Raw genomic sequence first — 56,545 nt, forward strand, 5'->3', positions numbered from 1 at the left:
CCTGGCCGAGCATGGCGGCGGCCGCGTCGCGCTCGCCGGGCGGCGGCAGCTCCCGCCAGGCGGCCGGCACCGGGTACGAGTCGAGCAGCGCCAGCAGGGCCACCGACTCGCCCGACTCCGTGAGCTGCGTGGCCATCTCGTGGGCCACCAGCCCGCCGAACGACGCCCCGAGCAGGTGGTACGGCCCGTCGGGCTGGACCTCCCGGATGCGCCGTACGTGGTCGGCGGCCAACTCGGCGACGCTCGCGCACCCACCGACGGCGACCGACTGGAGCCCGTACACCGGGCGGTCGGGCAGGCTCGCCAGCAGCGCGGCGTACGACCACGCCAGCCCGGTGGCCGGCGCGACGCAGAACAGCGGCGGCCCGCTCCCCCGCGTACGCAACGGGAGCAGCACCTCCGTCGAGCCCTCGCCGGTGTCCGTGGCGAGCGCCGGCGCGAGCCTCGCGACGGTCGGCGCCTCGAACACCGTCCGAATGCTGATCTCCACGCCGAACTCCGCGCGCACCCGGCCCATGAGCCGGGCGACGAGCAGGGAGTGCCCGCCGAGCGAGAAGAAGTCGTCGTCGATGCCCACCTCCGGCAGGCCGAGCAGGTCGGCGAAGAGGCCGCACAGCACCGTCTCGCGGTGGTCGCGCGGCGCGCGGCCGCCGACCGTCGCGGTCAGGTCGGGCGCGGGCAGCGCCGCGCGGTCGAGCTTGCCGTTCGTGGTCCGCGGGATCGCCGCCAGCGCGACGAACGCGGGCGGCACCATGTAGTCGGGCAGCCGCTGCGCCACGAACTGCCGCAGCGCGGCGGGCTCCGGCGCGGCGTCGCCGGCCGGCACGACGTAGCCGACGAGCCGCAGCTGGCCCGGCGCGTCCTCGCGGGGCACCACCGCCGCCTGGGCGACGTCGGGGTGGGCGAGCAGGACCGCCTCGATCTCCCCCGGCTCGATGCGGAAGCCCCGGATCTTGACCTGGTCGTCCGCGCGGCCGAGGAACTCCAGCGTGCCGTCGGGCCGCCAGCGGGCGAGGTCGCCGGTGCGGTACATGCGGCCGTCCGGGGCCCCGAACGGGTCCTCGACGAACCGCTGCGCGGTCTGCTCCGGACGCTCGTGGTAGCCACGGGCGACCGGGGCGCCGGCGAAGTACAGCTCGCCGACCGTGCCGGGCGGCACCAGCCCGCGCGCCGGGTCCAGCACGTACGCCCTGGTGTTGGTGAGCGGCCTGCCCACGATCGGCTCGGCGCTCTCGGCGAGCCGGCACCAGAGGGTGTCGACCGTGCACTCGGTGGGGCCGTACAGGTTGTAGACGCTCATGCCGGCGTCGCGCAGCGCCGTCCAGAGCGCGGGGCCGGTGGCCTCGCCGCCGAGCGCGAGCACGGCGGGCCGGTGCCGGCCGGCGTCGAGGAACCCGTTGGCTACCAGCTCCTCGGCGTACGTGGGGGTGATGTCCATGAAGTCGATCTCGTGCCGGTCGACGTAGTCGAGCATCGCGGCCGGGTCGCGGCGCCGGTCGTCGTCGACGAAGTGCAGCTCGTGGCCGTCGAGCAGCCACAGCAGCCCCTCCCACGAGGTGTCGAACGACAGCGACGCGGAGAGCGCGGCCCGCCGCACCCGGCCGGCGGACTCCGGGCGGATCATCGTGTCGCGGTGGTGGAGGAAGAGGTTGACCAGGCCGCCGTGCTCGACCACGACGCCCTTGGGCACGCCGGTGGAGCCGGACGTGTAGATGAGGCAGGCCGCGTGCCGCGGCGCGACACCGGTGTCCGCGACGGGCCCGTCGGCCGTCCCGGCCAGCTCCGCGGCGGTCGCCGGGGCGTCCAGCAGCAGGACCGGTACGTCGGTGTCGCGGTGCCCGGCCCAGAGCGCCCCGGTGCTGACCACCGCGACGGGCGCGCTGTCGGCGAGCATCGCCGCGACGCGTCGGGCGGGCAGGTCCGGGTCGACGGGTACGTAGGCCGCGCCAGCCTTGAGCACGGCCAGCAGCGCCACGATCGACTCCGAGGTGCGCGGCAGCAGCAGCGCGACGTAGCGGTCGGGGCCGGCCCCCCGGGCGACGAGCAGGGTGGCGAGGCGGTCGGCGCGGCGGTCCAGCTCGGCGAAGGTCAGCGTGGCGTCGCCGGCCACCAGCGCCGTCCGGTCCGGCGTCGCGGCCGCCTGCGCGGCGAACAGCGCGGGTACGGTGACCGCCGGCAGGGGCTTCGCCGTGTCGTTCCACTCCTCCAGCAGCAGCCGGCGCTCGCCGTCGAGGAGCAGGTCGACGTCCCCGATCGGCGTGTCGGGGGCGTGCGTGGCGCGGCGCAGGAAGACCAGGAAGCGGTTGAGGTGGCCGGCGAGCTCGTCTTCGTCGTAGCAGTTGGGGTTGGCGTCGAGGACGATCCGCAGGCCGCTGCCGTCGGCGTGGTCGTAGACGTGCACGACGAGGTCCTCGACGAGCCCGGCGCTGACGTTGCGCACGAGTCCGCGGTGCCCGGCGAAGCGCAGGCCGTAGTCGAACGGCATGATGTTGACCGAGGGCCCGAAGAGCTTGCGCTCGCTGGCGACCAGCCGCAGATCGCGGCGCAGCTGCTCGTAGCGGTAGCGCAGGTGCGGGCGCGCCGATCGCACCTCGTCGCCGACCTGTGCGGCGAGGTCCGCCAGCGTGGCGGTGGGCTCGACCCGGACCCAGAGCGGCACGACGTTGGTCACCATGCACGGCACCCGCAGCGACACCGAGCCGAGGCGGGACATGACGGGCAGCGCGAGGGTGAGCTCGTCGGCGCCCGTCATCCGGTGCAGGTACGCCGCGAAGGCCGCGATGACCGTCTCGCTCCAGGTGGTCCCGGTGGCCTTCGCGACCGCCTTCAACGCGCCGATGCCGGCGGCGTCGAGGTCCTCGCCGACGCGGTGCACGCTGCGGGCCAGCTTGCCGGAGCGGCGGGCGAGGACGACCGGCGCCGGCCTGCCCCGCGCACGGGACGTCCAGTGCTCACGCGCGGCGGCGTACGCGTCCGAGTCCGCGTAGGCCAGGTCCTCGTCGACGACGGCGGCCAGGGAACCGAACGTCCGGGGCGGCGGTTCGTGTCCCTCGACGAGCGCGGTGTAGCGCTGCGCCACCCTGCGGGCGACGAGGGACAGCCCGTACCCGTCCAGGGCGATGTGGTGGGCGCGCTGGTACCACAGCACGTGCTCGGGGCCGAGCCGGAAGATCGTGTGACAGAACAGCAGGTCCTTGCGGAGGTCGACGGCGACCGCGAGGTCCGCGCGCATCCAGGCCAGCGCGGCGGCGAGCGGGTCGGCCTCGCCGCTGGTGTCGACCTGGTGCACCGGCCACGGCGCGTCGTTGCGGGGGCGTTGCCACGGGCGACCGTCGGCGTCCTCCTCGAACACCATGGTCAGCGCCTCGGTCTCGCCGACGGTCCCGCGTACCGCCTCCTCCAGCAGCCGCAGGTCGACCGGGCCACGGATCTCGACGTACTCGGCCGTGTTGTAGGCGGAGCTGTCCGGGTCGAACTGCTGGCCCGTCCAGATCCCTTCCTGCGCGGCGCCCAGCCGCAGCGCCCCGTCAGCCATCGCGGCCCGCCACCAGCTTCACCCAGTGCCCCAGCGTCGGCTGCTCGGCCAGCTCGACGAAGCTGACCTCGGCGCCGGCGTCGCGCCACCGCTCCATCAGCATCATCAGCCGCATCGAGTCGAGCCCGGAGTCGAACAGGTTCTCCTCGTCGGTGGTCTCGTCTGGGAGGCGGTAGAGCATCTCCGCGACGTCCGCCCTGATCGTCGTTGCCGTCAACTGATCCGCCACGTCATGCCTTCCCGTGTGTGTGAGGTGGACACGGGTGGAATCCGACGATCGACGCCGCCGGATTCCACCCGGGAAAACGAACGTCCATGAAGGACTAGGCCGCCGCGTCGACGTCGTCGTAGACGGTGACCCGGTACGACACCGCCGGCTCCGGCGTCGCGGTGTGCAGCGCGCGGTGCACCAGGGTGCGGTTGTCCCAGAGGAGCATGTCGCCCTTCTCGAACGTCTGGAGGTGGATGTTCTCGTGCTCGTAGGTGCGGTCGAGCTGGCCCGTCGCGGTCAGCAGCTCCGTCAGCAGCTCCGGCTGCTCGTTGCCCTCCGCGTCCCGCACCGACGAGGTGAAGCCCTCGCTGATGTAGAGCACCGTCTCCCCGGTGTGCGGGTGGGTGAAGGTGGTCTGGCAGGTCACCGGCGGGGTCTTCGCGTTGACCTCCTCGATGAGCTCGGAGATCGGCCGGTAGACGTCGGTGGGCCGGATCTTGAAGTACCGCAGCACGCTGTGCGTCGCCGTGGTGTCCTTCACCGCCAGCTTCAGCTCCTCGGTCAGCTTCTCGTACGCCGTCGCGAGGTTGATGAAGAACGTGCCACGGTTCTTCGACGGCACGACCTGCGGGTAGATCAGGGTGATGTCGAAGGGACGCTGCATGAACTGGTAGTCCGAGTGCCAGAACTTGCCGGTCTTCGGCACCCCCACCTGGCGGCCGTCCTCCTCCTTGACGTTGGAGGAGACGAACACCTCCTTGACCTCGGGGTGGTGGTAGACCGGCTCGTAGTACTCGGCGACCCGACCGAGCCGCTCACCGAGCGCCAGGAACTGCCGCGGCGACAGGTCCTGGTTCTTCAGCACCACGATCTTGTTGGTGTAGATGGCCTTCTTGAGTTCGACGATGTCCTGCTCCGGGGCGGTCTCCGCGTCGAAACCCTCCACGATGACGCCGAACTTCTTTCCAGCCTGCGGGGTGATTTTCATTCGCACTCCTCTGAGCGGTGGCGCCGCGAATCCGACACCTCAGTAGTCGCGTCCGATCGGACAACAGTTCCCGCCCCGACAGGTGCCCGGGGCCGAAATTCCAGGTCAATTACCACGTCGTGGGTTCACATTTCCGCGGACTCCTTCGCGAAGGTCGGCCTGCCGTTCCCACAGCTGGGCATGGCAGGCGTAGATGACGGCCGCCGCGCCTTCCGGGTCGTCGCGGACGACGAAGTGACCGCTGCCGGGGATGACGAAGTGCTGTGCCCTCGGCAGCATCCGCCGGGCCCGGACCGCGTCACGCAGCGGCACGACGCGGTCCTGGTCGGCCCAGACGAGGTTCACCGGAGTCGTGTCGTCGACCTCGGCGGCCCGGAACGCGTAGCGGCCGGCGTACCGGCACAGCGTCGACACGTCGCTGGCGATCATCGACGTCACGTCGGCGGCGACCGCCTCCGCCCGCAGGGCGACGGGCCGGGCCGACACGTTGCCCATGACGATCCTGCGGACGCAGTTCCTGGCGAGCAGCCGCCCACGCGTCCGGGGCCCCACCGCGGCGGTGATCCGGAGGACCGCGTGGGTCCGCACCACGCACACGCAGGCGCGGCAGGCCGCCCGGAACCCGATGCTGCACAGGGCGGTCACCGCCGCGACGGGCACCCGCCGCGCCAGTTCGAGCGCGATCACCCCGCCGAGCGAGTGCCCGACCACGTGCGGCCGGCGCAGTCCCAGCGCCGCGATGCGCTCCGCCACGTACTCGGCGAGGCGCGGCACGACGTCACGGCCCGACGCGAGCCCCGGCACGCCGCCGTGACCCGGCAGGTCGATCGCGAGGGTCCGGGCGAACCCGGGAATGCGTTCGACGACGGCGTCCCAGCTCGCCCGGCCGAGACCGGCCGCGTGCAGCAGAAGGAGCTGCGGGTCCTCCGCGAGCCGGCTCGGCTCGGCCATTGTGCGGCTCCGTTCTCTCCGTCCGGACGTGGCCGTCGCGGTACGTGGACGCGTCAGGAGGCGCTGACCATCGGCGCGCGTGACGCCTCGGTCGTGTCGGCCCGCTCCGGCAGGTCGGCGCCCGCGTGTGCCTTGAACCGCCGCAGGCGCAGGCTGTTCGTCACCACGAACACCGAGCTGCCGGCCATGATCAGGCCCGCCAGCATGGGATTGAGCAGCCCGCTCGCCGCGAACGGGATGGCCGCGACGTTGTAGGCGAAGGCCCAGAACAGGTTGCCCTTGATCGTGCCGAGGGTGCGGCGCGACAGCCGGATGGCGTCCGCGACCACGCGCAGGTCACCGCGGACGACCGTCAGGTCGCCCGACTCGATCGCCACGTCGCTGCCGGTGCCCATCGCGATGCCCAGGTCGGCCTGCGCGAGCGCCGCGGCGTCGTTGACGCCGTCGCCGACCATCGCGACGACCTTGCCGTCGACCTGGAGCCGCTTGACCAGGTCGACCTTGCCGGCGGGGAGGACGTCGGCGACGACATCGTCGATCCCCACCTCCGCCGCGATCGCCGCCGCGACCGCGGCGTTGTCACCGGTCAGCAGGATCGGGTGCAGCCCCAGTCGCTTGAACTGCGCCACCGCCGCCCTGCTGGTGGGCTTGACCCGGTCGGACACGACGAGGATGCCGCGCACGGCGCCGTCCCAACCCACCATCACCGAGGTACGGCCCGCCGCGTCGGCCGTCGCCTTGGCGGCGGCGACCTCCGGGGGCAGGTCGGCGGCCCACGAGCCGAGCAGCGAGGCCCGGCCGACGATCACCTCGTGCCCGTCCACCGTGCCGCGCACGCCCACCCCGGTCTCGCTGGTGAAGTCCGCGACCGCGGGCAGTTCGCCGCAGCGGTCCCGCGCCCCCGCCACCACGGCACGGGCGATGGGGTGCTCCGACGCGTTCTCCAACGCGCCCGCGAGCCGCAGCAGCTGGGCGTCGGTCACCCCGTCGACGGGCACGACGTCCACGACGGACATCTCGCCGGTGGTGACCGTGCCGGTCTTGTCGAGCACGACGGTGTCGACGGTCCTCGTCGACTCCAGCACCTGCGGGCCCTTGATGAGGATGCCGAGCTGCGCGCCCCGGCCGGTGCCGACCAGCAGCGCGGTCGGCGTCGCCAGCCCCAGCGCGCACGGGCAGGCGATGATCAGGACGGCCACCGCCGCGGTGAACGCGGCCGCCGCGGGTTGGCCTGAGCCGAGCCAGTAGCCCAGCGTGGCGAGCGACAGCGCGATCACCCCCGGTACGAACACCGCCGACACCTGGTCCGCGAGCCGCTGCACGTCGGCCTTGCCGGTCTGCGCCTCCTCGACGAGCCGGGCCATCTGCGCGAGCTGCGTCTCGCCGCCCACCTTCGTGGCGCGGACGACGAGCCGCCCGCCGGCGTTGACCGTGGCGCCGACGACCTCGTCGCCGGGCCCCACCTCGACGGGTACGGACTCGCCGGTGAGCATGCTCGCGTCGACCGCGGAGGAGCCCTCCTCCACGACGCCGTCGGTCGCCACCTTCTCCCCCGGCCGTACGAGGAACCGGTCGCCGACCGCGAGCGCCGAGATCGGCACCAGCACCTCGACGCCGTCGCGCAGCACCGTCACGTCCTTGGCGCCCAGCGACAGCAGCGCCCGCAGCGCGGCGCCGGAGCGGCGCTTCGCGCGTGCCTCGAAGTAGCGGCCGCAGAGGATGAACAGCGTCACGCCCGCGGCGACCTCCAGGTACATGTTGCCCTCGCCGGGCGTCCGTTCCAGCGTGATGCGGAACGGGTGACGCATGCCGGGCTCGCCGGCGGTGCCGAGGAACAGCGTGTACAGCGACCACACGAACGCGGCGATGGTGCCCACCGAGACCAGCGTGTCCATCGAGGCGGCGGCGTGCCGGAGGTTGGCGAAGGCGGCCCGGTGGAAGGGCCACGCCCCCCACACCACGACCGGCGCGGCCAGCGTCAGGCAGGCCCACTGCCAGTACTCGAACTGGAGCTGGGAGAACATCGACATCGCGATGACCGGCACGGCCAGCACGGCGACGACCCAGAGTCGGTGCCGGGCCGCCCGCAGCTCACGGTCGTGCTCGGCCGCCTCCGCGGCGGCCGGGTCCGGGGCGTCCGCCGCCGGGGCCGAGGGCGGCTGCACCGGCCGGGCCGTGAAGCCGATCTCCTCGACGGCGGCGATCACCCTCTCCTGCGTGATCTGCGGCGCGACGAGCACCTTCGCCTTCTCGGTGGCGTAGTTGACCGTCGCCTCCACCCCGTCGATCGCGTTGAGCTGCTTCTCGATGCGCGCCGCGCAGGCCGCGCACGTCATGCCGCCGATCAACAGTTCCAGTTGGTTGTCAGGCCTGGCCGCGCGCGGTGTCACCAGCCGGGCCGTGAAGCCGATCTCCTCGACGGCGGCGATCACCGCGGCCTGCGAGACCTGCGGCGCGGCCAGGACCTTCGCCTTCTCGGTGGCGTAGTTGACCGTCGCCTCCACCCCGTCGATCGCGTTGAGGCGCTTCTCGATGCGCGCCGCGCAGGCCGCGCACGTCATGCCGCCGATCAACAGCTCCAGTCGGTTCTCAGCCGTGGCCATGCGGGGTGCCTCCCTCCGTGGCGCCGCCGGACGTGTCGGCGGGGACAGCGGCTCCGCCGTTGCGCACGGCCTCCTCGTTGCGTGCCTTGGCCGCCGCGAATGCCTCCTCGCTCAGGCCGTGCGGCGGCGGGTTGGGGCCGTTCACGCGCAGGGTGAACGCCGCCGTGCGCACGACGCCCTGGTGCTGGAAGTCCAGGAACAGCCGGTAGTCGCCGAAGCTGGGCGCGGTGGCGTGGAAGAGGATGTCCGGGCCGGGGGCGGTCTGCCCGTCGCCCGGCGTGCCGTCCGGATGCACGTGCAGGTACGCCATGTCGCCGTCGCGGAGCGCGACCAGGTGGCCGAAGGCGCCGAGGTACGGCTCCAGGTCGGTCACCGGCTTGCCGCCCTTCGCGACGCTGAGGGTCAGCTTGCCGCTCTTGCCGGGCGTCAGCTCCCCGCCGAGCGTCACGGTGTAGCCGTCCACCGTCGCGGTGGTCGAGGGCGCGGGCAGCGCCTCCGGCCGGAAGTCGCCCGACACGGACACGTCCGCCCCGAGCGTCTCGCCGTGGATGCCCCACAGCGGCATGTAGTCGGCGAAGATCCGGTACTCGCCCGCCGCCGCGAAGGTCAGCGGCACCCGCCACACGCCGTCGGAGCCGAGGTTCGGGTGGACGTGCTGGAAGTTCGTCAGGTCGCGCCGCGCCACGATGAGGTGCATCAGCTTCTCGTGCTGCGGCTTGTACTTCATCAGCGGCGTACCGTCGTGTTGCAGGACCTGGAAGGCGAAGGTCTGCTTCGTGCCCGCCCGGACGTTGTCCGTGATCACCTTCAGGTTCATGCTCTCGTGGGTGATGGCCAGGCCGTACGAGGACTCCTCGGCAGCGGCGGCCGGCTTGGCGGCGGGTGCGGGCGCCGGTGCCGCCGTCGGCGGTGGCCCCACCACACGGCCGACGGTGTAGGCGCTTCCCAGCACCAGCACCAGGGCCAGTGCGAACGCACCGAGTTTCGTCACTATCTTCATGATCATCCGTCCTGAGTCGACGCGATTGGCGTGGAGGCCGCCCCGCTCCACCGCAGCAGGCAGGCCCCGAACGACATGCCGCCGCCGAACGCCAGCAGGAGGACGAGGTCGCCGTCGGAGAGCCGTCCGGCCCGGTTGGCGTGGTCGAGGGTGAGCGGCACCGAGGCGCTGCCGGTGTTCGCGTACTCCTCCACCGTGCGGTGGGTCTGCGCGGCGGTCAGCCCGCACGCGCGTACCAGTTCGTCCAGCAGCATGCCGTTGGGCTGGTGGGGCACGACGTGGGCGATGTCGGCCGGGTCGACGCCCGCCCTGGCCAGCAGCTTGTCCACGAACGGCGGGACCTCCTGGAGGACCAGTTCCGTGACTCCCCGGCCCTGCATCCGGAAGAAGTGGCCGCCCTCGGCGAGCGTCGCCGCCGACGCCGGCAGCCTGCTGCCGCCCGCCGACACCCGGATCAGGTCACCGGCGTCGCCCCGGCTGGCCATCTCGTACTCGATGACGCCGCGCCCCGCGGGCACCGCCCCCACGACGGCCGCGCCGGCGCCGTCGCCCAGCAGCACGGCCGTGCGCCGGTCCTCGAAGTCCAGGATGCGTGAGTAGACGTCGGCGCCGACCACCAACGCGTGGGTGCCCGGCCGGTCGGCCACCAGCGACCGCGCCAGCACCAGGGCGTGCACGAATCCCGCGCACACGGCGTTGACGTCGAAGCAGGCGGCCCCGTACGCGCCGAGACGTTCCTGCACCAGGCAGGCTGTCGGCGGCTGGGGCTGGTCCGGGGTCGACGTGGACACGATGAGGTAGTCGACGCGGTCGACGCCGAGGCCCGCGTCCCGCAGCGCGCGGGTCGCGGCGTGCACGGCGAGGTCCGAGGTGGCCTCCTCCGCCGCCGCGAACCGGCGCGAACGAATGGCGGTCTTACGCACGATCCATTCCGGGCTCGCACCCGTTACGCGACGTGCGATTTCCTCGTTCGACAATGCTCGCGTGGGCACCCAGGATCCGGTGCCCAGAATTCCGACGGATGAGGACACAACAGCCTCCACAGAGAAAAGGCGTTCCTTGCCTGCAAATTAGCCGAGCGGAAGCATCGACCGCAATCACGAACGCCACCGCCCCACAGCGGCCGTCGGGCAAATTACCGGACGATGGCGGAAACAATTTCGCGGCGATGGAACGCGCAATTTCCCGGCCCTTCGGCACACGGTTCACCCGTGCAGTTCCTCCCGGGCCGGACATGACACCGCGCGGGTGGGACGTGCCGATGACCACCGCCATGCTGGCGGGACGACCGATCGCGTGGCGGGGCCCCGCGGCCCGTGCGGCGCCCCAGCACGGGCGGGCCGGCCGACGTCGGCGCCATTCCCCGTCGGGCAGGACCACGACCGGACGGAGAGCATCCGATGACAGCGCACACCGCCGAAGGGAGCCGCCCCTCGGCTGGCTCCGGGGAGGGCCGCCGGCCGGCCGCGACGCCACGGGCGGATCAGCAGATGCCCCGACCCAAAGTGACGGATACGATCCCTTCCGTGTCGGACGAGAGCATGATGACGTCCACGCCCACCCAGCCGCGGGCGGCCTCGGTGCGTCCGACTGTGGTGGGCGCACCGGGGCGAGCCGCCCCGGGCCACGTGCGCCGGGAGTTCCTGCGTTGACGGTGACCGGGGAGCAGCCCGCCGACCTGACGCGGTGCGCCGCCCTGCCGGCGCGCCCCCCGTCGACCCCGGGCATGCGTCAGGCGAGGCTGTGCACGTTGGTGAGCGCCGCGAGCGGGGTTGCCGCGTGCCTGGCACTCACGGTCCTGCAGCTGCTCCGCAGCCCCGACGGGCGGTGGCTCGCGCTCGGCACCACCGGCTGCCTCCTCCTGGCCGTGGCGCTGGCCGGCGCGCTGTACCGGACGGTCACCCCGGGAACGGCTCCGACGACCAACGGCTGGACGCTCGCCGTTCCCGCGCTGGCCGCGGCACTGTCCGTGCCGCTCGTCGGGCCGGCGGGCGACACCCCGGGTCTGGCGTGGTCCTTCGTGGGCGCCGCGCTCGTCGGGGTCGCGCCGCTGCTGCTGCCGGCCCGGTACGCGGTGACCCCCATGGCCGCCACGGTCCTGGTGTCCGCGGCGACGGTCTGGTGGCTCGGCGGCCCCGTGCGCGACGCGGTGACCGTCACGGTGGTGCTCGGGCTGTCGGTGGCGATGTGGAACGTGCTGCACCTGTGGTTCTGGACGTTCCTCGGGCAGGCCTGGGAGGGACGCGACGCGCTGGCCCGCCTGGCCGCGACCGAGGAGCGGCTACGGTTCGCCCGCGACGTCTACGACCTGCTCGGCAACCACCTGGCGGCGATCGCCTTCAAGGCCGAGCTGGCGTCGCGGCTGGCCACGGTCGACGGGGAGCAGACGAAGAAGGAGGTCGCCGAGATCCGGGCGCTCGCGGCGGCCGCGCTGGCCCGGATGCGGGAGGCCGTGCACGGCTACCGCGGTGTCGACCTGCACGAGCAGGTGCTCGCGGTGGCCCGGGTGCTGCGGGCCGCCGACGTGCGGTGCACCGTGACCCAGCCGAGGAAGGACCTGCCGCCCGCGCTCACCGGGCCGCTGATGTCCGTGCTGCGCGACGCGGGCGCCCATGTGCTGCGCGACGGCGAGGCACGGTGGTGCACGATCGAGGTGGCCCGCGAGGCGGACGGAGCACGGTTGACGGTCGTCAGCGACGGCGCCGGCCCCGCGGACGCCGACGACGCCGTGCTGCCGGGACTCGCCGACCGGCTGCGGGACGCGGGCGGCGCGCTGCGTACCTGGCGGGAGGACGGGACGTTCACCGTGGAGGCCACCGTCCGCGCGAAGCGGTGACCGGACGGCGTACGCCGGCGGCGGGTCGCCCGCCCCGTCGGCGCGTGGTCGCCGGACGCGACGCAGCACCGCGCCCCACCCGTCGGTGGACACGGTGCTGCGTGGTCAGCGGGTCGCCGGCAGGGGCCCGCCGGGCAGGAGGCACTCGTCGGCCGTGGGCCAGCGCGTCGGATCCTCGCCCAACGTGACGAGCTCGGCGACCTGGAGGCGGCACCACGGCGACAGGGAGATGTCCCCCGTGTTCACCGCGTAGACGAAGTCCGCCCAGTCGGCCCACTCGAAGTCGGCGATGGCGGCCGGGTCCGGGGTGGGACGCTCGTCGGTCACCACCCGGAACACCGGCGCGACGGCATTCTCCGCCACCCCGTTGTCCATGACCGCGCGGTAGCGAAACGCGGGCAGCACCAGCTCGGGCACGGACGCCGTCAGGCCGAGTTCGGCGCGGACGGTGCGCGTCACGGCCGCGGACACCGGTTCCCCCGGCGCGGGATGCCCGTAGCAGGAGTTCGTCCAGATCCCCGGCCAGGTCCGCGTCCGGTCGCCGCGCAGCGTCAGGAGCAGCTTCGCGTCGCTGGTGAAGACGTAACAGGAGAAGGCCAGGTGCAGAGGCGTACGCGAGTGGTGCACCGTCGCGCCCTCGGTGGCGCCCACGGGCTGCCCCTGTTCGTCGAGTAGCACGACCTGCGGCATGGTCATCGGGTCCCTTCCCGTACGGGATTCAGCTCGCCTGCGCGGAGGCGACCGCGATCACGGTTCCCCAGCCGGTTCCGCCGGCGCGACGTCACGCCGACGTCGCCTGCCGCGCGCACCCTTCGGTGGATCGATGTGCACCAACTCCGTACGCGTGCTGATCTTCAGCTTCCGGTAGGCCCGCGTCAGGTGCTGCTCGACCGTGCTGACGGTGATGAACAGCCTGTCGCCGATCTCCCGGTTGGTGTGCCCACGGGCGGCCAGGTTCACGACGCGGCGCTCGGCGTCGGTCAGGGTGGCGAGCCCCTCCTTGGCGCCGGCCACCGGAGGGTCGAGGGTGTCGTGGGCCGGCCTGAGCTTGCGCCGCAGCAGCTCGGCGTGGCAGCCCTCGGCGAGTTGGAGGGCGTGGGCGCTCATCATCTTGGCGCGCCCGAACTCGCCGAGCGCGTGCCCGGTCTGGCTGAGGTCCGCGAAGACGTGCGCGAGTTCGTGCCGGTCCCCGCTGGCGTGCAGCAGGTCCATCGCCTCGCGCAGCATCACCTGGCGTTGCTTCGGCGCGTACGCCGCCGCCAGTGCCCGCAGCCCCATGCCCTTGGCGCGCGGGGCGTCCCCACCCGGCAGCGCGAGGTGCTCGGTGACCAGCTTGCGGGCCCGGTCCGGCCGGCCCATCCGCACGTGCAGCCGGGCGAGGTCGACCCGCCACGGCAGCGCGCAGGGGTCGTCGACGCCCCAGGTCACGGCGAGCTGACCGGTGGTCTGGAAGTCCGCGAGCGCGGCGTGCCGCCGGTCCACGGCGTCGTAGTAGACGCCCCGGGCCCGCAGGTACTGCGGCCAGAACAGGCTCTGTCGCATCGCGGCCGGTGTCGACTCGCGCAGGGCCGTCTCCGCCAGCGGCAGCTGCCCGGTCATCGTGCGGGCGAGCACCAGGTGCGCGAGCGGCGAGCCGACGGCGACGCCCCAGGCCGCGGGCGGCATCGTGGCCAGCGCGTCGCGCGCGTGCCGCTCGGCGACGCCCAGGTCGCCCCGGCACAGGGCGATGGCGGCCCGCACGTCCGACAGGACGGCCCGCCAGCTCGTGATCTCGTACGCCTCGGCCTCCTCGGCCAGCTTCTCGCACCAGTCGGCGGCGCGGTCGAGGTGGTCGGCGTGGACCAGCACCCGCAGCGCATCCCACACCGACACGAGGAGGGAGTCGCCCGCGCGGGCGCGTTGCAGCACCTCCTCGGCGCGGTCGACCGGGCTGCCCCGGTCGTCGCCGGGGGATCCGACGGGGTCGCCGCCGTGCGGACGGCAGTATCGCAGCCACCGCCGGGTGGCGAGGTAGTCGGCGCCGAGGTCGGGGTCCGGGTGCGCGGCGAGGTCGCCCAGGCCACCGAGCGCCTCCTCGGCGTCGACGTGCCTGCCGTGCCAGGCGAGCGACCGGGCGAGCAGCAACGTGTCGGCCTCGTCGAGCAGGCCGGCGCGACCCGCCTCCAGCAGCGACGACAGGTGACGCGGGACCGCCTCGGGGTCGGCGCGCCAGTACGCCCGCACGAGGGCCGCCTCCGCGACGGCCCGCACGCGCCCGTCCCGGGTGGACCGCAGCGCCAGGTCCAGGCAGTCCACCGCGTACCGCACGGCGCCGGCGGCGACGGCCTCCCCCGCGGCCGTGACCAGCACCGGCGCGGCCCATGCCTCGGCCGGCTCACCGATGCCCACCAGGTGCGCGGCCACCTCGGCGGCGGACGCGCCGTCCTCGTGCAGCAGCCGCGCGGCGCGCGACCGCAGCGCCGACTGGGTCTGTTGCGGGCAGTCCTCGAGGACGGCGGCGCGCACCGCCGGGTGGTGGTAGACGTGTCCCTGGGTGAGGCCCGCCTCGGCGAGCGCGCCGAGCACCTGCCGTACGGCTGCCGCGCTCAGGCCAACCAGCCCGGCGACGAGCCCGACGGACACGGACGGACCGACGATCGCGAGGACCCGGGCGACGTCGAGCAACCGGGGATCGCTGCGGTGCAGGCACGCGAGCGCGGCCTGCACGAACGACTCGCCGACCGTCGGCGCGGCGTCCACGGCGCCCCCGGCGAGCGAGTCGTCGGCCAGCGCGTGGACGAGCATCGGGTTGCCGCCGCTGATGAGGTGCGCGGACGCGGCGAGCTGCCGGGCGGCCTCCGGCCGGATCCGCTCGGCGAGCAGGCGTCCCACCCCGTCGCGCGACAGCGGCAGCAGTCGCAGGTGACGGCAGTGGGGTTGCCGTGTGAGCTCCGCCCGGAACGCGGCGGCCTCGGGCCGCGCGCCGACACATCCGCTGACCACGAGCAGCATCCGCGCGAAGCGGATCCGCCGTTGCAGGTACAGCAGCGCCTGCAGCGACAGGGGGTCCGCGAACTGCACGTCGTCGACGACGACCACCAGCGTCCGGTCGGCGGCGACGTCCAGGAGGGCCTGACAGACGTCTTCGAGCAGTTGCGCCTCACCGTGCCGCAGGGCGGGGGTGTCCGACTCACCCGAGGGGGCGTCGTCTCGCCGGAGCAGCGGCAGGTGGTCGGCCGTGGCGGTCTGGGCCCGCAGGCTGTGGAACAGCTGCCCGACGACGCCGAGGCGGATGCCGCTCTCGGCGACCGAGCAGGCGGCCGTCAGCACGAGCGCGCCGTCGCCGGCGGCCACCTCGGCGGCGGCGTTCACCAGCCTGGTCTTCCCGCTGGCGACACCCCCGTCGACCAGCGCCACCCGGCCCTGACCGGCGGCGGCCGTCGCGTACGTCTCGGCGAGGTCGGACAGCAGGTGTTCTCTCTCGATCAGTGCCATGTGGGACACCTCCGGACACTCCTGAGGCTCGGTCGGCCGGCGACTCACCCCGGTTGTACGGCGTGGGCGAAAGCGGCGCCGCCGGGCGGCGCCGGGTTGAGCGCCCGGGTGTGCGTCCGGATCCGGCGCAGCACGTCGGGCATCTTGTCGTTGAGGTAGAAGTGACCGCCGGGATGCACGACCAGCTCGAACCCGCCGCCGGTGTGTTCCTGCCACGCCTGCGCCTCGTCGACCGTGACCCGGGGGTCGCAGTCGCCGACGAGGGCGACGATCGGGCAGTCCAGGCGTGGTCCGGGCCGGTACTCGTAGGTCTCGGCGGCCGTGTAGTCGGAACGGATGGCAGGCAGCACCATCCGCACCACGTCCTCGTCGTCGAGCAGCGCGTCGTCGGTGCCCGACAGCGCGCGCACCTCGGCGATCAGGCCGGCGTCGTCGCGCAGGTGGACCCGCTCGACCTTGCGCCGGTGCGGCGCCCGCCGGCCGGAGGCGAACAGGGCGGTCGGAACGACGCCCTGCAGGCCCAGCCGCCGCGCGACCTCGAACCCGATCGTCGCGCCGAGGCTGTGGCCGAAGATGGTGACCGGCCGGTCGAGCAGGGGCGGCAGCGCCGCCACCAGCTGGTCCGCGATCTCGTGGACCGAGGTGAGGCCCGGCTCCCGCCAGCGGTCCTGGCGGCCGGGGTACTGGACGGCCAGCACGTCGACCTCGGGGGCGAGCGCCTTGGCCGCCGCGAGGAAGTAGCTCGCCGAGCCGCCGGCGTGCGGCAGGCAGAGCAGCCTGGTCGCCGCCTCGTCGGCGGGGTGGAACCGTCGTACCCACAGCTCGGTGTCTGTCATCTCGTCCACCCCGCGAATCCGCTCGTGCTCGTCAGTGCCGGTTGCGCCCGGAGCGGTCAGCGGACCGCGTCCACCCGCGCCTCGCTCCAGCTGATGGTGGTGGGCCGGACAGCCGCCAGGTCGCTGGTGGTCCAGCTGTCCACGACGTCGATCCGCACGTCGCCGTCCGCCGGAGCGTCGGCACCGTCGAAGAAGAAGGCGTTCAGAATCTCGACTGCATTGACCGACATGGAGGAGGTCCTCTCTCGCGCTGCAACGGCCTCGTTGGTGAGGAACGCCACTTAAACCTCCTCGATGGGTGCGTGTTTCAACAAGGTCTGCACTCACCGTCTCGGTGCAGGTTCATCACAGCGCAATCGTGAAACGCTCATACCCACGCCGCACGGCAGGCTCAGCGAGTCTTGTCAATACTCCGAACTGCCAGAACAGCGTCACGGGTGTTTCGACGACGCGGTTTTCCCTGGCCGGACGGCCCCGGGAAACATCGGCCCGACACCGGGTGCTCCCGGCGGCACGTGGGGCGCGGCAGCCCGGATGAATCGCGCTCCCGCCCGGACCAGGAACAACGTCAGGGATTCGCAGGGCGCCGTTCCCCGCCCCGTGGTGCGCAGGTCACCTGGCCGGTATGACGGCCTCATGCCCCACCGCCGGCCCACGACACCTGACCAGCACCAGCGCACTTCCGCACCAATGACCACCACCAACCCCCACCACCTCCTGCGGGGTGCCCTAGGGGTGCCCCACCAATGACCACCAATGGGAAACTCCAAACCCACCAACACGCCGCCACCCACCCGGAGGAACCATGCAATTCTCCGTACTCGGCAGCACCGAAATCACCAACGACAACACCCCACTCGAACTCGGCGGAATCCGCCAACGCGCCATCCTCGCCTACCTCCTGCTCAACGCCAACAAAGTCGTCGCCACCAGCCAACTCCTCCACGCCATCTGGGACGGCAACCCACCCCCCACCGCCCGCAAAATGATCCAAAACGCCGTCTCCGCCATCCGCCGCACCCTCACCACCAACACCGACCCCACCACCACCGCCACCCTCCACACCCACGCACCCGGCTACCAACTCCGCCTCAACACCGAAACCATCGACCTCTACCGCTTCCGCCGACTCGTCCGCGAAGGACGCCACGCCACCGCAACCAACAACCCCCACCACGCCGCCGACCTCCTACACCAAGGACTCGCCCTCTGGCGCGGACGCGCCCTCGCCGACCTCGTCGAAACCGGCATCACCTGGTCAGAAATCACCGCCATCGAAGACGAACGACTCTCCGCCATCGAAGACCGACTCGAAGCCGAACTCGCCTGCGGCCGACACCGCGAAATCACCCCGGAACTCGAAATCCTCACCGCCACCGAACCGCTACGCGAACGCCTCTGCCACCAATTCATGCTCGCCCTCTACCGCAGCGGACGCCAGGTCGACGCCCTACGCGTCTACCGCCGCACCCGCGAAGCACTCATCGACGGCCTCGGCCTCGAACCCGGCCGCAGCCTCCAAGAACTCCAACACCGCATCCTCGAACACGACACCAAGATCCAGGTACCGGCGTTGGTGGGGTGAGCGACACCCACGTGAGGGCCGTGGCCGCCTCCGCCACCGGACGCGTCGACCCGGCCCTCTCCCCCGCGCCGCCGCGGCGGCAGCCGGGCACGGTCAGGCGCGGCAGTCCCCGGCGGTCCGTCGACCGTCGTGTGCTGCCGCGCCTGACCGTGCCCACGCCACCGCCCCGGCCCGGGTCCCCGGGCCGGGGCGGCGCGATGGTCGCCTAGCTGTGTCGCAGCAGCACCGGCAGCGACGCCACGTCGTTCGCCATGAACGAGCGCAGCGGCTCGATCTCGTCCGGTGGCACGGCCAGCGCGAGGTTCGGGAAGCGCGCGAACAGCGCCGGCACCGCGACGGCCGCCTCCAGTCGCGCCAGGCGGGCACCGGGGCAGAAGTGCGGGCCCGCCCCGAACGCGAGGTGCTCCTTGTTCTCCCGGTCGATGTCGAACACCCCCGGGTTCTCGTGGACGGCCGGGTCGCGCCCGTGCGCCAGGTAGCTGATGAGGATGGCGTCGCCCGCCCGGATGACGGTCCCCTCGCCGAGGTCGATGTCCTCCTTCGCCCAGCGCATCGGCAGCGCCGCCACCGGGCAGTGCGCCCGCAGCGCCTCCTCGATCGCGTCCGGCCAGCGGGCCGGGTCGGCGAGCAGGGTGGCCAGCTGGTCCGGGTGGGCGAGCAGCTCGCGGACCGTGTGGTCGATCAGCGTCACGGTCGTCTGGCTGCCGCCGCCGATGAGCAGCAGCAGCATGTCGACCAGCTCCTGCTCGCTGAGCGGCTCCTCGCCCTCCACCCGGGCCGCCATCAGGAAGCTCGTCAGGTCGTCGGAGGGCTCGCGGCGCTTCAGGTCGATCAGCGTACGCATGGCGACGTTCATGTCGACGTAGACGGCGGCCGACTCCTCCTCCGGCACGTTGTCGGTGTTCAGCACCACGCGCAGGATGCGCAGCACCTCGGACCGCAGATCGTCCGGCACCCCGAAGAGGTCGCAGATCACCCTGGTCGGCAACTGCTGCGAGTAGATGGTGTGCAGGTCGACCGGCTCGTCCGGCGGGCGCGTGGCCAGGTCGTCGAGCAGCCGCTCGGCGACGAGCTCCACGTGCGGGCGCATCGCGTCGATCCGCTTCGGTGTCAACGCCGGCGCCACGAGCTGCCGTAGGCGCTGGTGTTCGCGACCCTCCGCCGTGGACATGGACTCGACGTCCACCCACGGCGACAGCCACTTGATCTCGCCGGGGGTGTAGCTGGGCACGTTCTTCGTGACGTTGCGGGAGACCCCGGGGTGGGTCAGCAGGCGCCGGACCACGTCGCCGCGGGTGATCGACCAGGCCAACATGCCTTCCGGCAACTCGACGGCCACCGCGGGGCCGGCGGCGCGGAACTCGTCGATCTGCGCGTACAGGCACTTGCCGCCGCGGCTGTCGATCTGGGTGGTGGGGGCAGCGCTGAAGTCGACCATAGTGCGCCTCCTAGCTGATGAGTTAACGCAAAAAAAGGTAACTGTCGATCGGGAACTGCCGGGTAACGACCCTCTCGCGCCCGCCACGAATTCGACTGGACAAAGGCGCGGATCATTGCGTCGGACCAGCGGCCCAGCCTATCGTCCTTCCACGACACTTGTCAGGAGCGGCGATCCCGCCCTACTCACCGAAATCCGCGGAAACCCATTTGTTAACGCGTGTGCGGAGGCAGAAGCATGGACAGGATTCGCCGGATCGGCGTCGTCGGGTGCGGGGTCATGGGCGCCGGGATCGCCGAGACGTGCGCGAGGGCCGGGTTGGACGTGCTCGTCGCGGTGTCACGACCGGCCTCCGTCGCGCCGGGTCGGGCGCGGCTGACCGCGTCGCTGGACCGCGCCGTGGGCCGGGGCAAGCTGAGCGAGGCGGATCGGGACGCGGCACTGGCCCGGGTGGCCTTCACCGCCGATCTGACCGACTTCGCCGACCGTCAGTTGGTGATCGAGGCGGCGTCGGAGCAGGAGTCGATCAAGCTCGACGTGTTCGCCACGCTCGACAAGGTCGTCGAGGACGAGGAGGCGATCCTCGGCTCGTGTACGTCGTCCTTCCCGATCGTGCAGCTCGGTGGCGTCACCAGCAGGCCCGAGAAGGTGGTGGGCATCCACTTCTTCAACCCCGCGCCGGTGCTCGCGCTCGTGGAGGTCGTCGGCTCGGTCCGCACCGACCCGCGGACGGTCGACACGGTGGACGCCTTCGTCACCGACGTGCTCGGCAAGCAGGTCGTCCGCGCCCAGGACCGGGCGGGCTTCGTGGTGAACGCGCTGCTGATCCCGTACCTGATCTCCGCCGTCCGGATGGTGGAGTCCGGCATGGCGTCGGTCGCCGACATCGACAAGGCGATGACGCTCGGCTGCGCGCACCCCATGGGCCCGCTGCGCCTCATCGACCTGATCGGGCTCGACATCGTGGCCGCGGCCGGCGAGTCGCTGTACAAGGAGTTCCGGGAGCCGCTCTACTCGCCGCCGCCGCTGCTCGCCCGCATGGTGGCCGGCGGTCTGCTCGGCAAGAAGTCCGGGCGGGGCTTCTACGAGTACGGGCGATGAACACCTACCAGCGGCTGACCGGCCTGCTGGAGTCGCACGACGCGCGGTTCCGGCTCATCCCGCACGAGCCGCAGGGCGTCACATCGCCGGCCAGCCGGCTGCGCGGCCACCCGCTGTGCCAGGCGGCGAAGTGCATCGTCGCCCGGGTCAAGCTCGGCAAGAAGGTGAACCGCTTCGTGCTGGCCGTCGTCCCCGGCGACCGGCTGGTCGCGCTCGACGCCGTACGGCAGATGTGGGACGGCACGTACGTGTCGTTCGCGACCAGGGAGACGGCGGAGGAGCTGTCCGGCTGCGTCAGCGGCACGATCATTCCGTTCAGCTTCCGCGACGACCTGGAACTCGTGGTGGATCCCCGGCTGCTCGACGAGCCCGAGATCTACTTCAACGCCGCCCGGCTCGACATGTCGATCGCCCTGGACACGCGGGACTACGTACGCCTGGCCGGGCCGAGGATCGCGTACATCGCCGGGACGTCCCTCGCGGAGGTGGGCTGAACCATGGACCTCGCCGACCGGCTGCACCGCGTCCTCGCCGACGCGAAGTACCTGTCCCTGTCCACGATGTCCGCCGACCGCCGGCCGTGGACGTCCGTGCTCCAGTACGCGTGGCTGCCCGACCCGCTGCGCTTCCTGTTCGGCTCCGCCACGCAGTCGCGGCACAGCCGGCACGTGGCGGCCCGGCCGAGGGTGAGCGGGGCGCTCTTCGTCACCGGCGGCGCGCTCACCGAGGTCGACGGCGCCCAGTTCACCGGCACCTGCCGGGAGCTGACCCCCGACGAGGTGCGCACCCACCACGCCACCTTCTACGACGCCCTGCTGCCCGACGAGGCGAGCAGGGCGGAGTACACGCTGCCGGTGTCTGCCCTGCTGCCGCCGGCCGAGCACCGCATCTACCAGGTCACGGTGGACCGCGTGTGGCTCGTCGACACCAGCACCTGGATCGAGGACCGGATCGACCGCCGGATCGAGGTGGACCTGCCCTGAGGGCGGGTCCACCCCGGTCCCGGCCTCACCCGGTCATCGTCGCCCAGAACACCGCCTCGTAGGCGTGCACCATCCGCGCCACGCGCAGGGCCTCCACCGGGTCGTCGCCCGCCGCCAGGCCCGCCGACACCACGCCGGCCGCCTGCTCCAGCACTTCGGCCGGCGTCTCGGCGAAGTAGCGGAAGTGGGCGACCGCCACGTCGGAGAACCCGTACCGCGACTGGAGGGCGTCGGCCACCCGGGCGTAGAAGCCGCCCGATTCCTCGACGTTGACCAGCAGGGCCAGCGGGATCGCCGAGCGCGGCCCGAACACGGCGGTCCGGACGATGAAGGAGGGGTACGCCTGGGCCAGCGGCTGCGGCTCGTACGCCCGCAGCTCCTTCTCCCCCACTCCCACGGCGGCGGCGAAGTCCGGCAGTAGCCCCAGCGCCTCCTCCTCCGCGCCGGCCATGGCCAGGAACAGCGGCTCAGGGAAGCGGGCCGCCAGGAACGCGAAACTACTCCGGTCGCTGGACACCAGGTGGTGCAGCTCGCCGGCCAGGGCGGCCAGCCGGTCCACCGGCACCTCGCCGCGTTCCAGCTGCTCCAGGAACCGGTTGGGCGCCATCTCCAGCGACCGTCGGCCCTGCGCCACCAGCTCTGCCACGTGTTCGTCCACGGGTCACCTCCGAATCGTGCGGTGCAGGTTCGGGCGGGTCGCCGGCCCCGGCGCGGGCTCGGCGATCCACGGCCCCTCGATGGACGCGTCGAGCACGCCCTCTTCCAGCCAGGTGAAGTCCCCGCCCAGCACCCGCCGGGCGAACGCGACGTCGTCGCCGTCGGTGTCGTCCCGCAGCCGCCGGCGAAGCTCCGCCACCCGCTGCCGGGACTGCCGGCAGAACGCGTCGGCCAGCTCGGGCGCGCTGCCGCCGAGCGCCCTGGCGTACACGCAGGCGGCGGTCATCGCGTACAGCTCGGCGGCCACGTCCACGACGCGGCCGAGGAACAGCTGCCGCTCGGCCACCGCCTCACCCCAGCGCTGCCGGCCGTCGGCGAGGTGCCGGGCCAGCTCGGCGCCCGTCGCGGCGACGAACGACAGGTGCCCGGCCAGGTCGCCGAAGCCGGGCGGCGGCGTGACCGGCACACTCCACTCGACGGGGGTCTCCTCCTCGTCGGCCAGCGCGTCGGTGGCGACGAACACCCGCAGCGCCTCGCTGGAGCCGTCGAAGATGCGGCCGACGCGCAGGTCCCGGAACAGCTGCTCGACGGGGACGCCGCGCTCACCGCGGGCGGCGGCGGACTCCGCGGTCTCGTACCCGCGGCCGCCCCGGATCTGCAGGAGCTCGTCGGCGACGCGCCACGCCTGCTCCGAGGCGAACAGCTTCGCCAGCTCGGCCTCCGTGTGCGTGTCCAGCAGGCCGGCGTCGGCGTGCCGGCCGGACACCTCGACCATGGCCTCCAGGGCGAAGGCGGTCGCCGCGATGTACGCGATCTTGCCCGCCACCGCCTCGTGCTCGCCGATGGGCCGGTCCCACTGCACGCGTACGCCCGACCACTCGCGGGCGATCTTCAGGCTCCACTTGGCGGCGGCGGCGCAGACGGCGGGCATCGACAGCCGGCCGGTGTCCTGCGCGGCGAGCGCCACCTGGAGCCCCTGCCCCTCCGGCCCGATCCGGCGGCTCTGCGGCACCCGGACCCCGTGCAGCCGGACGACCCCGTTCTCCAGGCCGCGCAGGCCCAGGAAGGAGCTGCGGTGCTCCACCGTGACCCCCGGCGCGTCGGCCTCGACCACGAACGCGGACATGCCTCCCGGGCCGCTCTCCGACGGCGGGACCAGTGCCATCACCACGATCAGGTGGGCGATGGTGCCGTTGGTCGTCCACAGCTTCACCCCGTCGAGGCGGTAGCCGCCGTCGTCCGTGGGGGTGGCGGTGGTCCGCATCCGGAAGGGGTCGTTGCCGATGTCGGGCTCGGTGAGGGCGAAGGCGGAGATCTCGCGTACGCACCTCGGCAGCAGCTCGCGCTTCTGGTCGTCGGTGCCGAACAGCCACAGCGGCTGGATGAGGCCGATCGCCTGGTGCGCGCCGAGCAGCTCGCCGATCGAGGAGTGCGCGGTGCTGACGATCATCAGGGCGCGGTGGTAGCAGACTCCGGACAGGCCGAGTCCGCCGTACTCCCGGGGGAGCTTGATGGCGAACGCGCCGAGGTCGCGCAGGCCCTCGACCACCTCGTCGGGGATCCGGTCGTCGCGCTCGATGAGCCGGCCGTCCACCTTGTCCGTGCAGAACGCGCGCAGCCGCGCGAGGAACGCCTCGGCGTCGGCGTCGATCCCGGCGTCGGGCAGCGGGTCGAGCAGGTCGATCCGCAGCCTGCCGCGCAGCAGTTCGTTGCCGAAACTCGGTCTGGACATCGTTGCCTCCCCGTCGGCGGGTGCTCTGGTGCGGGACGCGCACGGGCCACGTCCGCCCGCCGGGGCGGTGCGGACGTGGTCCGTCGTCGGCGCGTCAGCTGGCCGGCACGGCCTTGATCAGCGAGAGGGGGCCGGCGGCGCCGTGGCCGCACCACTCGACGGTGAAGCCGGTATCGGCGAGCAGGGACCGGAACTCGCTCTCGGTCCGCTCCCGGCCGCCGGCGGTCACCAGCATGTTGATGTCCGTGTAGAACATCACCGGGTTGTCGGTGTTCGCGGTGTCCGGCAGCACGGATCCGACGATCAGCAGGGTCGCGCCGGCGGGCAGGTGCGCGCGCACCGTGGCCAGCAGCTTGCGGGCGTTCTCGTCGTCCCAGTCCTGGAAGACGCTCTTGATGATGTACAGGTCGCCGCCGCCCGGCACCGACGAGAAGAAGTCGCCCGCGACGATCTCGCAGCGCTCGGAGACCCCGGCGGCGGCGAGCACGCCGGCGGCCTCGGCCACGCCCGCGGCGCTGTCGAAGCACACCCCCCGCAGGTGCGGGTGGGTGCCGAGGATCGCGGCGAGCAGCGTCCCGTCGCCGCCGCCGACATCCACGACCGTGCGGACGCCGGAGAAGTCGTACCCGTCGGCGACGAGCTGGGCGGACGCCCTGGACTCCTGTCCCATCGCCACGTTGAACAGCGCGGACAGCTCGGGGTGCTCGGCGAGGTGCACGTAGGCGTTCTTGCCGTGCACGTGGTCGAAGGCGCACTCACCGGTCTCGATGGAGTGCCGCGCCTGCTGCCAGGACGAGAACAGCGTCGGGTTGGTGAAGAACCGGGTGAACGCCCACAGCGAGTTCGGCGAGTCGGTACGCAGCTGCTCGCCCACCTCGGTCAGCCGGAACTCGCCCGGCGTCGGCTCGGTCAGCACGCCGACGGCCACGAGGGTCCGCAGCAACCGGTGCAGCGACGGCGCGTGGGTGCCCGTCGCCTCGGCGAGCTGCGCGCTCGTGACGCGGCCGTCGTGGATGTGGTCGGCGAGCTTCAGCTCGGCGGCGAGCGCGAGCGACTGCGAGGCCATGTACCCGCCGATGATCTCGATCAGCGCGGCACGGTTGCGGATCTTGGAGGCCAGGGTGGCCGGAACGGTGCTGGTCATCGGTCATGCCTTTCCGCGAGAGGGTGTCGAACCCACACGTTGGGCTCGATGTAGACGGCGTGGTCGTGCTCGACGTTCACCGCGACCGGGGTCAGGGCACCCGGCACGACGACCGGTCCGCTGGTGTCGAACGGCAGCCCCGTCCAGGCGCGCCACTGCGCGAGGCTGCCGGAGATCGTCATGGAGGCCGGGCAGACCTGGAGCACCCGCCCGCCCGCCCGGACGTGCACGCGCAGCCACGGGTCGACCGGCAGCCCGTCGTCGCGGGTCCGGGCGGCGTACCCCGTCATCGGCTCGTGCGGCTCGGCGTGCTTGCCGCTGGGCCGGACCGGGCCCACGACGTCGCGCAGGCCGTGCCGGCGGGCGTTGTCCTTGACCGCTGCCAGGACGCGTCCCGACATGTTCCGCGCCTGCATGCCCGGCACCACGGCTATCTCCAGCGCGCACAGCGCGGTGAGCTCGCGGCCGGCGGCGGTGTCGAGCATGCTCAACCCCAGCACCGCGTCCCAGCCGGTGTCGGGCAGGCTCGCCGGGTCGCCGTCCCAGGCGAACGGCACGCTGGCCGCGCGGGCGATCACCGTGTCGTCGGCGTCGAGCACGACGAGCTGGTGTTCCGGGTACCGGTCGAGGGCCCAGCCGACCACCATCGGCTCGGGCGGGATGTAGTCGGGCCAGGAGGCCTCCATGTGGAGCATCCCGTCCCGCAGGTCCGGTCGCTCGGCGAGCGTCAGCACGCGCATGCGGGTCACCTCCCGTCGGTCAGGCGGCCAGGCTGCGCGCGGGCAGCGGGTCCGCGGGCATGGCGCAGTTGTCGTCGGCGTGCTTGCGCAGCAGCGCCAGGTATTCGGTACGGGGCACCGCGACCGCGCCGATGAGCTTCGCGTGGTCGCCGTCGTGCTGGACGTCGACCGCCACGCCACCACTGTCCGCGACGCGGCGCACCAGGCACGCGACCGCGACCTTCGCGGCGCCGCTGCGCAGGGCGAACTGGGAGTCGGCGCTGAACAGGCCGCCGACGCGTACGCCGAAGGTGCCGCCGACCAGCTCGTCGCCCTCCCACACCTCGACGCTGTGGGCGTGCCCGGCCGCGTGCAGCTCGCGCAGCGTCGAGACGAGCCGGTCGGTGAGCCACCGGGGCTCGCGGCCGACGCGGCAGTGCTGCACGACCCGGTCGAAGCAGGCGTCGAGCGTCGTCGTCCACTCGACCTTGTTGCGCAGCTGCCGCCGCAGGCTGCGCTGGATGCGGGCCTGGTCGACGTGGATGACCGGACGCGGGTCGGGCGAGCACCAGGCGACGGCGTACGGGTCGGTGCTGCCGGCGAGGACGGCGATCCGACCGGCGGCGACGTCCCCCTCGTAGGTGAACTCGCTGACGATCTTCCGTTCCTCGGTGTCCGCCGGGAACGGGAACAGCCCGTGCCGGTACGCGTCCAGCAGCGTCGTCGCGGACAGGTCGTCGCCGAACGCGACCGGCCCGTCGATGGGGGCGTCGGTGAGGTCGAGCGTCTCCCAGCCCATCACGCGGCCCGCAGGAACTCGGTGCGGGTCAGGTAGCCGATGTAGCGGTCGAGCATCCCGGCGTCCACGGTCGGGATCTCGATGCCGCTGCCGTGCAGCGCCCGCTCCACGTTGGTACGCGAGAAGACCGGGAACGTCGTCTCCAGGTACATCTCCGCGACGCTCATCTGGCCGGTCGCGCAGCGGTCGATGAACAGCGGCGCGAAGGGGGTCATCGGGTGGTCGGGCTGCTCCACCGCGACCCGCACCATCTCGTCGAGCCACTCGGCCCACGGCACCTCGCGGATGTCGTGCCCGTGCGCCCGCAGGCGCTCGACCAGCACCGAGATGTTGACCTTCCCCGGGTTGGTGAGGTGGTAGACCTCGCCGGCGGGGCGGGACGCCCGGGCGATGTGCGCGACCGCGGCGGCGAAGACGTCGACCGGCGTGTAGTCCAGCGGCAGCTCCGCGACCGGGGCGGTGCCCGTGTCCACCACGAACTTCTTCATGGCGCACATCTCGGTGGCGATGTTCCACGCGCCGTTGACCCGGTCGCCGGAGATGTCGGCGGCCCGGTAGATCGCCACCGGCAGCCCCTGCTCGGCCGCCCGGTGCAGCAGCGCCTCGGCCACCCACTTGCTCTCCACGTACCCGACGGAGAGGTGGTCGGCGTACGCCAGGGGGGTGTCCTCGTCGACGTGCCGGACGCCGCCGGTGCCGAAGCCCGCGACGACCGCCATGGTCGACGTGTAGTGGATCGGGACGTTGCGGTGCCGGGCGGCCATCCGGATGATCTCGCGGGTTCCGTCGACGTTCGCCGGCCGCATGTGCGAGTACGGGTAGATGAAGTTGACGGTCCCGCCGGGATGGTGGATGACGTCGACCGTGCGCGCCAGCTCGTCGAAGGCCGCCTCGGACAGGCCGAGCCCGGGCGTCGCGAGGTCGCCGGGGACGGCGACGATCCGGCCCGCCGCCCGGTGACCGGCGAGGTCCTCGCCGAAGTAGTGCCGCGCGTTGGCCTGGATGCGGGCCAGGCCCTGTTCCGGGCCGTCGGCGCGGACGAGGCAGTGCACGACGGCGTCCGTGGTGTCCAGCAGCTCCCGCAGCAGGTAGATGCCCAGGAAGCCGGTGGCGCCGGTGAGGAACACGTGGCGGGGGTCCTGCCAGCGCGGCTCGTCGGACACGTCGCGCCGGATCTCCACGTCCAGCTGCGTCTCGGCGGCGAAGTCGACCCGCTTGCGGGTGTCGTCGCCGGCGAGCGTGCCGGCCCGCGCCTCGCGTACCGCCCGGGCCAGGCCGCGCGGCGTCGCGTCCTCCAGCAGCAGCCGGATCAGCGGGCGCACCTGGGTGATGAGCACGCCGAACGAGCCGCGGATCTTCGCGAGCAGCTCGGCGGCGAGGATCGAGTTGCCGCCCTGGGCGAAGAAGTTGTCGTCCGGCAGCACCCGGGGCACGCCCAGCACCTGGCCCCACAGCCGGGCCACGCCGCGCTCCACCAGGTCGACGGGGGTGTCGTCCACGCTCTCCGCCGCGACCGCCGTGGCCTGCGGCGCGGGCAGCGCGGCCAGGTCGACCTTGCCGTTCGCCTTCAGCGGCAGCTCGTCGAGGGCGACGAACGCCGTCGGCACCATGTAGTCGGGCAGGTAGCGGCCGACGAACCCGCGCAGCTCCGCGACGTCCAGCGGCCGTGGGCCGGTGTGGTAGGCGACCAGGCGCCGCTGGCCGTCGTGCTCGTACGTGGTGACCGCCACCGTGTCGACGCCGTCGTGCGCCGCCAGCGTCGCCTCGATCTCGCCGGGCTCCACCCGGAAGCCACGGATCTTGACCTGCCGGTCGATGCGCCCGACCACCTCGAGGTTGCCCTCGGCGGTCCAGGCGCCCAGGTCGCCGGTGCGGTACATCCGCGCGCCGGGTTCGGGGGCGAACGGGTCCGGCCGGAAGCGGCCGGCGTCGTCCTCGGTCAGGTAGCCGCGCGCCACGCCGCGACCGCCGATGTGGATCTCACCGCGCTCGCCGGGGGCGACCGGTCGGTCGTCGGTGTCGAGGACGTACACGGCGGTGCCGGGCAGCGGCCTGCCGACGGGGGCGGCGCCCCGGTCGGGCAGCACGTCGGCGGTCAACTCCATCAGGCAGGAGGTGATGGTGGTCTCCGTCAGCCCGTAGGCGTTGACCAGCCGCACCCCGGGCATCAGCGCCAGCGCCGTACGGCAGTCCTCCGCGTTGACCGCCTCGCCGCCCACGATGACCATGCGGACCGGCAGGTCACCGGCTTCCGCGCCGGCCTCGGCGAGGAAGCGGCGCCAGTACGCGGGGGTCAGGTCCATCACGGTGACGCCGTGGTGCCGCAGCCGCTCCGGCAGTTCGCTGGGCGCCCAGCTCAGCTCCGGCAGCACGAGCGTCGCGCCGCCGAGCAGCGCGACCGTGATCTGCTCGATGGAGGTGTCGAACGAGAGCGCGCCGAACTGCAACACCCGGTCGTCGGGCGTGACGCCGTAGCGGCCGGCCAGTTCGCCGCACAGGTGGCTCAGCGAGTGGTGCTCGACCACGACGCCCTTCGGCGTACCCGTGGAGCCGGACGTGTAGATGACGTAGGCGGCGTCCCCGCCGCCCACCGTCACGGCCGGGGCCGTCGCGACGCCGGCCGCGACGGTCGCGGTCAGCGCCGTGACCGGCAGATCCGCGAAGCGCGCCACGTCCCGCTCGTCGGTGATGACGATGGTGCAGTCGGTCTCCTTCACGAACGCCTCGACCCGGCTGTCCGGCAGCCCCGGATCCACCGGCAGGTAGGCCGCGCCCGCCTTCCAGGTGGCGAGCAGGCCGACGACGGCGTCGATGGACCGTTCCAGGTGGACCATGACCACGGAGTCCGCGCCGGCGCCCCGATCGACGAGGTGCCGGGCCAGGCCGTTCGCCCGGCGCTCCAGGTCCGCGTAGCTGATGCGCGCGTCGCCCTGCACGACCGCGATCCGGTCGGGCTGCGATGCCGCGCGGACGGCGATAAGTTCGTGGACACGCGGTTGCGTACGGATGTTCATGTTTTCCCTCGGGTGTGAGCACGGTCGTACCCGTGGATTTACCTGCCGCTGACCCAACGAATTTCGATACGGGCGACACTACTGCCTGACGGCGGTTCCCCCGACTACCAGAATGAGCACCCGACCGATTCGGCACTACTCATCAGGGTAGTCATTTCGGCACGGTCGAACCCACGTCGAATTCGGCTTGAACGGCGCCGGAAAACGCGATGTGGCGATGGCTCCCGGAGGGCCGGACCGCCGCCACGCGGCGGAGGAGAGGGGCTACGCGGCGGAGGAGAGCGGCACGTGCCGCACGAGTTCCGCCCGCGAGGAGATGCCCAGCCGGCGGAACAGGCCGCGCAGGTGGTAGTTGACGGTGTGCGGCGACAGCCGTACCCGGGTCGCGATCTGCCGGTTGGTCATGCCCTCGGCGACCAGCCGCGCGATGGCCCGCTCGACGCCGCTGAACGACTCCCACGCGCCGCCGGCGTCCGGGCGGCGCTCCCGGGCGGCGGACGCGGAGCGCAGCCCGATCCTGCGTCGCAGGTCGGCGGGGGCCACGGGCTCGGCCGACGGCTCGGCGACGCGGGGCGCACCGGCCACGGCCCGGCGCAGGCGCAGGCGTTCGCGGTCGGCGCGCAGCGCCTGCCGTACGGCGGGCGGCAGGGCGTCGAGCACCGCCCACCACACCAGCTCGTACCGGAAGGCGAGATCGTCGCCCGCCCAGTCAAGCAGGCCGGCGTCGAGCAGCGCGTCCAGGTCGGGCAGCATCTGGGCGGTGTTCCGTCCGGTCATCGCCGCCAACTCCGCGAGCTGGCAGCGGCGGCCGAGCACGGCGGCCACCCGCAGCAGCTGCCAGGAGCCGGTGGGCGTGCCGCGCAGCATGGCCCGGACCACCTCCTGGACCCGTTTCGGCGTCCGCGCCCGCCCGGGCCCGTCGGTGACGCCCTCGGCGCGGATCCCTTCGAGCAGCGCCGTCAGCAGCAACCGGTTCCCCGCCGCCGCGGCGACGAGCACGTCCACGGTCGGCTCCACCGCGATCTCCGACGCGTCGGCGACGAGCCGACCCACGGCCGCCGCGGGCAGCGGGCGGCCCGCCTCGGCGAGCGTCCCGACCACCTGCGACACCTGCTCGTCCTCGTACACCACAACGCAATCGTGCATGTGAATGTCTGTCGCTCTCAACATTGCCTTACCGCGAGGTGCGTCGAGCAATTACCCGCACATGGGGGAGGCGGGGTCCCAGCGACTTCCCGGCCGGTGACCGGGGATTGCTTCGATCAATGTATTGACGTCGCGAGAGAGGCGGGCAGCTGTGGAACCCGTTGTGGTCCAGGATTTCGTACCGGCGATCGACCTGTCGGGCCGCGCCACCGCTGAGGGGCGCGCCGCCATCGCGGCGGCCATCGGCAAGGCGTGCGAGAGTTCGGGGTTCTTCACCGTCGTGGGGCACGGCGTGCCCGCCGACCTGGTGAACCGCATGTACACCACCACGAAGGGCTTCTTCACCCGCCCGGAGGAGGAGAAGGACCGGAGCGCGAACCGCGGCTCCGGGGTGTCGGGGCTGCGCCGCCCCGGCGGCCCGTACGAGGCGTTCGCCGCCCACGTGACGGGCGACCTGAGCGACGAGGAGCGCGCGGCCCTCGGTACGCACCCGGCCACCTGGAAGGCGGCGAACATCTGGCCGGACGACGACTTCAAGACGGTCTGGCACGAGTACATCGCCGCCATGACCGAACTGTCGGCGGACATCATGCGGCTGTTCGCGCTCGCGCTCGGGCTGCCGGAGGACTTCTTCGACAGCAAGTTCGACGAGCACGTGTCGCTGATCATCGCCAACTACTACTACCCGGCACCCGACGACGGCGTGCTGCGGCGGGAGATGCACACCGACTGGGGCAGCCTGACGGTGCTCTACGTGGAGGACGAACTGGGCGGGCTCCAGGTGCGGCGGGACGACGACGACTGGCTGGACGTGCCCGCCATCCCCGGCAGCTTCGTGGTGAACATCGGCGACCTGATGGCGTTCTGGACCGGCGGCCGGTGGGCGTCGACCGTGCACCGGGTGGTCAACCCGGAGGGGACCGACGCGCCCTCGCGCGTCTCCATCCCCTTCTTCTACCTGCCCAACCACGACACCACCATCGAGCCGATGCGCCCGCTGGCGCAGGAGAGCGCCGAGGCCGGGCTCGACCGGGTGACCGTCGGCGAATGGTTCTCGCACAAGATGCAGTCGACGTACCAGGCGTCCGCGTAGCCCGTACCCGCCACCGGCCGCCGCGCCCCCGCCGCGCTCCGGCCGGCGGCGGGCCGGGTCGCCGGTGGGCCCGGGCCGTCGCCGACCCGCGCCACGCGGTCGGCACACCCGCCGGCCGTACGCCTTCGCGTCATCCGTCGACGCGGTAGGCGGCGAGGACCGTCTCGGAGATCAGGTGCGGGGCGTCCGCCCGGTCCACCTGCCCGCTGGCCACGTCGACGGCGGCGCCCTTCATGATGTGGTGCAGGACGCTGGTCAGCCAGCTGGCCGGGAGGTCGACCCGGAACACCCCCTCGTCCTGGCCCCGGCGGATCAGCTGGTCGACGCGCCGCGCCGGCTCGGCGTGCAACTCGTGCACGCGCTCGGGCGGCAGGGACGCCTGCGCCGCCTCCAGGACGGCGCTCGACTGGGCGATCAGCAGCCAGCTCGACCGGATCAGGACACGCAGCGCGTCCCGTGGGTCGCCGGTCAGGTCGAGGCCCGCCAGGAGCTCCTCCCCCTCGGCCAGCACCCGGGTCAGCGCGGCCTCGACCAGGGCGTCCCGCGACGGGAAGTGGCCGTAGAGGGTCACCCGACCCACCCGCGCCGCCTGCGCGATCTCGCTGACGCTGGCGTCGGGGTCACGGCTCAGGCAGCTCACCGCCGCCTCCAGGATCCTCTCGACGTTGTGTTGGGCGTCGGCCCGGCGGGTCGGCTTGGCGAGTGGGCGTGTCATGGAACTTCCCCTAACTCGAACAGGCGTGCATGAGTTAACGTGTCACCGTAACTTGAACACTACCGTTCAACTTGGCGGAGGAGCCTGGCAGCCATGGCGGAACCTGTGACCGCAACCGAAACCACCGCGCCCGCGCACCCACACCCGCAGCGCTGGCGGATCCTGGGCCTCGTCGGCATCGCCCAGCTGATGCTGATCCTGGACGTCACCGTCGTCGCGATCGCCCTGCCGCACATGGGGTCGGACCTGGGCATGGAGCGGGAAGCCCTCACCTGGGTGGTGAGTGGCTACACCCTGACCTTCGGCGGCCTGCTGCTGCTCGGTGGCCGGGCCGCGGACCTGTTCGGCGCCCGGCGCCTCGTCCTCGCGGGGCTCCTGCTGTTCAGTGCCGCGTCCCTGACGGCCGGGCTGGCCACCAGCGGTCCCATGCTGCTGGGCGGTCGCATCGGCCAGGGCCTCGCGGCGGCGATCCTCTCCCCCGCCGCCCTGTCCCTGGTCGTCACGATCTTCGACGGCGACGAGCGCAACAAGGCGCTGGGCATCTGGTCGGCGCTCGGCGGCGGCGGCGCCGCCCTCGGCGTCCTCCTCGGCGGCCTGCTCACCGCCGGGCCCGGCTGGCCCTGGGTGTTCTTCGTCAACGTGCCCGTCGGCATCATCCTGCTGCTGGCCCTGCGGATGCAGCTTCCGCCCCAGGCGCCCACCGGCGCGACGGCCCGACTCGACGTGCCCGGCGCCCTGCTGGTGACGGCGGCCACCGGAGCGCTGATCTACGCGCTGATCCGGGCCGGCGACGTCGGCTGGGGCAGCCCGACGATCCTGCTGCTGCTGGTCGCCGCCGTCCTCCTCTACGCCGCGTTCTTCGTCCGCCAGCGCCTGGCCGCGAGCCCGCTGATGGACGTACGGCTCCTGCTCCGCCGGCCGGTGGCGGTCGGGGCGCTGCTGATCCTCGTCGCTACCGCGTTGATGATCACGGTCTTCTTCCTGGGCACGTTCTACCTTCAGAACTACCAGGGCTACGGCGCCCTGCGCACCGGGCTGCTCTTCCTGCCCGTGGCGATCACGACCATGCTCGGCGCGAACGCCGCCGGCCGCGCCATCGGCCGGACCGGGGCGCGCACCCTCGGCGTCCTGGGGCTGCTCGTCGCGGCGGCCGGCATGGCGGTCCCCGCCTTCGTCGACGGGACCCTGGCCCTCGTCGTCGGGGTGGCCGTCGCCGCCGCCGGCACGGGCGTCCTCTTCGTCGTGGCCTCCGCCGTCGCGCTCGGTCAGGTCGCGCCGCACGAGGCCGGTCTCGCGTCCGGCATCGTCAGCACCTTCCACGAGTTCGGCGCCTCGCTGGGTGCCGCCGTGGTGTCGAGCATGGCCGCGGCCAGCATCGCCGGCACCAGCACCGCCGGCTTCTCCCGGGGCTTCACCACCGGCGCCGTCATCGCCGTCGTCGCCGCGGTCCTGGCCTTCGTGCTCACCCCGCGACCGGCCCGCTGACCCCGGACCGGTGGTCGGCGGGGGCCCGCCCGCCGACCACCGGTCCGGACACCCCGCGCCGCCCGTACGCCCGGCCCACCGCGCGCTCCGGCCCTGCCGGCGCCGAACCTCGCGCCGCCGCTGCCGGCGTGATGGCCGCTACGACTGGTCGGGCAGGCGCACCCCGTAGCCGGCCAGGGCCAGCCCCGCGAGGCCCTACAACACGTGTCACCAGTCCCGGAAGTCCACGACCACCGACTACCCAGCGGCCGGGCCGCGATCACCGACGGACCCGCGGGGCGATCCAGACGCCGGTGCTGTCGCCGTGGCACTGGTCGAGGTTGGTGGTGCTGACCCGCAGGGACACCTGGGTGGCGTCGCTGATGTCCACCTTGACCGGTCGGGTCCGCCCCGGCACGACGGTTAGTCTGCCGTCATGGCGAGCGGGGAACTGGATGAGTTGATCGTCGTGGACGCCGGGGCGCTGCGCGCGTGGTTGTCGGCCAACCACGCCACGTCGCCCGGCGTCTGGCTGGCCCTGACCAGGAAGGGCGGCACCGTCACGAGCCTGACCTGGCAGCAGGCGGTCGACGAGGCCCTGTGCTTCGGCTGGATCGACGGGCAGGCCCGCAAACGGGACCAGGAGACCTCCTGGATCCGGTTCACCCCTCGCCGGCGCCGCAGCTCCTGGTCACAGCGTAACGTCGCCCACGTGGCCCGGCTGGAAGCCCAGGGGCGGATGCTGCCCGCGGGCCGGGCCGCGGTGGAGGCCGCGAAGGCGGACGGACGGTGGGCAGCCGCCTACGCCCCACCGTCGGAGGCCGAGGTGCCGGCCGACCTCCTCGCCGCCGTCGCCGCCGATCCCGCCGCCCAAGCCATGTTCGACGTACTCACCAGGACCAACCGGTTCGCTCTCATCCACCGTCTCAACGCCGTCAAACGCGCACAGACCCGCGAGCGGAAGATCACCGAGTTCGTCGCCATGCTCGCCCGCCACGAGACGATCTACCCGCAGAAGGCCATGCCTCCGCACTCACCGTCGTCGTGATCAGAGACGCTCGGTGAAGAGCCGGCTCCCTGAACCACCAGGTCGCGTCGAGGTGGCATGGCCGGCTCAGCCTGCGACCACGGACAAGCCGGTTCATCCCGTTGGTTGCGTCCACGGGAGTGGTGTACGACTTGCCCGTGATGGCGGCGGGGCCGCTCCCGCAAGGAGCAGCCCCGGAGTTCGACGTTCAACCCATTCGATCAGTCCAGGCGGCATCGAGGATCACCTGGTACGCGCTGATCCGCACGGGCGACAGCGTCAGTCGCTCGTGGGCGAGCAGCTCACCCGTCTTCGGGTCGAAGATCAGCAGAGACTGCGCGTCGTGTTCGCGGTCGTCGAAGGTGACGGCGACCCCGTCCCGACCGGCGCGGTCCGTCACCTGTCCCCGCCAGCGGAAGCCAGGCACATCGGCGAGGACCCGCAGGATCTCCGCTCGGGCCGCACGCGGTACGACGAACCGGGCATAGAGACTGCTGACTTCCTTGCTCGCGGCGCCTGGCCCGTACCCGACCTTGAGCAGTTCGCGCAGCCGCGACGGGTCTGCCGACGGTGGCGTGAGCTCCATGGGCGGCAGCGGGATCATGGCCGGAGCCGCCGTGGCGCCAACTGCGGGACGCGAGTCCGGATTGCGTTGCCAGTAGTCGCGGGACTCCTGGTCGGGGTACTGCGGCTCCAACTGTTTGTTGAGCTGGCTGCCGGTCCCGTCGGCGGCCTGCCAGACCTTCGTCTCGCCGGCGAAGGCGACCTGGTGACGGCCATCGGCGGAGGTCATCACCGGATCGCCCCACACCTTCGTATGGTGGTACATGAAGCGCCCGCCGACGCGGTCGTACTCCGCGTCCTTGATCTTGCCCGCCAGCGCGCGCAGCTGCGGGCCAGCCTCCGGCGGGTCCGCATCGAACTGGTACGAGACCGGCACGAGCACCGATCCCGCCGTGCTCCCGGGCCCGCCCGGAACGTCCGGTGAGGGCCTGTCGAACGGCTGGAGAACGGCCACGGCACCGACCGCGACCGCCAGCGTCCCCGCCGTCAGAACCAGCCGGCGGGTCGGACGTACGCGACGACGCCCGGCGACCGTCTCGGTGGTGCCGGAGCGGTCGATCAGCTCGTGTGCCGAGACCAGCGGCGGCGCGACGACGGCGGTCCGGGCCGGATCGACCGGGCCGAGGAGGGTACGGGTGCGCTCTGCTCCGAACATCACAGTTCCTCTCGCGTGGTCGCCAACACGGGGCGGCGCCGGGCCTGAGCGGGCCGGCCCGACATCGCTTCGGCGAGGCGGCGGCGGGCGCGATGCAGGCGCACCGCCGCGGTCGCCCGAGTACAGCCAAGAACCTGGGCCGCCTCGGACACCGTCAACTCCTCCCAGCCGATCAGCCGGAGAATCTCCTGATCGAGTTCGCTGAGGATGGCCAACGCGGCCCGGACGTCGGCGACCCCGACGGTGGTGTCGGCACCCGACGAGCTGGCGACCCGTGCCAGGTCGGCACCAGCGATGGGCAGGACATCGGGGGCGCCGCGCCGCGACCGCCAGTGGTTCGCAAGGAGCCGCCGGGCCACCCCGTACAGCCAGGGCAGGCTGCGGTCCGGCACCTCGTTGCGACGCCGCCAGGCGACGACGAAGACCTCCTGGGCGAGTTCCGCCGACGCGTCGGAGTCCGCGAGTCGACGCAGGCCGTACCTCACGACGTTCGCGTACTCGGCGACGTAGAGGCCGGTAAACCAGCCCTCGTCCCTCTTCTTCGGTTTCTTCGGTGGACCCACCCGAACCCCCATTGCCTCGGCGACTCTCACCCTGGCTTGTGTCACAACGGGCCCAACGATTACCGGCGAGCTTCCCGTGATAGCGCCACAGCGTCTCCCCAGGGCCGCCAGGCCCGCCTCGCCAGCGGGACGACAGCGGCCACCGGCTCGTCCCGCTCACCCAGGTAACGACCTGGCCCTACCGCACACTCCGCAGCAGTTCCGGCAACATCGCCGACACCGCAAGGTCGTCAGGTGTGGCGTAGGCCCGGTCCGCGCTGGGTTCCCTCATGCCGCCGGCCCAGGGCAACAAGACGGTAGGGCGAAGCCGACTCCACACAGATGGTCGCGCGTCTTCCCACCCGCATCCTGAACGATGATCAGCGCCGGTCCCAACCGGAACCGCGTTCGTCCAACCGCTCCCGAGCACCCACCGCGCGACCACCAACGGCGTACGCGAAAAAGGCTCCGGCCGGGTGGAAACCACCAGGCCAGAGCCTTTATTGCTGGTGCGCCGCCAGGGACTCGAACCCCGAACCCGCGGATTAAGAGTCCGCTGCTCTGCCAGTTGAGCTAGCGGCGCTCGTTGGCAACGGGGAGAACATTAGCACGCCTCCCGAGCGGGGTTCCAATCCGATCCCCGGGTCCCCCCTTCGGCCGAGCTTAACGGGCATCCACGGACAAAACCTCCCGGCGCACGATGACAGGGGGCGGACAACGGGCGAGCATGCGGCACGATGTGCGCCAGGTACGCGAGAACAGAGGTGGGGATGGGCATGTTCGCGCGGGCCGGGGCGATGGTGGGCGCCCTCGGCCTGGTGGCGTCGCTGGCTCTGACGGGCTGCGGCACGGAGCAGAAGAAGAACGCGCAGTTCGTCGGCGGCACCGCGCCGGCCACGTCCGCTGCGCCGGATGCGTCGGGCACGCCGGCGGAGCCCGGCACCCCGGCCGCGCCGAGCGGGCCGCCGCTGACGGTGAGCCCGGCCGACGGGGGAAAGAACCGGCCGGTCAGCTCCGAGATCAGCGCCGAGGTGCCCGGCGGCGGCAAGGTGTCCAGCGTCACGCTGACCACCGCCAACGGCAGCCGGGTCGAGGGGCGCCTGCGCGCCGACGGCTCCTCCTGGGTGCCGTCGAAGCCGCTGAAGTACGGCACCCGTTACACGGCCACGGTCACCGCGACCGGCTCCGACGGGGTGACCAGCCAGGGCACGAGCACCTTCACGACGATGGCGAAGCCCAAGTCGGTGATCAGCTCCGGGCTCTACCTCTTCGACGACAAGACCTACGGCGTGGCGATGCCGGTGGTCACCGAGTTCCACCCGGGGATCCCGAAGAAGGACCGCGCGGCGGTGCAGAGGCGCATGTTCGTGCAGACCGACCCGCCGCAGCCGGGCGCCTGGCACTGGGTGGCGAACGGCACCCAGGCCTACTACCGCGCCCCGGAGTACTGGAAGCCCGGGACCACGCTCACCGTCCGGATCGCGCTGGCCGGCATCCCGCTCAGCAACGGCCGCTACGGCAACGTCGACCGTACGGCGACCGCCAAGATCGGCCAGGCCTTCGAGATGAAGGTGGACAACGCCACCAAGAAGATGACCGTCTACGAGGACGGCCAGGTGGTGCGCACCCTGCCGGTGAGCCTGGGCAAGAAGAAGACCCCCTCCTCCAGCGGCACGATGGTCGTGATGGAGAAGAAGGAGTCCACGGTCTTCGACACCCGCGACGATCCGGACCCGGCGAACCGCTACGTCACCGAAATCGACTTCGCCCAGCGACTGACCTGGGGCGGCGAGTACATCCACGCCGCGCCCTGGTCGGAGCACGTGCAGGGCCGGCAGAACGTCTCGCACGGCTGCGTCAACGTCTCCATGGCCAACGCCCGCTGGCTGTTCGGCAAGACCAAGGTGGGCGACCCGATCACCATCAAGGGCACCGAGCGCACGCTGGCGCCGGGCAACGGCTGGACGGCGTGGAGCCTGACCTGGTCCGAGTTCGTCAAGGGCAGCGCCGTGCCGGTGCCCGAGGCCGGCGAGGGGTCGCCCTTCTGAGGCACGCCCCACCGACGATCGGCGACCGGCCCGCGCCAGCGGGCCGGTCGCCGTCTTCCTGGGCCTGCTCCGACCCGCTCCGGGTCGGCGGCGCCGCGCGAGCCGCGCGCGGGCCAGCCGCGGTGGGCGTACGCCGGAAGCGAGATCGTCTCGGAAAGGCCCCGGATCTTATCAACATCCGGACATCCCGTACGGCGTGTTTCGGTTCACCTTGCGGAACGGGTACCTGTCCCCGTGCGTCAGTGAGGGACGATGGGCAACCGGGGACCACGACTGTGAGGAAATCATGCGAGCTGTCCACAACCAGCTGATCCGGCGCGGCGACGACCGGCGGGACGGCCGACGTCGCGGGTTCGCGGCGGCGGTGCTCGCCGTGACGCTCGCGCTGGCCTCGGGCTGCACCGACGGTGGCGGGGGCAAGCCCTCGGGCTGGCAGAACGGCGCCGACCAGCCCGCCGCGCCGAAGGCGGCCGCCGCAATCGTCGAGCCCAAGGCCGACGCGAAGGACGTGCCCGCGTCGACCGGCATCACCTTCACCGCGACGGAGGCCGAGGAGACCAGCGTCGAGCTGAAGGACTCCGCCGGCGCGGCCGTCGAGGGCGAGCTGGCCGCCGACGGGAAGAGTTGGCTGCCCGCCGGCGCCCTGAAGTACGGCGAGACGTACACCGCGACGGTGACCGCGACCGGCGACGACGGCAAGCCGGCCACAGCGACCAGCACCTTCACCACCATGGCGAAGCCCGGCAAGCAGGTGCGGATCAGCAGCTTCCTCGGCGACGACCAGGTCGTCGGCGTCGGCATGCCGCTGATCGTCAAGTTCAGCCGGGCCATCCCGGAGGACTACCGCGACGACGTGCAGAGCCGGATGACGGTCACCTCCTCGCCGGCGCAGGAGGGCATCTGGCACTGGGTCAGCCCGACCGAGATCCGCTACCGCCCGAAGGAGTTCTGGCGGGCCGACAGCGAGGTCACCTACCGGGTCCAGGCCGGCGGCCTGCCGCTGGGCGACGGCTGGTACGGCCGGGCGGACCTCAGCGTCGGCATCAAGATCGGCCCGGCGGTGGTCATGACGGTGGACAACAAGACCAAGCGGATGACGGTCACGAAGAACGGCTCCGTGATCAAGACCATCCCGGTCAGCCTCGGCAAGAAGAGCACCCCCTCCTCCAGCGGCACGATGGTCGTCATCGAGAAGCTGCGCAAGACGGTCTTCGACACCTTCGAGGAGCTGGGCCCCGAGGAGGGCTACCGCACCAAGATCGACTATGCCCAGCGGCTGACCTGGGGCGGCGAGTTCATCCACGCCGCGCCGTGGTCCGAGGGGCAGCAGGGCCGGGTCAACGTCTCGCACGGCTGCGTCAACGTCTCGATGGCCAACGGCGCCTGGCTGTTCGCCAACACCCGCGTCGGCGACCCCATCACCGTCAAGGGCACCGAGCGCAGGCTCCAGAACGGCAACGGCTGGACCGACTGGAACATGAGCTGGGAGCAGTACGTCAAGGGCAGCGCCCTGCCGTACGAGCCGCAGAGCGACGTCGCCCCGGAAGCGAGCGGCGAGCCCACGGTCACCCCGACCAACTGAGCCCGCGAACGCCGAAGGCCCCCTCCGCGAGGAGGGGGCCTTCGGTCACCGGGTGACTGATGGGAATTGAACCCACGACAACCGGGACCACAACCCGGTGCTCTGCCAACTGAGCTACAGCCACCATGCCGTTCACACCCGACGGATCCGCGCCCGGTCGATCGCCCCGGGCGGGGTGCGGACCAATAATAGCCCCACCCCCGCCCGCCGCGTCCAGCGGGTTCCGCCGAGCGGGTTGTGCCCGGCGGCTCAGAGTCCGGCTGCTATTGCCTTGGCGGTCTCCACGTCCGGCCCGGGCAGCGGCACGAAGACGGTCCGCCGGTAGTACTCCAGCTCCCGGATGCTCTCCCGGATGTCGGCCAGGGCCCGGTGCGCGAGCCCCTTCTGCGGCTGGCCGAAGTACACCCGGGGGTACCAGCGGCGGCACAGCTCCTTGATCGACGAGACGTCGATCATCCGGTAGTGCAGGTGCGCGTCGAGGCGTGGCATGTCCCGGGTGATGAAGCCCCGGTCGGTGGCGATCGAGTTGCCGCACAGCGGGGCGGTGCGGGGGTCCTTCACATGGCTGGCGACGTAGTCCAGGACCATGTCCTCGGCCTCGGCGAGGCTCACCGTCGAGCGCCGGACCTCCTCGGTCAGCCCCGACTTGGCGTGCATCGTCGCCACGATCTCCGGCATCGCCTCCAGCGCCGCCTCGTCGGCGTGGATCACCACGTCGACGCCGTCCCCGAGCACGTTGAGGTCGGGATCGGTGACGAGCGCGGCGACCTCGATCAGTTTGTCCCTGCCGAGGTCCAACCCGGTCATCTCACAGTCGATCCAGACGAGAAGATCAGCCACCGGGACAGCCTACGCGCAGCCCACCCGGCCGCGCGCCCGCGCACCGGGGCGCGCGGTGACCGCTAGGGTTTCCCCGTGCCAGCCGAACCCGCCGCGCCGCCCGCCGTCACCGACGACGATCCCGGTGGCCGTACGGTCCGTCGGCTCGTCGCCGTCCTGGCGCTGGCCGCCGTGCTGCCGGCGCTCTACCTGCCCGGCCTGGTGCACGACTTCTTCGACCTGAAGATCTACATGCGGGCGATGGACTGGTGGTCGGCCGGGAACCCGCTCTACGACTACGCGCAGCCCGACCGGGTCCAGGGCGAGCTCTACTTCACCTATCCGCCGTTCAGCGCGCTGCTGCTGCGCCCGTTCGCGCTGCTGCCGCTGGGCGCCACCGTGGCGATCTTCACGGTCCTCACCGGGCTGGCGGTGGTGGTCACCACCCGGTGGCTGCTCGCGCCGGTGATCGCCCGGCACGGCCTGCCCCGTGTGTTCAGCCTCACCGTTGCGGTCCTGCTCGTGCTGGCCGTGGAGAGCACCCGCGAGACGATCACGTTCGGTCAGATCAACATGCTGCTGGTCGTGCTGATCCTGGCGGACCTGCTCTTCGCCGTACCCCGGGCGAGCCGGTGGGCGGGCGTGGGCGTCGGCCTCGCGACGGCGCTCAAGCTCTTCCCGGGCATCTTCATCGTCTACCTGCTGGTCACCCGCCGGTGGCGGGCGGCGCTGGTGGCGAGCGTGACGGCCGCCGCGGCGACCCTGCTCGCCGCGGCGGTCGCGCCCCGCGACTCGTGGCGGTTCTGGACGCACGAGCTGTGGGCGACCGACCGCGTCGGTCGCACGGACTACACCGGCAACCAGTCGCTGTTCGGCCTGCTCAGCCGCATCACCGCACCCGAGAAGCCCAACCAGGTGATCTGGCTGCTGCTGGTCGCGGTCGTCGCCGCGTACGGGCTGTGGCGCGCCGCCCGGGCCGCCCGCGCGGGGGACGCGCTCACCGGCCTCGCCCTCACCGGGCTGGTCGGCGCGCTGGTCAGCCCCATCACCTGGACCCACCACATCTACTGGTTCATCCCGGCCGTCGTGGTGCTGGTGGACGCGGCGCTGAGCGCCGACCCCGCGACCGGCGAGGGCACCCGCCGGCGGCGTGGGATGGCCGCGCTCGCCGTCGGCACCTCCGCCCTCATCGTGTACGGGGTGGTGACCTTCCACGACTGGGGAGTCGCCCCGGTGCGTACTGACTCGCCGGGCGAGTTCCTGGTGCGCAACACCTACGTGCTGCTGAGCCTGCTGCTGCTGGTGGCCCTGCCGGTGCGACGCGAGTGCGGCAAGTCACCTCAATTGGACAGTCTTCCCAAGTAGCGCCCTTCGTCGCTAATCTGGTCGCAACTACCTCAGGCGTCTCTCGGGTAGCACCGATCCCCCGGTGAGGACGGCCCTCCGCGTCGGCAGCGCGGAGGGCCGTTCGCCGTCGCGGCTCAGCGCCCGTCGTCCGGCGGCTGCCGGTCGGCGCCGAGGGGCGCGGTGACGGCGGAGGCGGCACGCGCGGCGGAGGCGTCGGCGGTCTCGGGGGTCTCGGAGGCGGCAGGGGCGTCGGGGACGGCGGGGCGGAGGCGAGCCTCCGCGGCGACGGGGTCGGCCCCCTGCTCGGGGGCGACGGGCGGCCAGGCCAGCGTGAGGTTCACCTCGGGCGGCCGGAGCGCCGGATCGTCCCCGACGAGGTCCGCGAGCGTCGCGGGCCGACGGGCGGGCACCGGCCCGATCGCCGGCCGGGCCCCCGGCGCGGCGGCGCCGACCGAGGCGAGCTGACGCCCGGCGAGGCGGGACCGGTCGCTGTCCCGGGTCGGCTGCGCGCCGAGGCCGCTGAGCGAGGTCACCCCGAGGCGGCCGGCGAGCACCGGCACCTGGTCGGGCTCGACCACGAAGACGACCTCGCGGGGGCGCACCGGACGCAGCAGGAGCAGGGCCAGCACCACGGTCAGCACCCCGCCGGCCAGCAGCCCGGCGGTCGCCGGGGCGGTCCAGCCGGCCCGCAGCCCCGCGCGCAGTTCCAGGGTCAGGTCGGCGCGCCCGTCGGGGCGCATCACCACCAGGCTCAGCCCCCGGTCGGCCAGCTCCGCCGGGGTCCACTCCAGCCCGCCGATCCCCTCGCGTACCCAGAAGGGCTGCCCGATCGGCGCGGGAGCGGCGGACGGCGCGGGACCGGCGGACGGCGCGGGACCGGCGGACGGCGCGGGACCGGCGGACGGCGCGGGACCGGCGGACGGCGCGGGACCGGCGGGCTCCAGCCGGACCGGCAGCGGCCCTCGGGCCAGCGCCACCCGGCGCACCTCCGCGTGCGCGACGGGGTCGAGCCAGCGCCGCACCTCGTCGGTCGGGGCCAACCCGACGAAGGCCGGGCCGTCGGGCGTCCGGGCGTCCAGCCGGAGCCGGGCCTGCCCGGCGCGGGCGAACGGCGCCTCGGCCCGCAACAGCTCGTCGACGTCCCGGACGACCACCGCGTGGCCCGGGGTCTGGACGGTCTCGAACCGGGCGCTGAAGGCACCACCGGGGTCGGTCTGCCGGGCGAGCAGCGCGAGCGCCCCGCCGGTCAGCAGCCCCGTGATCCCGACCGTCAGCAGCAGCATGGCGGCGAGCACCCGCACGAACCGCATTCGCCTCGTCCCCCTCCGTAGCCGGATACCCGGCCGACCTTACCGACGAGGGGCGACTGATCAGCGGATATCCACGGCACGGGCCCGGAAAGCAGCCGGCCCGCCGGGTGGTCCGACGGGCCGGGCAGCGGTGCGGGGTGGCTCACTCCCGCGACGTCGGCGCCCGCCGCGTACGCGAGAAGGCGAGCCCGCCGAGCAGCAGGCCGCCCACGCCGGCGACCAGGCCCGCGACCGCGAGCCCGGTGGCCACTCCGTCGCTCTCGGCGTCGTCATCGTCGTCGTCGGCCTGCGGCGCGGCGGCGCCGGTGGGGGCGGCCGACGGCGAGGCCGCCGTCAGGTTGAGCACGGGGGCGGGGGTCTCCGGCTCCTCGCCGCCGGGGAGCGGCTCCTCGATCCACCGCTGCACGTTGCCGTCGGAGTAGGTCTGCAACGTCTTGAAGACCATCGTCTCGACCTGCGGCAGCGGCCCCATCGAGACCGGGAACTCCTGGAACTGGCCGGGCTTGACCCCCGCGGCCCCGGCCGCCGTCCAGGTGATTCTGGAGACGACCTCGCTGAGCTGGCTGCCGTGCACCTCGACCGGCGGGTCCACCTTTCGCTTCTCCACCGCCACCGTCCAGCCGGGCACCGGCATGGTCGACACGGAGCCCACGGGCGCGTTCTCCGGCAGAACCACCTCCAGCTTCGTGGTGGAGGCCGTGTCGCTCTCGTTCGGCACCCGGAAGGCGAACCGGCCGTAGCCGCCCTGCGTGGCCTCCTGCGGGTCGACCGTGACGTGGGCCGAGGCGGGCGCCGCGAAGCCGAGGACGGCGGTGGCGACGGCGCCGAGCGCCAGGGCGGCGGCGGCGCTTGCGGTACGCCGGAGACGGATCATGGTGCGAGCCTTCCTGTTACCTGATCGGCACGGTGGCGGTCACCGTGGCCTGGTCGATGTCCGACGTGCGGACGGTGATGCGCAGCTGCCACTCCCCGGCGGCCGGGAAGTTGATCTCGCCGGTGGCGTGGTTGTCGGTCAGTGGCAGCAGCGGGACCTGGATGGGCTCGATCCCCGCCGCCGGCAGGGCGGCCGTGGCCCGCCACTCCACCACCGGCTGGGGCCGGTTGTCCTTCGTGTACGCGTAGAAGTGCACGGTGTTGTTGCCCCGCTCGGCCGGGTCCAGCTCGATCTGGAGCGAGTAGTTCGGGCTGGACAGCGTCGTGGAGAAGTAGCGGGGCGTCGAGCCGGCCACGTCGGCGCCGGCGGTGCGGGCGGGGGTGGTCTGCACCAGGACGGCGGACAGGCCGAGGACCACCGCCGTGATCGCCAGCTCCGCCCAGACCGCCCGCCGCATCGACGTCGGCCGGCCGGCCGCGGTGCGCCGGCGCACCAACTGCCGCGAGTACGCGGCCACCGCGATCACCAGCACGAAGAGCGCGATCTTGCCCAGCACCAGCCGCCCGTAGAAGGTGTCGACCAGCGCGCGGGGGGTGGCCACCTCGATCAGCGCCTGTACGGTGCCGGCGAGCAGCAGCACCGAGACGGCCAGCGCCGCCCAGCGCGACCAGATCGGCAGGATCGCGCCCAGCTCCCGCTCGTCGGCCCGGGGCAGCAGGAAGACCGCGAGCAGCACGAGCCCGCCCAGCCAGACCGCCATGCCGCCCAGGTGCACGGCGTCGACGACCACGGAGACCGCCGGGGCGGGCGAGGCCGCCGGGTGCCCGGCCAGCGGCCAGGTCACCAGCGCCGCCGCCCCGAGTACGCCCAGGATGACCAGGTCGCTGCGTTCGACCGGCCCCGCCATCAGGGGCCGGAGCAGGAACGCCGCCGCCGCCAACAGGCCCAGCCGGACCAGGTGCGCGGCGCCGAAGGCGCTGCCCAGCACGTCGCTGAGCCCCTGGCCGGTGACGTCGAGCACGCCGCCGCCGGCGGTGTACGGCACCTGGAGCAGGAGGTTCGCCACCGTGGAGACCGCCAGCAGGCCGAGCCCCGCCCAGGCCAGGCGGGCCGGGCCCCGCCGGGGCAGCCGCCGGGGCCAGAGCGCGGCGAGCACCAGCGCCGAGCCGACGAGCAGCAGCAGGCCGACGTAGCCGGCGTACTTGGCGACCTTGACCGCGTTGCCGACGACCGGGTCGGCCCGGCTGTCGTCCCCGCTGTCGACCGGGGGCGTCGAGGGCGCGCCGACGGAGTAGGTGAACGCGCCCGAGACGGGATGGCTGTCGGCGGAGATCACCCGGTAGCTGACCAGGTAGGTGCCGCGTGCCCCGGCGGGGTCGACCGGCACGGTGACCACGGTGCCCTCGAAGGTCGGTTCGCCGCGGTCGGCGCGGGACCCGTCCGGTGCGATCACCCTGATCTTGCCGGGCACCTTGCGGACGGACTCGCTGAACGTGAGCACGACCTCCGCCGGCGCGTTCGACACCACGGCCGAGGCGATCGGGCTGCTGCTCACCAGCACCGCGTGGGCGCTGGCGGGGCCGGCGGGTGCGATCAGCAGGGCGACGACGGTGACCAGCAGCCCGGCGATGGCGAGCAGCCGGGCGATCGGGCGGCGGTTGGCGACGTTCATGCCGGCAATGCTCTCGAATCCGACCGGTCCGGCGCGACTCCAACCATGCCCGATGCCGCCGGCGCGACCGCGAGCGACGATGCCGGTACCCGTCCGGCCGCGCCCACGTCCGGCGGATTCGCGCCCGGCCCGGTCGGCGCGGCGTCAGCCATGGTGGGCCAGGAGGGCGGCCGACGGCCGGCGGTCCGGCTCGTCGCTGACCCGACCCAGCGCCCAGAGCAGCCCCGCCTGCACCACGGCGGCCAGGTGGCCGACCTCGTGCACCAGGGCGGTCGTCGAGTTCGCGATGTCCACCGCGCTGGTGCCGGCCAGGCAGACCGCCAGCACCAGTGCCACCGGTACGAACGCGCGGGCCCGCTCGGGCCGCCACGCGGCGAGCGCGAAGCCGACGGCCAGCGCCACGTCGAAGGAGGCCATCTCGCGGCTGGCGTGCGGATCGACGCTCACGCCCAACCCGGCGAGCAGCACCGGCAGGGCGATCGCCAACTGGGCGACCGCGGCCACCGCGACCGCGACCCGCAGCACCTGCCGGCGGGCCGCCCGGGCCGCCACCCGGGCACGTCCCGCCGCGAGCGGGTCGGCGGCGACGGCCGCCAGCACCGACGCGGTCAGGTCCGGCACCGCCACCGCCTGAACCCGGACCAGCCGGGTCACCTGCTCGGCCCGGGCCAGCCAGGCCCGGCAGCCGGGGCAGCTCTCCGCGTGCGCGTCCAGCACCGCCGGCGCCGCCAGCGGGTCCTCGCCGTCCAGCCGCGCCGACAGCGCCGCGCGTACGTCGTCGCATGTCATGTGGGGGTAGTCGGACGACGCGGCGGAATAGTTCCCGAGGTGGCGCAGGCCATGGAAGGGCCGAAGGACCCTCCCGCCCCCGACACCGCCGCGTAACCTGGATTGTCGTGATCCCCGCCCCGCGCGAGACCCCCGCCGCCAGTCCGACCGGTGACGCGGGCGCCGCCGCGCGGGAGTCGGCGACCGAGTGGGCCCTGGCCGCCCGCGACGGGGACCCCGTCGCCCAGGCCGCGTTCGTCCGGCTTACCCAGGCCGAGGTGTGGCGCTTCACCGCCGCGCTGGTCGACCCGGACAGCGCCGACGACCTGACCCAGGAGACCTACCTGCGGGCGTTCCGGGCGCTGCCGGCGTTCGAGGGCCGCTCCAGCGCACGCACCTGGCTGCTGGGCATCGCCCGCCGGGCCTGCGCCGACCATCTGCGCACGGTCGTCCGTCGCCGCCGGCTCGGCGAGCGGCTCGCCGCCAACGCCTGGACGGACCGGCCGCACCCGGACCCCGCCGGCCAGTTCGGCGCCGCCGACCTGGTGCGCCGGCTGCCCGCCGAACGACGCGCGGCGTTCGTGCTCACCCAACTGCTCGGCCTGTCGTACGCCGAGGCCGCCGCCGTGGAGGGGGTGCCGGTGGGCACCATCCGCTCCCGGGTGGCCCGGGCCCGCAACGACCTCGTCGAGGCGGTCGGCGACGCCCTCGCCGGATGACCGGGAACTTCCACCGGGGACGGGACGACCAATGATCGTGACCGCACCGCACACCCGGGTCGCCCGCTGGCCCGCCGTCCGTCCCTGGCTCGGGGTCGCCGTCCGGCTGGGCCTGGCCGCCGTGTGGCTGGTCGCCGGCGGCAGCAAGGTCGGTGACCTGGCCGCCTCCGGTCGCGCCGTCAACGCCTACCAGGTCATGCCGTACGACCTCGCCACGGTGATCGGCGCGGCGCTGCCCTTCGTCGAGCTGGCGCTGGGCCTGCTGCTGCTGGTCGGGCTGGCCACGCGACTCTCCGCCGGGATCTCCGCGGCGCTGCTGGTGGTCTTCATCGTCGGCATCGTCTCGGCCTGGAGCCGGGGTCTCGCCATCGACTGCGGCTGCTTCGGCACCGGCGGGGAGCTCGCCGAGGGCCAGACCCCGAGCTACCTCCCGGAGATCCTCCGGGACCTGGGATTCCTGGCGCTGGCCGGGTTCCTGCTGATCTGGCCCCGCACCCCCGTCTCCGTGGACGGTTGGCTGGCGGGGGACGCATCCGTGGAGGACGAGGATGAGTAGTCGCAAGGGGCAGAAGGGCGCCGCCCGGGTGGTCCGCGAGCAGCTGGCCCGGGAGCGGCGGCGCAAGCGCACGCTCTGGGTCTCCGTGGCCGCCGTGGCCCTCCTGATCGTCGCCGGCCTCATCGGCTGGAGCGTCTACTCCAGCCAGCGCTCGGACGACTTCACCGCGCCCACCGGCTCGAACGAGGCCGGCACAGGGATCGTCGCCGGTTCGGGCCCGGTCACCGTCGACGTCTACGAGGACTTCCTCTGCCCGGCCTGCAAGCAGTTCGAGCAGGCCAGCGGCCCGACGATCGACCAGCTCATCAGCGAGGGCAAGGTCCGGGTCGTCTACCACCCCGTGGCGTACCTGAACCGCTTCTCCACCACCCAGTACTCGACCCGCTCCTCGGCCGCCTCCGGCTGCGCGGCGGAGGGCGGCCGGTACCGCGAGTACGCCAAGGCGCTGTTCGACCGGCAGCCGCCGGAGGGCGGCGCGGGGCTCAGCGACGCGGAACTGGTCGACATCGCGGCGGGGGCCGGCATCGACCGGGACGGCTTCGCCTCCTGCCTGCGGGAGGGCACCTTCAAGCCGTGGACCGAGCACGTGACGGAGGAGGCCAGCAAGGCCAACATCACCGGCACCCCGACGATCCTGGTCGACGGCGAGGAGATCGCCGACCGCAGCCCGGAGGGGATCAAGGCGGCGGTGGAGGCGGCCGGCAAGTGATCCGCCACCTGACCCGCGCCGGGCTGGTGCTCGTCGGCGCGCTGGCCGCGACGGTCGCGTTCGCCGGGCCGGCCGCCGCGCACGGCGCGGACGCCCCCGACGGCACCGACTACCGCGCCGAGGTGAACGCCGTCACCCCGGCCCGCCCCGGCCTGAGCGTACGGATGATCGAGGCGGGCGCGCGGCTGGAGCTGACCAACACCGGCGACCGCCCCGTCGAGGTGCTCGGCTACTCCGGCGAGCCCTACCTGCGGGTCGGCCCCGACGGCGTGTACGAGAACGCCCGCTCCCCCGCGACCTACCTGAACCGGACCATCGCCGGGGACACGCGGCTGCCGGCCGAGGCCGATCCCGCCGCCGCACCGGACTGGCGGCGGGTCGACGGCTCCGCCACGGTGCGCTGGCACGACCAGCGGGCCCTCTGGCGGGAGTCGGCGCCGCCGCCGCAGGTGCGTGCCGCCCCCGACCGGGAGCACCGGGTGCGGGACTGGACGGTGCCGCTGCGCGCCGGCACCGAGGCGGGGGAGATTCGCGGCACCCTCGACTGGGTGCCGCCGCCGGACGCGTACGTCTGGTGGGTGGTCGCCACGGTCGGGCTGCTGGCCGTGGGGGCGCTCGGGCTGCTGCCGGCCCGCTCCGGGCCGGGCGCGCGGGCGCTGGCCGGGGTCGGCGGGCTGCTGGTCCTCGGCGGGGTGGCGGCGGTGGTGTTCACCGTCGGCCGGGAGCTGGACGCCGGCGCGCGGGGCGTGCTCGGAGTGCTGACCGGCCTGCTGGGCGGCCAGGTCTGGGCGCTGCTGACCGGGCTCGGCGCCATCGCCGCCGGGGTCTTCGCGCTGGCCCGCCGCCCGGCCGCCGACTTCGCACTGGCACTGGCCGGGGCCTGCCTGGCGCTCTTCGCCGGGGTGGCCAACGCCGCCGTCTTCGCCCGCGCCGTCGCCCCCGTGCCCTGGCCGGCGACGACGGCCCGGATCCTGGTCGCCCTGATCCTCGTCGCCGGCGTCGGCGCCACGGCAGCCGGCGCCCTCCGCCTCCACGCCGCCCGCCCCTCTCCCCACCCTCACCCCCCGCCCCTCGTCCGCTGACGGTCAGGGGACGGCGTGCCGCCTGGGAACGGCCGGAGGCGGCGGTAGGGTCGTGCCATGACCGCGCCCGACCGCCTCTCCCCCGGTAACCCCGCTCCGGAGTTCAGCCTCCCCACCGACACCGGCGAAACGCTCTCGCTGGCCGACCTGCGCGGCCGCAAGGTCGTCCTGTACGCCTACCCGGCGGCCATGACGCCCGGCTGCACCACGCAGGCCTGCGACTTCCGCGACTCGCTCGCCTCGCTCCAGGCCGCCGGCTACGAAGTCGTCGGGATCTCCCCTGACAAGCCCGAGAGTCTGGCGAAGTTCCGCGAGCGCGACGCCATCACCTTCCCGCTGGTCGCCGACACCGACAAGTCCGTGCTGACCGCCTACGGCGCGTACGGCGAGAAGCAGTCGTACGGCAGGACGGTGACCGGCGTGATCCGCTCGACCTTCGTGATCGACGCGGACGGCAAGATCGAGCGCGCGCTCTACAACGTCAAGGCCACCGGTCACGTCGCCAAGCTGCGCCGGGACCTCGGGTTGGACTGAGGCGCCGGCGCACGCCGTCCGCCCGTTTCGCGGCCCCCGGTGCCCGGTCGCGCCGCCGGCCGGGCACCCGGGGGGTCGACCTCCGTGGCCGGGCCCACCACCGTTGCGGCACGACACTCTAGACTCAGCGGGTCGGCGGGAGTGGCGTAATGGCAGCCGCGGTAGGTTTAGGTCCTATTGTCCGAAAGGACGTGGGGGTTCGAATCCCCCCTCCCGCACCGAGCACCGCCTGTCGCGCGCATCACGATCGCGGGTCGGCGCGGGCCCGCGCGGTCAGGATTACCGGGTGAGCCTGCGCTTCGTCCTCGATCCCGAGCTGACCCCCGAGCTGCGCGAGCAGATCGTCGACCTCTGGGGCGACGTCACCAACGCCGGCGGCGCGGTCGGCTTCGTACCACCGGTCACCGCCGCCGACGTCCGGCACACGGCGGAGCCCACCTTCGCCGACATCGTCGACGGCCCGGACCGCCTGCTCACCGGGTACGCGGGTGAGCGACCCGTCGCCGCGCTGATCTTCTGCGACAACCGGTTCGACCTCAAGGCACACTGGTGCGTGCTGAAGCGGGTGATGGTCCACCCCGACACCCAGGGCCACGGGTACGGTGCCGCGCTGATGCGCGAGGCCGAGCGCCTCGGCCGCACGATGGGCTGGGAGGCGCTGCACGTGACCGTCCGGGACGGGCTGGGGCTGGACCGGTTCTACCGGCGCCTCGGTTACCGGGAGATCGGCCGGCTGCCCGGCGCGCTGCGGGTCGCTCCCGGCGACGACCGCGACGAGATCCTCATGTGGCTGGACCTCACCGCCCCGGGGGCACCTGCCCGCTGAGCGGAGCGCGTCCGCACCGCAGCCCCGGACCGGTGCGCCCCGCCCCGGCGGTCAGCCCACCAGCAGCTCGTCGCCGAGCGCGATGCTGCCCGTTTCCTCCGGAACCAGGTGCAGTCCGAAGAGGAGCTTCCGGTTGACGTTGCGGTGGCGGCCCAGGGTGCGCAGTGGTTCCTTCCCGCGTACGCCCGTCTCCTGGTCGGTGGTCGTGACCACGCAGCGGTCGCACGGCCCGGCGGCGCGGAAGCGGACGCCGCCGATGCGCAGCGGGCGGCCGGCCCAGTCGTCCTCGGCCCAGGCCGACGCACCCTCCACCACCAGGTTGGGGCGGAACCGCGCCATCGGCACGGGCTCCTCGCCGGCCTCGGCGAGCCAGCCGTTGAGCGCGTCGAGCGAGGCGGCGGTGGCCAGCAGCAGCGGATAGGCGTCGGCGAAGCTGACCTGGTCGCCGGTGTCGTGCTCCCGGCCCCCCGGCGGGATGTGCCGGGTCGGTCGGGCGAGCCAGACCAGCCGGGCGGCGCGGCCCAGGACCTGACCGACCCAGGCGTCGGCCGCCGGCCCGGCGGGGAGCGCGGGCACCGGCAGCTTCCGGTTGCGGAACGTCCGCACCGCGACCGGCTCGCCGCCCGTCGGCTCGGGCACGTCCAGCTCGGGATGCCCCTCGGCGCGCAGCAGCAGCCCGCCGCCGTGCGGCGTGGCGTGCAGGGCGACCAGACGCACGGTCTCCCGCTGGGTGACGCCGACGCCCCCGGCGTCGACGATCATCCAGCGCCGGTCGCCGGCCAGGCCCCACGGCTCGACCGGCGCGACGTCGTGGTCGAGCCGGTGGCAGCCCTTGACGGGGTACGTGTGGATGGCGCTCAACCGCATGCGCCCACCCTGCCACGGCCCGCGGCCGACCGTTGCCCCGGAGAGTGCTGGGCTGCCCACCCGGACGTCCGCGCCGGGTCTGAGGGGGCGCCTCACCAGGCGACGCCGATGCCGTCTCCCGGATACCAGTGGTTGGCGGGGGTCTCCCGGTAGGCGAGGAACCGCCGGCCGGTGCGCTCGGCGTGCTCGGCGAGGACGTTGGTGGCGGTGACGTTGTCGGTGAGCAGGAACGCCCCCGGCGCCAGCCTGCTCTCGACCGCCTCGAACTCGCGCTTCTCGTGGGCCCGGCTGTGATCGCTGTCGTGCAGGAAGAGGTCGACCGGCCGGTCGAGCGCGGCGATGGAGGCGATGGAGTCGCCGATGACCAGGTCGACCACCTCCGACCAGGGCGCGGTACGGGCGAGGTAGCCGGCCTCGGGGTTGATGTCCAACGAGGTGACCCGGCCGGGGTGGCCGTCGGCGACGTTACGCAGCAGCGCGGCGGCGAGCACGCAGCTGCCGAGCCCCTTGTCGACACCGGTCTCGACCACGTGCGTCGGCTTCGTGGCGCGCACGATGGCGTACCAGCCGATGCGGCGGGCGTAGCGGACCTGCCTGTCGGCCAGACCCCGGCGGGCGGCGCCGGCGGTGGCGGACTCGATGTGCCGGCGCAGCACGTCGTCCGACTCGATCTCGGCGAAGTACGCCCGGACCTGCTTGACGGGCACGTCGCAGACCACGCTGACGAACCAGGCGAGGTGGTGGCGGCTCAGTTTGGTCAGCTCGTACGTGTAGTTGTGATGCTCCCGCGAGGTGACCAGCCAGCGGGCCGACGTGCGCAGCACCTTGGCGTCGTGGCGGGCGACGCGGGCCAGGCGCTTGGGGAAGGCCGCGACGGGGGCGAGGCGGGTGCGGGCGATGGCCCGTCGGAGCTTCGTTGCGTCCACGCAAGGGTTCTACCAGCCGGAAGCGAACAGGTGTAGGGGAAAGCTCCGTTGGCCCGGGTGAGGTGGACGGTGTGCGACGGAATGGGACGGGTCGGCACGGATGGGGGCCGTCACCAGCCGGATGAGGGTACGCGCACGTCCACGCGGATAAGTAGCATCGCCGCCATGCCAGTTCCACAACAGTTCGTCGAGCCGGACGCGGTCGCCGACCAGACCGAACGCCAGCCGGGCAAGCACGCGAAGCCTCGTCGCCGGTGGCGGCGCGTCGCCCTCGTCAGCCTGCTGGTGGTTGCGCTGCTCGGCGGCGGCGGCCTGATCGCCGGCGGGCTCTACCTGCGTTCCGTGGAGTCGGACATCGAACGCGTCGACGCCTTCGCGGACGTTCCCGAGCAGGGCCGCCCGCAGGCGGTGGCCAAGGGCGCGATGAACATCCTGATCCTGGGCAGCGACACCCGTGACCCGGAGAGCACGTCGGGCTCCCGCACGGACACGATCATCCTGGCCCACCTGCCGAAGGACCGGTCGAGCGCCCAGCTGATCTCGATCCCCCGGGACACCTGGGTAGCCGTGCCCCGGTCGAAGGACGGCAGCCAGGGCGGCCGCGACGCGAAGATCAACGCCGCGTACGCGTGGGGTGGCGTGCCGTTGATGGTGCAGACCGTCGAGAAGTTCACGAGCGTGCGGATCGACCACGTCATGATGGTCGACTTCGCCGGCTTCAAGGAGATCATCGACGCCCTGGGCGGCATCGACATCGACGCGGAGAAGTCCTTCACCTCGATCCACCCTCCGTTCCGCACCTTCCGGCAGGGGGTGCAGCGGATGGACGGTGAGACGGCGCTCGACTACTCACGCCAGCGCAAGCAGTTCCCGGACGGGGACTTCGCCCGCATCCGGCACCAGCAGCAGGTCATCAAGGCGATCCTGGACCGCGCCGTGTCCGGGGGCATCGTCACGAACCCGGGAAAGCTGAACTCCTTCGTCAAGGCGACGTCGAACGCGGTGTCGGTGGACGAGAAGATGTCCCTGTTGAGCATGGCGACCGACCTGCGTGGACTGCGCGGCGACAACCTGCGCTTCATCACCAGCCCGACGAAGGGCACCGGTCGGGTGGGTAGCGAGAGCGTGGTGTTCGCGAACACCGAGAAGGCCAAGTCCTTCTACGACGCGGTACGACGCGACGCCGTAGCGGAGATCGTCAACGCCGGAAAGTAGGAGGTCGTACTGCCGTCCCGGCTCTGGTGACACGCGCGAACCGGTCGTATCCTTCGTTCGCCTCGAAGCTGCCGCGCGCCGCCGGGGCAGTCAACGGGGAAGGACCGACCATGTCCAGGCAACAGGCGATGGGCCACCACGCCACCACACCGCAGCGCGACGACATGGCGGCGCAGGGCATGAGGGCGGAGGTGCGCGGCGGGGTCGACGCCGGAGGCGGCGCCACCGGAACGCTGCCCACCTCCACGCCGCCGGCAGGCGGTCGGGCGAGCGACGCCCCGCCCCGCCCCGGCCTCGACGTGACGGCGGTGCTGCCGTACGCGAGTTCCCGCGCCTCCACGCGCACCCGGGGGCTGCGGGCCTGGATGATGACTGCGCCCGTCGACGTGGCCGCCCTGCTGGCGCCCCTGCTGATCAGCCTCCAGTACTGGCGCGGGACGCTGGCCATGGCCGGCCTGACGGTGGCCATCTTCGCGGCGGGCGGGCTCTACCGGGCCCGTCGCCACGTGAGCATCCTCGACGAGCTGCCGAGCCTCTGCGGGCGGCTGCTCGCGTCCGCGGCCGTGATCACCATCATCGCGGCGCTGCGTCACGACTCCGCGGAGTACGTGGGCGGGTTCGCCCGCGGGGTGGTCATCGCGGCCGGGCTGGTCATCGTCGGTCGTGTCTTCTCGCGGGAGTTCGCCACCATCGCGCGCAAGCGTCGGTGGGTGGAGCACAACGCCATCATCATCGGCAGCGGGCCGATCGCCGTGGAGCTCGCCCGGCTGCTGCGCCGCTATCCCCAGTACGGGCTGCGCTTCGTCGGCTGCGTCGACTCCACGCCTCCGCAGGTGTCGGCGGCGCTCCCCCTGATCGGCACCCTGGACCAGCTGGAGCCGCTCGTCCGGATGGTCGAGTGCGACGTGCTCCTCATCGCGGACCCGAGCTGCCCGGAGCTGACCCTGATGGAGGTCCTCCGCCAGCCGCGAAGCGCGAGCTGCGACCTGTGGGCCGTGCCCCGACTCTGGGGCTCCCGCTCGCACGGCGACCACATCGGCGCGATCCCGATCGTCAAGGTCGGCGACATCACCCTGTCCGGGCCCCGCTGGGCGCTCAAGCGCGCGTCGGACATCCTCTTCTCCGCCACCGCGTTGCTCCTGCTGAGCCCCGTCCTCCTGCTCTGTGCCGTCGCGACGCTCCTCGACGGCGGCCCGGGCATCTTCTTCTACCAGGAACGGATCGGCCGCCACGGCAAGCCGTTCCACATCATCAAGTTCCGCTCGATGCGTCCCGTCGACGAGCACGAGTCGCAGACGAACTGGTCGATCGCGCACGACCAGCGGGTCGGGCCGATCGGCCGCTTCATGCGCCGCACGTCGCTCGACGAGCTGCCGCAGCTCTGGAACATCCTGCGGGGCGACATGAGCGTGGTCGGGCCGCGCCCCGAGCGGCCGTACTTCGTCGAGAAGTTCTCCGCCGAGTACCCCAACTACGCCATGCGCCACCGGGTCGCGGTGGGGCTCACCGGGCTGGCACAGGTCAGTGGCCTGCGCGGCGACACGCCGATCTCCGACCGGGCGCGCTTCGACAACTACTACATCGAGAACTGGTCGCTGTGGCTCGACGCCAAGGTGCTCATCCGGACGGTGGCGGAGGTGTTCCGCGCCGGGGGTCGTTGACAGGCTCGGCCGACGCCAGCCGCGACCGGCCGCGTCGCCGCTGGTCGCTGCCTCGGTCGAAAGCCTCTAGTGGACGGTGTCCAGCGCCTGGGTGAGGGCCGAGTGCCAGTCCGCCAGGGGCCGCAGGCCTGCCGCCGCCCAGCGGTTGTGGGCCAGAACGCTGTACGCGGGACGGGGAGCCGGGCGCAGGTAGCGGTCGCTGGTGGTCGGTCGGATGC

At 72.9% G+C, this 56,545-nt stretch carries 50 protein-coding genes and 3 tRNA genes (2 of these 53 cut by a window edge); 20 read left to right on the forward strand and 33 right to left on the reverse strand.

Annotated features, from left to right (window positions below):
* From GA0070610_RS21470 to GA0070610_RS21500, 7 genes are all read right to left on the reverse strand, one after another.
* Window positions 1-3,535: the 5' portion of a non-ribosomal peptide synthetase gene (locus GA0070610_RS21470; protein ID WP_089001711.1), read on the reverse strand. It extends 299 nt beyond the left edge of the window; the window shows 3,535 of its 3,834 coding nt (coding positions 1-3,535); the start codon lies at window positions 3,533-3,535; the stop codon falls past the left edge of the window.
* Complete coding sequence (locus GA0070610_RS21475) at window positions 3,528-3,764, reverse strand: phosphopantetheine-binding protein (RefSeq protein ID WP_089001712.1); 237 nt, start codon at window positions 3,762-3,764, stop codon at window positions 3,528-3,530. Before GA0070610_RS21475 ends, GA0070610_RS21470 begins: the two co-directional genes overlap by 8 nt.
* A 94-nt stretch (window positions 3,765-3,858) precedes the next feature.
* Window positions 3,859-4,734, reverse strand: coding sequence for a (3R)-3-[(carboxymethyl)amino]fatty acid oxygenase/decarboxylase (gene scoE, locus GA0070610_RS21480; protein WP_089001713.1), 876 nt, complete (start codon window positions 4,732-4,734; stop codon window positions 3,859-3,861).
* A 105-nt stretch (window positions 4,735-4,839) separates the two neighbouring features.
* On the reverse strand, window positions 4,840-5,685 hold the full coding sequence (locus GA0070610_RS21485) for an alpha/beta fold hydrolase (protein WP_089001714.1): 846 nt from the start codon (window positions 5,683-5,685) through the stop codon (window positions 4,840-4,842).
* A gap of 53 nt (window positions 5,686-5,738) precedes the next feature.
* Window positions 5,739-8,288, reverse strand: coding sequence for a heavy metal translocating P-type ATPase (locus GA0070610_RS21490; RefSeq protein ID WP_089001715.1), 2,550 nt, complete (start codon window positions 8,286-8,288; stop codon window positions 5,739-5,741).
* Complete coding sequence (locus GA0070610_RS21495; RefSeq protein WP_089001716.1) at window positions 8,275-9,288, reverse strand: hypothetical protein; 1,014 nt, start codon at window positions 9,286-9,288, stop codon at window positions 8,275-8,277. The genes GA0070610_RS21490 and GA0070610_RS21495 overlap by 14 nt, the downstream gene beginning before the upstream one ends.
* Before the next feature lie 2 nt (window positions 9,289-9,290).
* Window positions 9,291-10,331 (reverse strand): 3-oxoacyl-ACP synthase III family protein, encoded by a 1,041-nt coding sequence (locus GA0070610_RS21500; protein WP_331716474.1) that lies wholly within the window; start codon window positions 10,329-10,331, stop codon window positions 9,291-9,293.
* Window positions 10,332-11,041: 710 nt separating this feature from the next.
* Between GA0070610_RS21500 and GA0070610_RS21505 the strand changes: the two genes are divergently transcribed.
* Window positions 11,042-12,124 carry a sensor histidine kinase gene (locus tag GA0070610_RS21505; RefSeq protein ID WP_231925760.1) on the forward strand — a complete coding sequence of 361 codons (1,083 nt, stop codon included), beginning with the start codon at window positions 11,042-11,044 and terminating at the stop codon, window positions 12,122-12,124.
* 105 nt (window positions 12,125-12,229) lie between these two features.
* On the opposite strand, the gene idi is transcribed toward GA0070610_RS21505, so the two are convergent.
* The 4 genes from idi to GA0070610_RS30660 are packed head-to-tail and all read right to left on the reverse strand — an operon-like array spanning window position 12,230 to window position 16,715.
* On the reverse strand, window positions 12,230-12,820 hold the full coding sequence (gene idi / locus GA0070610_RS21510) for an isopentenyl-diphosphate Delta-isomerase (RefSeq protein WP_197697759.1): 591 nt from the start codon (window positions 12,818-12,820) through the stop codon (window positions 12,230-12,232).
* Between the two features lie 51 nt (window positions 12,821-12,871).
* Entirely contained in the window at window positions 12,872-15,598 is a 2,727-nt protein-coding gene (locus tag GA0070610_RS21515; protein WP_089001718.1) for a helix-turn-helix transcriptional regulator, read from the reverse strand.
* A 44-nt stretch (window positions 15,599-15,642) separates the two neighbouring features.
* The gene (locus GA0070610_RS21520) at window positions 15,643-16,434 is read right to left on the reverse strand and encodes a thioesterase II family protein (protein WP_172896571.1); all 792 of its coding nucleotides are present in this window, start codon (window positions 16,432-16,434) and stop codon (window positions 15,643-15,645) included.
* Between the two features lie 56 nt (window positions 16,435-16,490).
* Window positions 16,491-16,715: a hypothetical protein gene (locus GA0070610_RS30660; protein ID WP_144082350.1), complete on the reverse strand. Its 225-nt coding sequence runs from the start codon at window positions 16,713-16,715 to the stop codon at window positions 16,491-16,493.
* Window positions 16,716-17,239: 524 nt separating this feature from the next.
* Here GA0070610_RS30660 and GA0070610_RS21525 point away from each other — a divergent pair.
* The gene (locus GA0070610_RS21525; protein ID WP_089001720.1) at window positions 17,240-18,019 is read left to right on the forward strand and encodes an AfsR/SARP family transcriptional regulator; all 780 of its coding nucleotides are present in this window, start codon (window positions 17,240-17,242) and stop codon (window positions 18,017-18,019) included.
* Between the two features lie 205 nt (window positions 18,020-18,224).
* On the opposite strand, the gene GA0070610_RS21535 is transcribed toward GA0070610_RS21525, so the two are convergent.
* Window positions 18,225-19,457, reverse strand: coding sequence for a cytochrome P450 family protein (locus GA0070610_RS21535; RefSeq protein WP_089001722.1), 1,233 nt, complete (start codon window positions 19,455-19,457; stop codon window positions 18,225-18,227).
* Window positions 19,458-19,694: 237 nt separating this feature from the next.
* On the opposite strand from GA0070610_RS21535, the gene GA0070610_RS21540 reads away from it, so the two are divergent.
* The 3 genes from GA0070610_RS21540 to GA0070610_RS21550 are packed head-to-tail and all read left to right on the forward strand — an operon-like array spanning window position 19,695 to window position 21,541.
* Complete coding sequence (locus GA0070610_RS21540; protein WP_089001723.1) at window positions 19,695-20,558, forward strand: 3-hydroxybutyryl-CoA dehydrogenase; 864 nt, start codon at window positions 19,695-19,697, stop codon at window positions 20,556-20,558.
* Window positions 20,555-21,052 (forward strand): YbaK/EbsC family protein, encoded by a 498-nt coding sequence (locus tag GA0070610_RS21545; protein ID WP_089001724.1) that lies wholly within the window; start codon window positions 20,555-20,557, stop codon window positions 21,050-21,052. Before GA0070610_RS21540 ends, GA0070610_RS21545 begins: the two co-directional genes overlap by 4 nt.
* Before the next feature lie 3 nt (window positions 21,053-21,055).
* Complete coding sequence (locus GA0070610_RS21550; RefSeq protein ID WP_089001725.1) at window positions 21,056-21,541, forward strand: pyridoxamine 5'-phosphate oxidase family protein; 486 nt, start codon at window positions 21,056-21,058, stop codon at window positions 21,539-21,541.
* 25 nt (window positions 21,542-21,566) lie between these two features.
* Here the strand turns inward: GA0070610_RS21550 and GA0070610_RS21555 are convergent, their stop codons facing one another.
* The 7 genes from GA0070610_RS21555 to GA0070610_RS21585 all read right to left on the reverse strand — a co-directional run bounded on the left by GA0070610_RS21555 (window position 21,567) and on the right by GA0070610_RS21585 (window position 30,737).
* The gene (locus tag GA0070610_RS21555; RefSeq protein ID WP_089001726.1) at window positions 21,567-22,199 is read right to left on the reverse strand and encodes a heme oxygenase-like domain-containing protein; all 633 of its coding nucleotides are present in this window, start codon (window positions 22,197-22,199) and stop codon (window positions 21,567-21,569) included.
* Between the two features lie 3 nt (window positions 22,200-22,202).
* A complete protein-coding gene (locus GA0070610_RS21560; protein ID WP_089001727.1) occupies window positions 22,203-23,930 on the reverse strand; it encodes an acyl-CoA dehydrogenase family protein in 1,728 nt (575 codons plus the stop codon).
* Between the two features lie 94 nt (window positions 23,931-24,024).
* Window positions 24,025-25,074, reverse strand: a complete 1,050-nt coding sequence (locus tag GA0070610_RS21565; RefSeq protein WP_089001728.1) for a methyltransferase — start codon at window positions 25,072-25,074, stop codon at window positions 24,025-24,027.
* Window positions 25,071-25,814 (reverse strand): N-acetyltransferase, encoded by a 744-nt coding sequence (locus GA0070610_RS21570; protein WP_089003649.1) that lies wholly within the window; start codon window positions 25,812-25,814, stop codon window positions 25,071-25,073. Before GA0070610_RS21570 ends, GA0070610_RS21565 begins: the two co-directional genes overlap by 4 nt.
* Before the next feature lie 19 nt (window positions 25,815-25,833).
* Complete coding sequence (locus tag GA0070610_RS21575) at window positions 25,834-26,592, reverse strand: leucyl/phenylalanyl-tRNA--protein transferase (protein WP_197697760.1); 759 nt, start codon at window positions 26,590-26,592, stop codon at window positions 25,834-25,836.
* Window positions 26,592-29,606 carry a non-ribosomal peptide synthetase gene (locus tag GA0070610_RS21580; RefSeq protein ID WP_089001730.1) on the reverse strand — a complete coding sequence of 1,005 codons (3,015 nt, stop codon included), beginning with the start codon at window positions 29,604-29,606 and terminating at the stop codon, window positions 26,592-26,594. The genes GA0070610_RS21575 and GA0070610_RS21580 overlap by 1 nt, the downstream gene beginning before the upstream one ends.
* Before the next feature lie 264 nt (window positions 29,607-29,870).
* A complete protein-coding gene (locus GA0070610_RS21585) occupies window positions 29,871-30,737 on the reverse strand; it encodes a helix-turn-helix transcriptional regulator (protein ID WP_231925761.1) in 867 nt (288 codons plus the stop codon).
* Between the two features lie 166 nt (window positions 30,738-30,903).
* Between GA0070610_RS21585 and GA0070610_RS21590 the strand changes: the two genes are divergently transcribed.
* Window positions 30,904-31,845, forward strand: a complete 942-nt coding sequence (locus GA0070610_RS21590) for an isopenicillin N synthase family dioxygenase (protein ID WP_089001732.1) — start codon at window positions 30,904-30,906, stop codon at window positions 31,843-31,845.
* A gap of 130 nt (window positions 31,846-31,975) precedes the next feature.
* Here the strand turns inward: GA0070610_RS21590 and GA0070610_RS21595 are convergent, their stop codons facing one another.
* On the reverse strand, window positions 31,976-32,560 hold the full coding sequence (locus GA0070610_RS21595) for a TetR/AcrR family transcriptional regulator (RefSeq protein WP_089001733.1): 585 nt from the start codon (window positions 32,558-32,560) through the stop codon (window positions 31,976-31,978).
* 105 nt (window positions 32,561-32,665) lie between these two features.
* Between GA0070610_RS21595 and GA0070610_RS21600 the strand changes: the two genes are divergently transcribed.
* On the forward strand, window positions 32,666-34,045 hold the full coding sequence (locus tag GA0070610_RS21600; RefSeq protein ID WP_197697761.1) for an MFS transporter: 1,380 nt from the start codon (window positions 32,666-32,668) through the stop codon (window positions 34,043-34,045).
* Window positions 34,046-34,304: 259 nt separating this feature from the next.
* On the opposite strand, the gene GA0070610_RS30665 is transcribed toward GA0070610_RS21600, so the two are convergent.
* The gene (locus GA0070610_RS30665) at window positions 34,305-34,442 is read right to left on the reverse strand and encodes a hypothetical protein (protein ID WP_157747199.1); all 138 of its coding nucleotides are present in this window, start codon (window positions 34,440-34,442) and stop codon (window positions 34,305-34,307) included.
* 18 nt (window positions 34,443-34,460) lie between these two features.
* Here GA0070610_RS30665 and GA0070610_RS21605 point away from each other — a divergent pair, with 18 nt between their 5' ends.
* Window positions 34,461-35,072, forward strand: coding sequence for a YdeI/OmpD-associated family protein (locus GA0070610_RS21605; RefSeq protein ID WP_089001735.1), 612 nt, complete (start codon window positions 34,461-34,463; stop codon window positions 35,070-35,072).
* A 187-nt stretch (window positions 35,073-35,259) separates the two neighbouring features.
* Here the strand turns inward: GA0070610_RS21605 and GA0070610_RS21610 are convergent, their stop codons facing one another.
* From GA0070610_RS21610 to GA0070610_RS21620, 3 genes are all read right to left on the reverse strand, one after another.
* The gene (locus GA0070610_RS21610) at window positions 35,260-36,270 is read right to left on the reverse strand and encodes a CU044_5270 family protein (protein ID WP_089001736.1); all 1,011 of its coding nucleotides are present in this window, start codon (window positions 36,268-36,270) and stop codon (window positions 35,260-35,262) included.
* A complete protein-coding gene (locus GA0070610_RS21615; protein WP_231925762.1) occupies window positions 36,270-36,833 on the reverse strand; it encodes an RNA polymerase sigma factor in 564 nt (187 codons plus the stop codon). The genes GA0070610_RS21610 and GA0070610_RS21615 overlap by 1 nt, the downstream gene beginning before the upstream one ends.
* A gap of 486 nt (window positions 36,834-37,319) precedes the next feature.
* Window positions 37,320-37,395 (reverse strand) — tRNA-Lys (locus tag GA0070610_RS21620).
* Window positions 37,396-37,582: 187 nt separating this feature from the next.
* On the opposite strand from GA0070610_RS21620, the gene GA0070610_RS21625 reads away from it, so the two are divergent.
* Together GA0070610_RS21625 and GA0070610_RS21630 are read left to right on the forward strand one after the other, a co-directional pair.
* On the forward strand, window positions 37,583-38,860 hold the full coding sequence (locus tag GA0070610_RS21625; protein WP_089001737.1) for a L,D-transpeptidase: 1,278 nt from the start codon (window positions 37,583-37,585) through the stop codon (window positions 38,858-38,860).
* 286 nt (window positions 38,861-39,146) lie between these two features.
* Window positions 39,147-40,442, forward strand: coding sequence for a L,D-transpeptidase (locus GA0070610_RS21630; RefSeq protein WP_089001738.1), 1,296 nt, complete (start codon window positions 39,147-39,149; stop codon window positions 40,440-40,442).
* 51 nt (window positions 40,443-40,493) lie between these two features.
* On the opposite strand, the gene GA0070610_RS21635 is transcribed toward GA0070610_RS21630, so the two are convergent.
* Together GA0070610_RS21635 and orn are read right to left on the reverse strand one after the other, a co-directional pair.
* Window positions 40,494-40,566 (reverse strand) — tRNA-His (locus GA0070610_RS21635).
* Window positions 40,567-40,691: 125 nt separating this feature from the next.
* Window positions 40,692-41,282: an oligoribonuclease gene (gene orn / locus GA0070610_RS21640; RefSeq protein ID WP_089001739.1), complete on the reverse strand. Its 591-nt coding sequence runs from the start codon at window positions 41,280-41,282 to the stop codon at window positions 40,692-40,694.
* Between the two features lie 75 nt (window positions 41,283-41,357).
* Here orn and GA0070610_RS21645 point away from each other — a divergent pair, with 75 nt between their 5' ends.
* The gene (locus GA0070610_RS21645) at window positions 41,358-42,626 is read left to right on the forward strand and encodes a glycosyltransferase 87 family protein (protein WP_089001740.1); all 1,269 of its coding nucleotides are present in this window, start codon (window positions 41,358-41,360) and stop codon (window positions 42,624-42,626) included.
* Window positions 42,627-42,742: 116 nt separating this feature from the next.
* On the opposite strand, the gene GA0070610_RS31990 is transcribed toward GA0070610_RS21645, so the two are convergent.
* The 4 genes from GA0070610_RS31990 to GA0070610_RS21665 all read right to left on the reverse strand — a co-directional run bounded on the left by GA0070610_RS31990 (window position 42,743) and on the right by GA0070610_RS21665 (window position 47,253).
* The gene (locus tag GA0070610_RS31990) at window positions 42,743-43,918 is read right to left on the reverse strand and encodes a hypothetical protein (protein WP_392567265.1); all 1,176 of its coding nucleotides are present in this window, start codon (window positions 43,916-43,918) and stop codon (window positions 42,743-42,745) included.
* A 142-nt stretch (window positions 43,919-44,060) separates the two neighbouring features.
* Window positions 44,061-44,792 (reverse strand): YcnI family copper-binding membrane protein, encoded by a 732-nt coding sequence (locus tag GA0070610_RS21655; protein WP_089001741.1) that lies wholly within the window; start codon window positions 44,790-44,792, stop codon window positions 44,061-44,063.
* A gap of 16 nt (window positions 44,793-44,808) precedes the next feature.
* On the reverse strand, window positions 44,809-46,473 hold the full coding sequence (locus GA0070610_RS21660; RefSeq protein ID WP_172896706.1) for a copper resistance CopC/CopD family protein: 1,665 nt from the start codon (window positions 46,471-46,473) through the stop codon (window positions 44,809-44,811).
* Window positions 46,474-46,608: 135 nt separating this feature from the next.
* Entirely contained in the window at window positions 46,609-47,253 is a 645-nt protein-coding gene (locus tag GA0070610_RS21665; protein WP_089001743.1) for a zf-HC2 domain-containing protein, read from the reverse strand.
* Between the two features lie 107 nt (window positions 47,254-47,360).
* On the opposite strand from GA0070610_RS21665, the gene GA0070610_RS21670 reads away from it, so the two are divergent.
* The 7 genes from GA0070610_RS21670 (at window position 47,361) to GA0070610_RS21700 (ending at window position 51,658) form a co-directional block, all read left to right on the forward strand.
* A complete protein-coding gene (locus GA0070610_RS21670) occupies window positions 47,361-47,951 on the forward strand; it encodes a sigma factor-like helix-turn-helix DNA-binding protein (protein WP_089001744.1) in 591 nt (196 codons plus the stop codon).
* Between the two features lie 31 nt (window positions 47,952-47,982).
* Entirely contained in the window at window positions 47,983-48,507 is a 525-nt protein-coding gene (locus tag GA0070610_RS21675) for a MauE/DoxX family redox-associated membrane protein (RefSeq protein WP_089001745.1), read from the forward strand.
* Window positions 48,500-49,216 carry a DsbA family protein gene (locus tag GA0070610_RS21680; protein WP_089001746.1) on the forward strand — a complete coding sequence of 239 codons (717 nt, stop codon included), beginning with the start codon at window positions 48,500-48,502 and terminating at the stop codon, window positions 49,214-49,216. The genes GA0070610_RS21675 and GA0070610_RS21680 overlap by 8 nt, the downstream gene beginning before the upstream one ends.
* Window positions 49,213-50,298, forward strand: a complete 1,086-nt coding sequence (locus GA0070610_RS21685; RefSeq protein ID WP_089001747.1) for a hypothetical protein — start codon at window positions 49,213-49,215, stop codon at window positions 50,296-50,298. The genes GA0070610_RS21680 and GA0070610_RS21685 overlap by 4 nt, the downstream gene beginning before the upstream one ends.
* Window positions 50,299-50,355: 57 nt before the next feature.
* Entirely contained in the window at window positions 50,356-50,832 is a 477-nt protein-coding gene (bcp, locus tag GA0070610_RS21690) for a thioredoxin-dependent thiol peroxidase (protein ID WP_089001748.1), read from the forward strand.
* A 135-nt stretch (window positions 50,833-50,967) separates the two neighbouring features.
* Window positions 50,968-51,050, forward strand: a tRNA-Leu gene (locus GA0070610_RS21695).
* Between the two features lie 68 nt (window positions 51,051-51,118).
* On the forward strand, window positions 51,119-51,658 hold the full coding sequence (locus GA0070610_RS21700) for a GNAT family N-acetyltransferase (protein WP_089001749.1): 540 nt from the start codon (window positions 51,119-51,121) through the stop codon (window positions 51,656-51,658).
* A 51-nt stretch (window positions 51,659-51,709) separates the two neighbouring features.
* Here GA0070610_RS21700 and GA0070610_RS21705 read toward each other — a convergent pair whose 3' ends face one another.
* Window positions 51,710-52,525: an MOSC domain-containing protein gene (locus tag GA0070610_RS21705; protein WP_089001750.1), complete on the reverse strand. Its 816-nt coding sequence runs from the start codon at window positions 52,523-52,525 to the stop codon at window positions 51,710-51,712.
* A 92-nt stretch (window positions 52,526-52,617) separates the two neighbouring features.
* A complete protein-coding gene (locus tag GA0070610_RS21710) occupies window positions 52,618-53,451 on the reverse strand; it encodes a class I SAM-dependent methyltransferase (protein WP_089001751.1) in 834 nt (277 codons plus the stop codon).
* Between the two features lie 165 nt (window positions 53,452-53,616).
* On the opposite strand from GA0070610_RS21710, the gene GA0070610_RS21715 reads away from it, so the two are divergent.
* On the forward strand, window positions 53,617-54,666 hold the full coding sequence (locus tag GA0070610_RS21715; RefSeq protein WP_089001752.1) for an LCP family protein: 1,050 nt from the start codon (window positions 53,617-53,619) through the stop codon (window positions 54,664-54,666).
* Window positions 54,667-54,776: 110 nt separating this feature from the next.
* Window positions 54,777-56,327: a sugar transferase gene (locus tag GA0070610_RS21720; RefSeq protein ID WP_231925763.1), complete on the forward strand. Its 1,551-nt coding sequence runs from the start codon at window positions 54,777-54,779 to the stop codon at window positions 56,325-56,327.
* A gap of 66 nt (window positions 56,328-56,393) precedes the next feature.
* Here GA0070610_RS21720 and rfbD read toward each other — a convergent pair whose 3' ends face one another.
* On the reverse strand, window positions 56,394-56,545 hold the end of the coding sequence (rfbD, locus tag GA0070610_RS21725; RefSeq protein ID WP_089001753.1) for a dTDP-4-dehydrorhamnose reductase. 712 nt of this gene lie beyond the right edge of the window; only the last 152 of its 864 coding nucleotides appear in the window; its start codon lies off the right edge, out of view; the stop codon is at window positions 56,394-56,396.

This window comes from Micromonospora echinofusca (assembly GCF_900091445.1).
Taxonomy (GTDB): domain Bacteria; phylum Actinomycetota; class Actinomycetes; order Mycobacteriales; family Micromonosporaceae; genus Micromonospora; species Micromonospora echinofusca.

Bases quoted from the DNA above. Each gene is read 5' to 3' on its own strand.
- GA0070610_RS21545 (WP_089001724.1), top strand. From the start codon at position 20,555: ATGAACACCTACCAGCGGCTGACCGGCCTGCTGGAGTCGCACGACGCG.
- GA0070610_RS21490 (WP_089001715.1), bottom strand. From the start codon at position 8,288: ATGGCCACGGCTGAGAACCGACTGGAGCTGTTGATCGGCGGCATGACG.
- GA0070610_RS21520 (WP_172896571.1), bottom strand. From the start codon at position 16,434: ATGACAGACACCGAGCTGTGGGTACGACGGTTCCACCCCGCCGACGAG.
- bcp (WP_089001748.1), top strand. From the start codon at position 50,356: ATGACCGCGCCCGACCGCCTCTCCCCCGGTAACCCCGCTCCGGAGTTC.
- GA0070610_RS21705 (WP_089001750.1), bottom strand. From the start codon at position 52,525: ATGCGGTTGAGCGCCATCCACACGTACCCCGTCAAGGGCTGCCACCGG.
- GA0070610_RS21605 (WP_089001735.1), top strand. From the start codon at position 34,461: ATGGCGAGCGGGGAACTGGATGAGTTGATCGTCGTGGACGCCGGGGCG.
- GA0070610_RS21565 (WP_089001728.1), bottom strand. From the start codon at position 25,074: ATGACCAGCACCGTTCCGGCCACCCTGGCCTCCAAGATCCGCAACCGT.
- GA0070610_RS21570 (WP_089003649.1), bottom strand. From the start codon at position 25,814: ATGCGCGTGCTGACGCTCGCCGAGCGACCGGACCTGCGGGACGGGATG.
- scoE (WP_089001713.1), bottom strand. From the start codon at position 4,734: ATGAAAATCACCCCGCAGGCTGGAAAGAAGTTCGGCGTCATCGTGGAG.
- GA0070610_RS21665 (WP_089001743.1), bottom strand. From the start codon at position 47,253: ATGACATGCGACGACGTACGCGCGGCGCTGTCGGCGCGGCTGGACGGC.
- GA0070610_RS21715 (WP_089001752.1), top strand. From the start codon at position 53,617: ATGCCAGTTCCACAACAGTTCGTCGAGCCGGACGCGGTCGCCGACCAG.
- GA0070610_RS21515 (WP_089001718.1), bottom strand. From the start codon at position 15,598: ATGGCACTGATCGAGAGAGAACACCTGCTGTCCGACCTCGCCGAGACG.
- GA0070610_RS21580 (WP_089001730.1), bottom strand. From the start codon at position 29,606: ATGAACATCCGTACGCAACCGCGTGTCCACGAACTTATCGCCGTCCGC.
- GA0070610_RS21655 (WP_089001741.1), bottom strand. From the start codon at position 44,792: ATGATCCGTCTCCGGCGTACCGCAAGCGCCGCCGCCGCCCTGGCGCTC.
- GA0070610_RS21630 (WP_089001738.1), top strand. From the start codon at position 39,147: ATGCGAGCTGTCCACAACCAGCTGATCCGGCGCGGCGACGACCGGCGG.
- GA0070610_RS31990 (WP_392567265.1), bottom strand. From the start codon at position 43,918: ATGCGGTTCGTGCGGGTGCTCGCCGCCATGCTGCTGCTGACGGTCGGG.
- GA0070610_RS21495 (WP_089001716.1), bottom strand. From the start codon at position 9,288: ATGAAGATAGTGACGAAACTCGGTGCGTTCGCACTGGCCCTGGTGCTG.
- GA0070610_RS21540 (WP_089001723.1), top strand. From the start codon at position 19,695: ATGGACAGGATTCGCCGGATCGGCGTCGTCGGGTGCGGGGTCATGGGC.
- idi (WP_197697759.1), bottom strand. From the start codon at position 12,820: ATGACCATGCCGCAGGTCGTGCTACTCGACGAACAGGGGCAGCCCGTG.
- GA0070610_RS21595 (WP_089001733.1), bottom strand. From the start codon at position 32,560: ATGACACGCCCACTCGCCAAGCCGACCCGCCGGGCCGACGCCCAACAC.
- GA0070610_RS21575 (WP_197697760.1), bottom strand. From the start codon at position 26,592: ATGGGCTGGGAGACGCTCGACCTCACCGACGCCCCCATCGACGGGCCG.
- GA0070610_RS21535 (WP_089001722.1), bottom strand. From the start codon at position 19,457: ATGGTCGACTTCAGCGCTGCCCCCACCACCCAGATCGACAGCCGCGGC.
- GA0070610_RS21485 (WP_089001714.1), bottom strand. From the start codon at position 5,685: ATGGCCGAGCCGAGCCGGCTCGCGGAGGACCCGCAGCTCCTTCTGCTG.
- GA0070610_RS21625 (WP_089001737.1), top strand. From the start codon at position 37,583: ATGGGCATGTTCGCGCGGGCCGGGGCGATGGTGGGCGCCCTCGGCCTG.
- GA0070610_RS21675 (WP_089001745.1), top strand. From the start codon at position 47,983: ATGATCGTGACCGCACCGCACACCCGGGTCGCCCGCTGGCCCGCCGTC.
- GA0070610_RS21720 (WP_231925763.1), top strand. From the start codon at position 54,777: ATGTCCAGGCAACAGGCGATGGGCCACCACGCCACCACACCGCAGCGC.
- GA0070610_RS21560 (WP_089001727.1), bottom strand. From the start codon at position 23,930: ATGTCCAGACCGAGTTTCGGCAACGAACTGCTGCGCGGCAGGCTGCGG.
- GA0070610_RS21525 (WP_089001720.1), top strand. From the start codon at position 17,240: ATGCAATTCTCCGTACTCGGCAGCACCGAAATCACCAACGACAACACC.
- GA0070610_RS21550 (WP_089001725.1), top strand. From the start codon at position 21,056: ATGGACCTCGCCGACCGGCTGCACCGCGTCCTCGCCGACGCGAAGTAC.
- GA0070610_RS21680 (WP_089001746.1), top strand. From the start codon at position 48,500: ATGAGTAGTCGCAAGGGGCAGAAGGGCGCCGCCCGGGTGGTCCGCGAG.
- GA0070610_RS21610 (WP_089001736.1), bottom strand. From the start codon at position 36,270: ATGTTCGGAGCAGAGCGCACCCGTACCCTCCTCGGCCCGGTCGATCCG.